Annotated in this window: 46 protein-coding genes and 1 pseudogene (1 of these 47 running past the window's edge); 3 read left to right on the plus strand and 44 right to left on the minus strand. The window is 55.6% G+C overall.

Features of this window, described 5'->3' with window-relative positions; genetic code table 11:
• Positions 1–967, plus strand: the 3' portion of a protein-coding gene (locus tag ACTQ33_RS10680; RefSeq protein WP_441464586.1) for an alginate O-acetyltransferase AlgX-related protein. 365 nt of this gene lie to the left of the window's left edge; 967 of the gene's 1332 nt are visible here — the last part of the coding sequence; its start codon lies beyond the left edge, outside the window; its stop codon occupies positions 965–967.
• A gap of 51 nt (positions 968–1018) precedes the next feature.
• Here ACTQ33_RS10680 and ACTQ33_RS10685 read toward each other — a convergent pair whose 3' ends face one another.
• From ACTQ33_RS10685 to ACTQ33_RS10785, 21 genes are all read right to left on the minus strand, one after another.
• Positions 1019–1474, minus strand: coding sequence for a low molecular weight protein-tyrosine-phosphatase (locus ACTQ33_RS10685; RefSeq protein ID WP_441464587.1), 456 nt, complete (start codon positions 1472–1474; stop codon positions 1019–1021).
• A 125-nt stretch (positions 1475–1599) separates the two neighbouring features.
• Positions 1600–2160 carry an S-layer homology domain-containing protein gene (locus ACTQ33_RS10690; RefSeq protein WP_441464588.1) on the minus strand — a complete coding sequence of 187 codons (561 nt, stop codon included), beginning with the start codon at positions 2158–2160 and terminating at the stop codon, positions 1600–1602.
• 7 nt (positions 2161–2167) lie between these two features.
• Complete coding sequence (locus tag ACTQ33_RS10695) at positions 2168–2761, minus strand: hypothetical protein (protein ID WP_441464589.1); 594 nt, start codon at positions 2759–2761, stop codon at positions 2168–2170.
• Positions 2762–3110: 349 nt separating this feature from the next.
• Complete coding sequence (locus ACTQ33_RS10700) at positions 3111–3884, minus strand: N-acetylmuramoyl-L-alanine amidase (protein ID WP_441464590.1); 774 nt, start codon at positions 3882–3884, stop codon at positions 3111–3113.
• Positions 3881–4363: a phage holin family protein gene (locus ACTQ33_RS10705; RefSeq protein WP_441464591.1), complete on the minus strand. Its 483-nt coding sequence runs from the start codon at positions 4361–4363 to the stop codon at positions 3881–3883. The genes ACTQ33_RS10700 and ACTQ33_RS10705 overlap by 4 nt, the downstream gene beginning before the upstream one ends.
• A 45-nt stretch (positions 4364–4408) precedes the next feature.
• Positions 4409–4732, minus strand: a complete 324-nt coding sequence (locus ACTQ33_RS10710) for a hypothetical protein (protein ID WP_441464592.1) — start codon at positions 4730–4732, stop codon at positions 4409–4411.
• A gap of 44 nt (positions 4733–4776) precedes the next feature.
• On the minus strand, positions 4777–5214 hold the full coding sequence (locus ACTQ33_RS10715) for a putative ABC transporter permease (RefSeq protein ID WP_441464593.1): 438 nt from the start codon (positions 5212–5214) through the stop codon (positions 4777–4779).
• A complete protein-coding gene (locus ACTQ33_RS10720) occupies positions 5198–5752 on the minus strand; it encodes a DUF4376 domain-containing protein (RefSeq protein WP_441464594.1) in 555 nt (184 codons plus the stop codon). Before ACTQ33_RS10720 ends, ACTQ33_RS10715 begins: the two co-directional genes overlap by 17 nt.
• Before the next feature lie 10 nt (positions 5753–5762).
• A complete protein-coding gene (locus ACTQ33_RS10725) occupies positions 5763–6155 on the minus strand; it encodes a hypothetical protein (protein ID WP_441464595.1) in 393 nt (130 codons plus the stop codon).
• 52 nt (positions 6156–6207) lie between these two features.
• Entirely contained in the window at positions 6208–6333 is a 126-nt protein-coding gene (locus ACTQ33_RS10730; RefSeq protein ID WP_441464596.1) for a hypothetical protein, read from the minus strand.
• On the minus strand, positions 6330–8264 hold the full coding sequence (locus ACTQ33_RS10735; RefSeq protein ID WP_441464597.1) for an ATP-dependent DNA helicase: 1935 nt from the start codon (positions 8262–8264) through the stop codon (positions 6330–6332). The genes ACTQ33_RS10730 and ACTQ33_RS10735 overlap by 4 nt, the downstream gene beginning before the upstream one ends.
• Before the next feature lie 425 nt (positions 8265–8689).
• Complete coding sequence (locus tag ACTQ33_RS10740) at positions 8690–9184, minus strand: AsnC family protein (RefSeq protein WP_441464598.1); 495 nt, start codon at positions 9182–9184, stop codon at positions 8690–8692.
• A 244-nt stretch (positions 9185–9428) separates the two neighbouring features.
• Positions 9429–9665, minus strand: coding sequence for a hypothetical protein (locus tag ACTQ33_RS10745; RefSeq protein ID WP_118623837.1), 237 nt, complete (start codon positions 9663–9665; stop codon positions 9429–9431).
• 51 nt (positions 9666–9716) lie between these two features.
• The gene (locus tag ACTQ33_RS10750) at positions 9717–10322 is read right to left on the minus strand and encodes an ImmA/IrrE family metallo-endopeptidase (protein WP_441363932.1); all 606 of its coding nucleotides are present in this window, start codon (positions 10320–10322) and stop codon (positions 9717–9719) included.
• A complete protein-coding gene (locus tag ACTQ33_RS10755) occupies positions 10319–10717 on the minus strand; it encodes a helix-turn-helix domain-containing protein (protein WP_441363933.1) in 399 nt (132 codons plus the stop codon). The genes ACTQ33_RS10750 and ACTQ33_RS10755 overlap by 4 nt, the downstream gene beginning before the upstream one ends.
• 123 nt (positions 10718–10840) lie before the next feature.
• Positions 10841–11800 carry a helix-turn-helix transcriptional regulator gene (locus ACTQ33_RS10760; RefSeq protein WP_441464599.1) on the minus strand — a complete coding sequence of 320 codons (960 nt, stop codon included), beginning with the start codon at positions 11798–11800 and terminating at the stop codon, positions 10841–10843.
• A gap of 95 nt (positions 11801–11895) precedes the next feature.
• Positions 11896–15024: an S-layer homology domain-containing protein gene (locus ACTQ33_RS10765; RefSeq protein ID WP_441464600.1), complete on the minus strand. Its 3129-nt coding sequence runs from the start codon at positions 15022–15024 to the stop codon at positions 11896–11898.
• A complete protein-coding gene (locus ACTQ33_RS10770; RefSeq protein WP_441464601.1) occupies positions 15021–15647 on the minus strand; it encodes a DUF1565 domain-containing protein in 627 nt (208 codons plus the stop codon). The genes ACTQ33_RS10765 and ACTQ33_RS10770 overlap by 4 nt, the downstream gene beginning before the upstream one ends.
• A gap of 251 nt (positions 15648–15898) precedes the next feature.
• Entirely contained in the window at positions 15899–20266 is a 4368-nt protein-coding gene (locus tag ACTQ33_RS10775) for an S-layer homology domain-containing protein (protein WP_441464602.1), read from the minus strand.
• Positions 20267–20331: 65 nt separating this feature from the next.
• On the minus strand, positions 20332–22464 hold the full coding sequence (locus ACTQ33_RS10780; RefSeq protein ID WP_441464603.1) for a LuxR C-terminal-related transcriptional regulator: 2133 nt from the start codon (positions 22462–22464) through the stop codon (positions 20332–20334).
• A 30-nt stretch (positions 22465–22494) separates the two neighbouring features.
• Positions 22495–22695 carry a hypothetical protein gene (locus ACTQ33_RS10785; RefSeq protein WP_441464604.1) on the minus strand — a complete coding sequence of 67 codons (201 nt, stop codon included), beginning with the start codon at positions 22693–22695 and terminating at the stop codon, positions 22495–22497.
• Between the two features lie 288 nt (positions 22696–22983).
• On the opposite strand from ACTQ33_RS10785, the gene ACTQ33_RS10790 reads away from it, so the two are divergent.
• A complete protein-coding gene (locus ACTQ33_RS10790; RefSeq protein WP_441464605.1) occupies positions 22984–23568 on the plus strand; it encodes a helix-turn-helix domain-containing protein in 585 nt (194 codons plus the stop codon).
• 245 nt (positions 23569–23813) lie between these two features.
• On the opposite strand, the gene ACTQ33_RS10795 is transcribed toward ACTQ33_RS10790, so the two are convergent.
• The 20 genes and pseudogenes from ACTQ33_RS10795 to ACTQ33_RS10890 all read right to left on the minus strand — a co-directional run bounded on the left by ACTQ33_RS10795 (position 23814) and on the right by ACTQ33_RS10890 (position 38045).
• A complete protein-coding gene (locus ACTQ33_RS10795) occupies positions 23814–25136 on the minus strand; it encodes a C40 family peptidase (RefSeq protein WP_441464606.1) in 1323 nt (440 codons plus the stop codon).
• 76 nt (positions 25137–25212) lie between these two features.
• Positions 25213–26127 carry a hypothetical protein gene (locus tag ACTQ33_RS10800; protein WP_441464607.1) on the minus strand — a complete coding sequence of 305 codons (915 nt, stop codon included), beginning with the start codon at positions 26125–26127 and terminating at the stop codon, positions 25213–25215.
• 264 nt (positions 26128–26391) lie between these two features.
• Positions 26392–26586 (minus strand): hypothetical protein, encoded by a 195-nt coding sequence (locus tag ACTQ33_RS10805; RefSeq protein ID WP_441464608.1) that lies wholly within the window; start codon positions 26584–26586, stop codon positions 26392–26394.
• The gene (locus ACTQ33_RS10810; protein WP_441464609.1) at positions 26570–26995 is read right to left on the minus strand and encodes a hypothetical protein; all 426 of its coding nucleotides are present in this window, start codon (positions 26993–26995) and stop codon (positions 26570–26572) included. The genes ACTQ33_RS10805 and ACTQ33_RS10810 overlap by 17 nt, the downstream gene beginning before the upstream one ends.
• A gap of 53 nt (positions 26996–27048) precedes the next feature.
• A complete protein-coding gene (locus ACTQ33_RS10815; protein ID WP_441464610.1) occupies positions 27049–27444 on the minus strand; it encodes a hypothetical protein in 396 nt (131 codons plus the stop codon).
• A gap of 18 nt (positions 27445–27462) precedes the next feature.
• Positions 27463–27897: a hypothetical protein gene (locus tag ACTQ33_RS10820; protein ID WP_441464611.1), complete on the minus strand. Its 435-nt coding sequence runs from the start codon at positions 27895–27897 to the stop codon at positions 27463–27465.
• Between the two features lie 132 nt (positions 27898–28029).
• Positions 28030–28311, minus strand: a complete 282-nt coding sequence (locus ACTQ33_RS10825; protein WP_441464612.1) for a DUF6809 family protein — start codon at positions 28309–28311, stop codon at positions 28030–28032.
• Positions 28312–28324: 13 nt separating this feature from the next.
• Positions 28325–28702 (minus strand): TnpV protein, encoded by a 378-nt coding sequence (locus tag ACTQ33_RS10830; RefSeq protein WP_441464613.1) that lies wholly within the window; start codon positions 28700–28702, stop codon positions 28325–28327.
• A 4-nt stretch (positions 28703–28706) separates the two neighbouring features.
• A pseudogene (locus tag ACTQ33_RS10835) lies at positions 28707–29548 on the minus strand (DUF4368 domain-containing protein); the annotation flags it as partial.
• Entirely contained in the window at positions 29461–30522 is a 1062-nt protein-coding gene (locus tag ACTQ33_RS10840; protein WP_441464614.1) for a type IV secretory system conjugative DNA transfer family protein, read from the minus strand. The gene ACTQ33_RS10840 and the pseudogene ACTQ33_RS10835, both read right to left, overlap by 88 nt.
• A gap of 72 nt (positions 30523–30594) precedes the next feature.
• On the minus strand, positions 30595–31329 hold the full coding sequence (locus tag ACTQ33_RS10845; protein WP_441464615.1) for a DUF3801 domain-containing protein: 735 nt from the start codon (positions 31327–31329) through the stop codon (positions 30595–30597).
• Positions 31310–32716 (minus strand): relaxase/mobilization nuclease domain-containing protein, encoded by a 1407-nt coding sequence (locus ACTQ33_RS10850; protein WP_441464616.1) that lies wholly within the window; start codon positions 32714–32716, stop codon positions 31310–31312. Before ACTQ33_RS10850 ends, ACTQ33_RS10845 begins: the two co-directional genes overlap by 20 nt.
• The gene (locus ACTQ33_RS10855) at positions 32716–33027 is read right to left on the minus strand and encodes a plasmid mobilization protein (RefSeq protein WP_441363949.1); all 312 of its coding nucleotides are present in this window, start codon (positions 33025–33027) and stop codon (positions 32716–32718) included. Before ACTQ33_RS10855 ends, ACTQ33_RS10850 begins: the two co-directional genes overlap by 1 nt.
• A gap of 347 nt (positions 33028–33374) precedes the next feature.
• Positions 33375–34172 (minus strand): Fic family protein, encoded by a 798-nt coding sequence (locus ACTQ33_RS10860; RefSeq protein WP_441363950.1) that lies wholly within the window; start codon positions 34170–34172, stop codon positions 33375–33377.
• A complete protein-coding gene (locus tag ACTQ33_RS10865) occupies positions 34165–34452 on the minus strand; it encodes a hypothetical protein (protein WP_441363951.1) in 288 nt (95 codons plus the stop codon). Before ACTQ33_RS10865 ends, ACTQ33_RS10860 begins: the two co-directional genes overlap by 8 nt.
• A gap of 93 nt (positions 34453–34545) precedes the next feature.
• Entirely contained in the window at positions 34546–35274 is a 729-nt protein-coding gene (locus tag ACTQ33_RS10870) for a DNA-methyltransferase (RefSeq protein WP_024723025.1), read from the minus strand.
• Complete coding sequence (locus tag ACTQ33_RS10875) at positions 35264–35854, minus strand: hypothetical protein (RefSeq protein WP_441363952.1); 591 nt, start codon at positions 35852–35854, stop codon at positions 35264–35266. The genes ACTQ33_RS10870 and ACTQ33_RS10875 overlap by 11 nt, the downstream gene beginning before the upstream one ends.
• Positions 35855–36628 (minus strand): DUF7768 domain-containing protein, encoded by a 774-nt coding sequence (locus ACTQ33_RS10880; protein WP_441363953.1) that lies wholly within the window; start codon positions 36626–36628, stop codon positions 35855–35857.
• Positions 36625–37266, minus strand: coding sequence for a hypothetical protein (locus tag ACTQ33_RS10885; protein ID WP_441363954.1), 642 nt, complete (start codon positions 37264–37266; stop codon positions 36625–36627). Before ACTQ33_RS10885 ends, ACTQ33_RS10880 begins: the two co-directional genes overlap by 4 nt.
• Positions 37267–37280: 14 nt before the next feature.
• Positions 37281–38045, minus strand: coding sequence for a phosphoadenosine phosphosulfate reductase (locus ACTQ33_RS10890; protein ID WP_441363955.1), 765 nt, complete (start codon positions 38043–38045; stop codon positions 37281–37283).
• A gap of 105 nt (positions 38046–38150) precedes the next feature.
• Between ACTQ33_RS10890 and ACTQ33_RS10895 the strand changes: the two genes are divergently transcribed.
• Positions 38151–38423 carry an HU family DNA-binding protein gene (locus ACTQ33_RS10895; RefSeq protein ID WP_441464617.1) on the plus strand — a complete coding sequence of 91 codons (273 nt, stop codon included), beginning with the start codon at positions 38151–38153 and terminating at the stop codon, positions 38421–38423.
• A gap of 41 nt (positions 38424–38464) precedes the next feature.
• On the opposite strand, the gene metK is transcribed toward ACTQ33_RS10895, so the two are convergent.
• The 3 genes from metK to ACTQ33_RS10910 all read right to left on the minus strand — a co-directional run bounded on the left by metK (position 38465) and on the right by ACTQ33_RS10910 (position 40348).
• Positions 38465–39616: a methionine adenosyltransferase gene (gene metK, locus ACTQ33_RS10900; RefSeq protein WP_441464618.1), complete on the minus strand. Its 1152-nt coding sequence runs from the start codon at positions 39614–39616 to the stop codon at positions 38465–38467.
• Positions 39606–39971: a DUF3846 domain-containing protein gene (locus tag ACTQ33_RS10905; protein ID WP_441464619.1), complete on the minus strand. Its 366-nt coding sequence runs from the start codon at positions 39969–39971 to the stop codon at positions 39606–39608. Before ACTQ33_RS10905 ends, metK begins: the two co-directional genes overlap by 11 nt.
• A gap of 110 nt (positions 39972–40081) precedes the next feature.
• Complete coding sequence (locus ACTQ33_RS10910; protein ID WP_441364318.1) at positions 40082–40348, minus strand: hypothetical protein; 267 nt, start codon at positions 40346–40348, stop codon at positions 40082–40084.
• Positions 40349–40524 lie beyond the last annotated feature (176 nt).

The following is a 40524-nucleotide window of genomic DNA, read 5'->3' on the forward strand; positions in this document are numbered from 1 at the left end:
TATGCAAGAAAAAATCGGTTGGAATATTACAGCCTATCCCGAGTATAACGCCATTGCCCAGGTCACCGGCGATTACTATGCCACCGTGCTGGAAAAACAGGATATGACCGAGAACATTCGGTCCGTTTCCCTGCTGCAAGACTACTGTGAATCTTTGGGTGCCGGGTTCCTCTATGTCCAGGCCCCCTATAAGATCTGCAAGTATACCGACAACGTAGTGGGCGACTTCTCCAACGAGAATGCCGACGCGCTGGTAAGCGGTTTGCAGCAGGCGGGCGTCTCCTATATTGATATGCGGGAGGAAATCCACAACGCAGGCTTTGATCACCACAGTCTGTTCTTTGTCACCGACAGTCATTGGAAACCCCGGACAGGCCTCTGGGCCACCGGCGTCATTGCCCAGCGGCTCAACAACCTGTACGGCTGCAACATCCCACTGACGTACTTTGAACAGGACCAGTACACGGCTCAGGTCTATGAAGACTGGTTTCTTGGCTCCCAGGGCAAGCGACTGACGCTGGCCCGGGCTAATCCGGAGGATATTGAACTGCTCTACCCCACCTATCCCACGGACCTGCGGTTCTACGCCCCGGCTCTGGGGGTGGACCTGACGGGCGATTTTTCCGTGGTCTATGATATGAAGCACATTGAAACAAAGAACTATATGTATCTGACACCCTATTCGGCCTACGCCCACAGTGATTCCGCCGTGGTCCGGTATGAAAACCATCTGGCGCCCAACGATACAAAAATTCTTTTGATCAAGGATTCCTTTGCCAATGTGGTGGCCCCGTTCCTGTCCCAGGGTGTGGCTCAGCTGGACCTATTGGATCTGCGGTACTTCAACGGCAGCGTGGAAACGTATATTGCCGAAACCCAGCCCGACGTGGTCATGGTCCTGTACAACCCCGGCAACCTCAAGGAAATTGACTGGGATACGCACCTGAGCACCTTTGACTTCCGGTAAGCACAAGAACCCCCGGCCTGCCGTCCGCAGACCGGGGGTATAATTTTGTTTTTACTGGTTGTCAATGTGGCGCAGCAGACCAACACAGCCCTCCAGCACGTCTTCCCAGGTGGCCTGGAAATCCCCTGTATACCAGGGGTCCGCCACCTGACCGGGTCGGTCGGTGAAGTCCAGCAGCAGATGAATTTTCCCGTCAGGATCACCGCCGCACATCCGCTGCATATTGCGGAAATTGGCCTGATCCATGCCGATCAAATAGTCATACTGGGCATAGTCGGCCTTGCGCAGCTGCCGGGCCGTCTTGCCGGTGCAGTCAATGCCGTGGGCGGCCAGCATCCGCCGGGCCGGTGGATAGACCGGGTTTCCGATTTCCTCCGTGCTGGTGGCCGCTGAGGCAATGGAGAATTCCTCCGCCCGTCCGGCCTTGCGCACCAGGTCTTTCATCACAAATTCCGCCATGGGGCTGCGGCAAATATTGCCGTGACATACAAACAGTATTTTAATCACTTGTGAAAACTCCTTGAACGTGTTAATATAACCGGCTTTTCGTCTGGTTTGCATCCTCTTTCCTCTCAGCTGCTTTTAAACTGATATGGGCATAAGGAGCAAAGCGGGAATGCTGGGGCAAGAAATTATTCGACGGTGTCGTACACTCCGGCATTGTATAACGCCTGACACAACTGAGCACGGGTCAGAGGAGTATCGGGGCTGAACGTACCAGCATTGTCAACGCCGGCGAAGAAGTCGTAGTTTCTGGCATTGACGATAGCCTTCTGAACCATCGTAGACAAATGGGAGACAGTGTCGAGTTCGTCAGGGTGGTCGTTCATATAGTCTGTGGCAAATTCGACGGTGTACGCACGGATTTTATCAGCATCGGGGAATTCGTCGATGGTGTTAATGAATGTTCCGTTGATATAGTGTGCGGCTCTATTCCTAGCCACGATATCACGGTAACTGTGACCTTCGTTATCAAGAGCAGACCATCTGCCGCCAGCCAAACACCATGCGGCACCGGCACGGGTGACGGTGAGGGGAGACCATGCGTTCTGTCCATTTTCAGTCCAGAGGTCACCGTCATAGTTGCAGATACGGTCGAGGATAGTCCACAACTGCTGATAGGTCAGCGGGTCATTGGGGCCGAACTTGCCGTTGCCATAGCCGGCGAGGATGCCGTTGTCAGCCATGGTCATGACTGCGTCATAGTACCATGCACCGGGCTGTACGTCGGTAAAGTTGCTGGAATAAGTGCCCGGAAGTGCTGGGGGTGCTGGGCTGTTCCGCAGGCTGTTCAACAGGCTTGGAAGGCTGTTCTGTGGGCTGTTCGATAGGCTGGCTTGGCTGAGTGCTTTCGCCGTCGGTCGTATCGTAATGTGCCCAGCAGGTGTAGGTTTCGTCCGTCCACACGCCAAAATCATAGACGTCGACAATCTTTCCATCGGGGATGTCAATATAGTCCAAAATTTCCTTGTCACTGTTCCGACTTACGGTCAGCAGAATGGTTGTGCCATCGGGCCACTTAAAGTCTTCAATGGCTGTGTACCAATGACCTTCCGCAGAGATTTCCTCTACCATGTCATAGATTTCCATGACCACGTCGTACTTGGAGTAGTCGAAGTTATCGTTACTGCCGGTCTTACCGTTCAGACCGTTGGTGCTGTCGGGGTCAGTCGCCAGAGCAGCCAGCCCAGGAGCGGATGGGCCGTCTTTGTCCGCCGCACAGGCAGCGGGGGCCATGCTTGCCAGCAGGACAGCAGTCATCAGAGTAATCAGCAGTCGCTTGATCTTTCTCATGTGTTTCCCCTCCTTGCAAATGAAAAGCAGAAATGTTTACCCTTATTATATCATGAATTAGTATGCTCTGCAACGCTCCGAAGCGCCCAAATACTGAACATTTCAGCCCGTTGAAAGTGGGGTAAATCGGGGGAGATAGTAACACACTAATAACACGGTTTTATATCTAATTTGCGAAGTGTAAGCTGCTCCAGTCAGTACCGCTTTTTAACTTGTTACATTTGTAAATTTGATGCTACAACGTCCATAAAGCAAAAATTTCCCCCCCCTCTCACGATAAAAATATCCTGTGAGGGGGGGGATCAATTTTTTTCCAGCACCCCCGCCAATCCGGTGGGGGTGCTTATTGCTATTTGTTCTGGCCCTTGGCCAGCTCATACGCCCGATATGCCATGAGCGCGGCTTGGTATCTTGGGATTAGCTGCATGGGGGCGCTACTGTCAGTGATCCCGGCGGCTTTGGCTTCCTTCAGCTCCTTCTTGGCCCAGTCGGGGACGGGCAGGGTAGCGGTGTAGGCGTTCAGCGCGTCATAGATTTCTTTTCCGGTCATAGTCTCCTCCTGTTCCTGCTCCGGACGCTGCAAGCCGAAGCCGTCAATAATACTCATGGCGATGGCCTCGACGATATCCGACTGTTTGGCTGCATATACAGCCATATCGTCGGCATCATCAATAAAGCAAATCTCAAGCAGGGCCGAAGATGCACCGGCCTTCCGGGCCTGGTTGATGACCGCCCAGTTGTTCCGCTTTACGCCCCGGTTGGTAAGACCGACGGCGGAGATGGCCGCCACCATGGCCTGCTCCACAGCGGTGGAGGGTTCGGCGGTGGTGACGTAAATCTCCGTACCCTTGGTTTTGCCGTCGGCGGTGGAAGCCTTGGCGGCGTTGAAATGGATCTCCAACACATAGTCATACCGGGCGAACTGGGCCGTTTTGGTCAACTGCCCCGCCGTGTAATCGGCGTAGGCGTTGCGGCTTGTGGGATAGGTGTCCACGTCGCAGCAGCTCTCAAGGGCCTGGGCCAGAGCGGCCACCACCTTGCGGGTCTCGGTAGCCTCCTGGAAGCCATTGCCCACAGCGCCGGGGTCACCGGCGCCATGGCCTGCAATCAACAGCAGTTTCATTTTTCGCTGTCACCTCCGGTCAGCTTATCCCCGGCGGCGTCCACGGCATCCTTGCCGTTGGCCATGAGCTTTACCAGCCAGGCCGGGATGGGTGCGCCCATGCGCTGGGCATTCTCGGCAATGCTGCCCAGCTCGGTAATGGCGTACCACACCAGCACCAAAGGCAGCAGCAAGCCGATCTCCGGCAGGGCAATCTCCACCATGGGCAGCTGCTCCATGATGATAGACAGTAAACCATCGGCAAAGGCGGCAATGATGACCACCACCACCTCGCCCATCTTATGCCAGATACCCTCCCGGGCCGTATGACTGGCCCATTCACCGTTTTTCATGGCGGCAGCGGTGCCGGTGGCGTAATCCAGGGCCATCAGCACCACCCAGGCTGCCACCAGCCAGCCCAGCCAGCCCCAGAAAGCCGAGAATGCTCCTAGTGCAGCAGCAAGTCCGGCTTTGACTGCCAGCATCCAATCAAATTCCATATGGTCCTCCTTTGTGGATGGGGCCGGTGACCCGGCCCCGGTTGGTCAGCTGTTAAACAGGACAATGGCACGGAACTTTTCGCGGTTGCCTTCGGCAAAGGCCGCGCACAGCGCCTTGTAGTTGCGGTCGATGATCTTGCCGACCTCGTCGTACTCCTTGGCCTGACCGGCAGCGTCCAGGGCCTCCCACTTGACCTTGGCGGCGGGGACGTCGATCTCCGACAGGGCCTTGTACTGGTGCTGGGGATTACCCTTGATGCCCTCCACAAAGAGGTTGGGCGCGATCTCCATGTCGCCGGTCAGGTTGTCGCCGTCGGTGCGCTCCTCGTTCGCACACTGCCAGATGGTCCACAGATAGTTTTTCAGCATAGTTTTTTCTCCTTTCATTTTTCGGCGTATTCGCCGTTGCTGATTTATGTATAGTGCGGCTTCTCGCCGCCTTCGACTGCATAGCGCAGCCAGTCGAATACAGGAATGAAAATCAGGCACAGGATGTACCAAAGCAGGGCATACTGGGCGCAGATTTGGCCCCATAGGTTGAGGGGCAGGTGGGAATAATCCCAGACGCCCAGGCCCAGCCAGGTATTGAGGATCAGCCCGGCCACCAACTCCGTGGCGGTAATGGCCACAGTGCAGATAGCAGCCTGGAGCATCAAGGGCATTTCCCAGGGTAGCTCCGCGCCAAACCGCTCCAGGGGGATGGACAGGAGGATGGCCAGCACCAGCATGGTCCAACTGATCCGCTCTGGGTGGCCGGTGATGGACTTGTAGCCCACCTCCATCAAGAAGTACACCGTACCGCCCCAGCTCCAGAGGAGCATGGACAGGACCCGATTACCCCACCGTGTCATAGTCCACCTCGATGGCCGCCAGGGCTTCCAGGCTTTCGGCGTCCCGCATAGCCACCTCCTGGGTCTGCTGGTAGGCCACCAGGGCCGTGACGCGGGCATCGATGGCAAAGGCCAGCTTACCCAGTTCTTCCGTGGTCCACTCCTTGCACACCTGGCCGGTGCTGTTCCATGTCAGCGTGTACGGCGTGGAGGTCTGCTGTGCCAGCGTGGCCGACAGGATCTTGCCGGTGAGCTGCTGCTGTTTCTCTGCGGTAATGGAATACCGCTCGCCGTCGGTCCACTGTATGGGATGGGACTCTAGGTACGCTGCCAGGTCGGTTTTGCTCCGCTGGATACGTTCGGCTTTGATTGCTTCCAGAGGACGGGTATCCGGCACATCCTCCACCGTGACTTCGCCGTTGTACGCCTCGGCTTTCGCCGCCGCAAGGTTTTCCTCCAACATGTCATCGGAGCATAGGATGGATTTGTCCTGCAAGTATGTTACAGGCTCTTGTGCTCCGTCAGTAGTAACAGCAAATTGATAGACAATACGTTTCATAGACAGCCTCCTATTCGTCTGCGGTTTTGGTATACCGGATTAGCACGTTAGCCGTTGCGCTACTGCGATCACGAGCCGCATAGATTGTTACGTTGGTAGGGTCTACCAGGACATCGATGACATCATCCATAGACGATCCTCCACCATAATTCAGAGTGGGAATGTTCTTCTTATCAGAGGTAGAACCGCTCACAGAAACAATGGTTTCTATATCTGCGATTTTATGGGCGACACGACTCGTTGTAGCGTTGGGCAATCTGCCAAAACTGATAATTTTTTCGTAAACTGGCTTATTATTTAATAGGTCGGCTGTTTTGTACTCTCTGCCTGGAACTAATTCCGGGTTAACGTACTTCCAGGCATCAAATTTAGCGCCGTCATAGCCTCGGATAAACCAGAGCATCTGACTGATACCGCCGGGAGCGTAACAACAAAATACCTGCACTAGCCGATAATCATGCTTTAGCACAAGTAGTGCGCCAATAAGACAGTTCTTCCGCACTCAGCAGGCCATTTTCCGCCAGATGCTCCAGCATCCGAACTGCCAGCCGATACTGCAATTCTTTCTTTGCATCGATCATCTTTCCACCTCAAAATAGCTCTCCGGCTTTTTCTCCCGCAGGAACTTTGTCACTTCCCGCAGGCTGCCAGTCCTCCGCATTTCCGGCAATGCCTCCCTCACAGCCTGGGCGTATCTGCGCCCACGGCAGGCCCGTTCATCCAAAATGGCGATGACACAGGTATCGCTTTCCGTGCGGATGGCCCGTCCAAAGCCCTGGCGCAGCTTGATCTGCATCTCCGGTACAGCTACCTCACGGATGAATGCGCGAAGGGAAGAATACTTCTCCAATTCCCGATCCTTCCGGGCATCCGGATAGGCGAAAGGCAGGCGTGGGATCACCAGCAGGGATACGCAGTCACCGGGGAAATCAAAGCCCTCCCATGCCGCGCCGGTGGCCAGCAACACCGATCCCGGCGTGTGCCGGAACTGTTCAATGATGTGGGGCGCGTTGCGGCCCAGCGTCAGCAGTGGGAATGGAAGGGATGCCTCCCGCAGCCGCTCCTTCACAGCCGACATGGCTGCGTAGGACGTAAAGAGCGCCAGCGCGTGACCGGAAGCTGCGTTAATGAGTCCGACGAGCTCGGCAGTCAACTCATCAAAGTACACATCCGTGTTCTCCGCCCTCTGGCGGGGCGGGATTTGCGGAAGGTAGAGCAGGCAGTTGTTCCGGTAGTCAAAGGGGGATGGAGAAACGGATTCCATGACACGGTGTCCCTTCTCCAATCCCGCCTGTGTTTTGAAACGGCGAAAATCGCTGCCCACCGCCATGGTGCCGGAGGTCAGAACAAACGCCTGATCCGGCTGCCACAGGATCTTTTTCATCCGCTGCGTGATATCACCGGCCGCGGCGCACAGCATGGCGCCGCCTGTGCTGACATCTTCGGCAGTGTAAAAAATCATATCTGTCTGGGGACTGGTGAACAGCTTGACCGCGTCCAGTACCGTATTCAGCTGGCAGCTTCCCAGCGGGGAGAGCACGCTGCCGATCTGCCGCTGGATGATGGGCAATGTGCGGGATGGTGCGGTCAGCAATCGCAAACAGGCTTCCACCGGCTCCGCTTCCTCTCTGGACTGTGCCAGCTTGCACAGCAAAGGGCCGGTGCTGTCCTCCAGCATTTCTGCCGCCAGTAAGTACCGTTCCTCTTTTAGCTGAAGGATAAGGTTTCGTATCTCTTCGGCCGCCAACGTCACACCCAGCATCTGCTGTGCGGTCTCCGGGAGCTTATGGGCTTCATCCACGATGATGATGCCGTGCTCCGGGAAGATGGGGCGTTTTCCCTCGCTGTGGTGGATGGCGTCTGCCACCAGCAGATTATGATTGCAGATTTGAAACAGGAATTGACCTTTGTCACAGGTCTTGAGAAACCGCTGATAGCGGCAGTCCCTCTGCTTGCAGTCGCAGACCTGCGGTACGCAGACACGCTCCCGGTCATAGCCGCTGAGATGGGAAACGCCGTCCATGTCCAGCGTTTCCTTAAGAGTTCGGAGCGCTGCCAGCGCTTCCGGATTTTTCTTTGCAGGATATACCTGACGCAGCCGCCTGTCCAATCGCTCATCGCAGACATAATGGCTTTTGCCTTTGCGGATGACCGCTTTCAGTGGCTTGGTAAGAATCCCGTCCGCCATTAGGACACAGGACAGCAGCGGCAGATACTCCGTCAGCACCGCATTTTGCAGCGCGATACTGGAAGTGGAAATGATAATGGGGCGGACGATCTGCCCTGTTGGAAAAGCCGACGCTGCCGTGGCAGCCGCCAGATAGGCGTAGGTCTTGCCGATGCCCGTCCCGGCATCGCACAGGGCGATCCTCCCGCCCTGCATGGCGTCCAGCATCCGGTGACTCAATTGGATCTGCTCCGGGCGCTGTGTCATACCGTGGGCGGGAAGAAGATCCTGAAAAATATGGTCGATCAGTTTATGGGCTTTCAGCCTGTTATCGTTGGTATTCATCCGATAATTTCCTCTTTTCTGTCATGCTTTGTTTTCGTTTCCACCGTATTTGCAGCGCGCGCCCCGGTGAGAAAAGGGAACAATACGGACAAGGTCCGGCAAGACCTTCACGGGCGTATTTCCGGGATCTCTACTGCTTTCAATCCCGGAGCAGCCCAGCCTCTTCATGCTGGCCAGTGCATTGTGTCTCATTATCTGCCCGAACAGCGTCTCTGCGGGCGGCGCTGCCAACGCCGCCCCCGCGCAGGTAAAATCGCTCGCCACGAGAAGCTGCAAGGCTTCCCGTGGGTCGTGGCGCACACTGCGCGGATCGCTCTTCTGTCCGGGTGGTTATCCGTATTGCTGGTATGCAATTTTCAAGGAACAGCGAGGGGCGATTCGGAGCCCCTCACTGTCCTCCCGAAAATTGCGTTCGGTGAATACCTTTATTTCGAGGAATTTTCAAAAAACTTTTTGAGATCCCGCAGGATACGGTCTCTCCGCTTGATGACCGCCCGCTGGCTGACGCCCATTCTTTGGGCGTATTCCCGTGTAGACGCGCCGTCGAAGAACAGAGCGTTGATGAGTTCCCGGTCGGTATCCTTTAGTGACAGCAGCGCCAGCAAAAGGATCTGCTTCTGTTCTGCCAAATCCCGGAATTCCTCACGCTCCAGTGCCTCCGTTTCAGCACTGGGGGCCGTTTCCGCTCCGACATAGTCCGGCAAAAGCGCATCTTCCGCCATCTGCTCCAGAGAGAGCAGTTTTCCGGAGGACTGTTCCTCCATGATATAGCGTTCCCTGCGGTCTGCCTGAGAGTAGGCCAGATACACATCTTCCGGCACCACTACATCCATGCCGTCTACAGTGATGATATTGGTGATGACTTCGCCAGCCTCGTTTCGAACGCGCCGGTAGTTGCGTTCTTCCTGCCATTTTTTCATGATTCATGACTCCAATCTCAGATTTTTTTTGAAATGTCTGAGATGGGGTCACGGATATTTAGCGATATAGGGTTGCCAGCGTCTGCGCATTGTGTGCCTTTCCGCTTTTCAGCCAAAGAAAGGCGCAAAAAAGAGCCTTACACATAGCTGAAAAGCTACTTGTAAGGCTCCTAACTCAATGTTCCCATATTCGACGATGGGTGGCTGGTGCGCTTGACGAAGTCATATCAATTGGATTTTTAATTTATGCCTGAACATATCCCATAAAGGGGATGGGCGTGTGGATCAGGGGGTGAGCATCCGGTGTCAGCACCGTGATGCCGATCTGTTCGCCGCACTTGGGGCATTTGGCGATCAGGTCAGGGTGTTCCGCTCTGTGCAGCGCAAACAGCCTGTACTGAGACTGCTCCGCACCGCTGGGGATATCCGCGATACGGCCCTTGCCGCACAGCGGACAGCGCAGGGAATTGGTTTTTGACATAGCGCCTCGCTTTCTCTGTTCTCTTTTTTGAGAACAGCACATGAAAATTTTTTACAGCAGGTTATGGTTCTCCAACCGAATGCGCATGGCCTGCTTGGATACCTGAAAGATACCTGCCATATCCGTCACCAGCTGTTGATTTGTCCGTCCGGAGCGCAGCTGATAGAAGCAGCGCTTGACCTGCGGCAGCGGCAGCAGAAGGATAGAGCCCAGCAGGTTCGCCTGCACTTCCAATGTGTTGTCGCTCTCATCGCCGGAACGGAGCGCCGCGTTTTCGCCGGTCCCACTGAACTGTTTCTTATGGAGCAGCCAGTGCCCCAGCTCATGGGCGCAGGTAAAGCGCAGCCGCCCGGTAGATGCTTCCTCTTCGCAGAGAGAGCAGTCGATGAGGATGGTGCCGCCCTTGACGGGAAGAAGGTCATAGCGGTGGTTTTCCCGGTCATAGATCGCTGTGAGACCGTCGTCAAAGATGGTCTCGCCCAAAACCCGCCCATTATTCCGCAGATACTGATACTCCAGCACCAGCCCCTGTGCCTCGATGATGTCCTCAATGGGAATGGCTGTGGGAGGGCCGTAATAAAGTCTGAGGTCATAGGCGGTGATCACATCGCGGGCGATCCGCTCCAGCGCCTGTTCGCGGTAATATGCTTTTTTCATGCGTCTATTTCACCGCCCTCTTTGGATTTCTTTGCGCGCTGGGTGATCCGGTCGATAAATTCCTGCCACTCCTGGTCTGTGGCGTCTGCCTCCTTTGCCGTGCGGAGTGCGGCCCGGACGATCTCCCGATCCATGATGTAGTCCGGCAGGTCTGCGGATACCCGGTTATTCTGGGACTTGGCGGCAAGATCCAGCATCTGCTCGGTGTCCACCTTGCTCAGATGCAGTTCCTGCTCCAACCGTTCCAAATATGCGCGCGTCGGCGCCGGTCTGCGGTCGTTCTCAATGTTGCTCAGATAGACCGGCGACAAGTCCAGCTTTGCCGCCAGCGTGCGCAGGGACAATCCGATAGATTGCCGTTTCTCCCGAATGAAGCTGCCGAATGTCTGTTCCAAGTAACTCACCTCCTATCCGTGTTCTCTTCTCTGGAAACACTGTAGCCTCAGTATAGCAAACATTCGTTCGATTTGCAAGACATGAAAAAGATGGTGTTCCCCACAGGGAACACCATCCAGAAATTATTTCAGCCACGCTGCCATATCCCGCATTTCCTCCAACACCGTTAACGGGCTAATGATGCGGATCTTTCCTCCAAAAGTAAAGATCCAGCTGAAAAACGGAGGGCTTGGCGCGACCTCGACTGTGGCACGGAAATGCTGTTCATCTGCAGTTTCCGTCCGCACATTTTCACCGAAGCGGTCGATGACGCTGCGCATGACCTCATTATCGCACAGCAGCTCTACGGTACAGAGGTCGTCCGGGTACATCCCAAACACCTTGCGGACATACTCCGCCGGATCAAAGTCCGGTGTCTGGACTGCCGCCTGTTCCAGCGGTTCGACTGCCGTCATGCGGTCCACCCGAAATTGTGCAATCTTTCCGTGCTTTTCCGACCAGCCTACGGCATAGTAGCAGTCCCGATTCCAGATCATGGCGTAGGGGCTGAACCGATACTTGTATCCATCATGCTTGAGTATCTTTTCCTTTTTAGGCGTGTACTCAAAATACTGGAAGGTGATTTGCTGTTTCTTCTGGACGGCGTTGTGGATGGTATCCACATTGTAGTAGATGCTCTCATTCTCCGGCTTTGGAGTGCCGCCCATGTAAATGCGGCGGTTCAACTGCTCCGCCTGCGCTGTGCTGGTGAGATGGCCCAGCTTCTTGATGAGGGCGGTACTCTTTTTCTCCGTGATAAACCGGGAGGATTCCACCGCGTCCACCAGCAGTTTCAGCTCCGGCAGCTCGAAGAGCCCCTGGCCCACAAAGTATCTATTCTGACTGCTTTTGACGCAGACGATATCCATCCCGACATTCTGCAGCAGTTCGATGTCAGTGTAAACACTCTTGCGTCCGGCCTGAATGCCGTGCTGCTGCCAGAATGCGAGAATGTCTGTGACCGAGACCGGATGCTGTTCATCTGTATGCTGATGTAGGTATTGCCAGAGAAGCAGCAGTGCCTGCTGTGATTCGTTCTTCATGTGGTGGCTCCTTTGCTCTCTTTCCCCAAATTTCAGTCTCGACAGCGGTAAGAGAATAGCGGTCGCATTATACGACCGCTGTTCTCATTGCTATGTCATTTGCTCAGATAGCTGCGGTGCAGGAAGGTCACGATCTGAGCCCGGGAGCACTCATTGGCAGGTCCAAAGAGCCCGCTGCCAATGCCGCCGGTGATATCGTTTTGTGCGGCCCAGGCCACGGCGTCGGCATAGTAGCTGTCAGCGGCAATGTCACTGAACACACTGCTGCCGGATGCCTTGGGAGACCCGGCTGCGCGATAGAGGAAGGTCACGCTCTGACTGCGGGTGCAGGTGGCGTCGGGGCTGAACATGCCATTGCCGGTTCCCCCCGTGATGCCGTTCTCCAATGCCCAGGCCACCGCCTTGGCGTAGTAGGCGTCGGCGGGAACATCGGAAAGGTTGCTCAAGCCCTTGGGCTCAGGGGACCCGGCGGCCCGCCACAGGAAGGTGACGATCTGGCTGCGGGTGCAGGAAGCGTCCGGAGAGAAGGTGGTGTCGGAGGTGCCGCCGGTGATGCCCCGGGCGGAGGCGAAGGCAACTGCGTCGCCGGCCCAGTGGCTTGCGGGTACATCGGAGAATTTCTTGGCGTTGTCCATGACCTTCACAGTGGCGGAGCCATCCAGGGTCAGCGCCACGCCGGTTTTGGTGGGAATGGAGGTCTTGACGATCTCCTCGGTGCCATCGGCCTTCACGATGACAGCCACAGTGCCGGGAGTGACCTTCTCCACGGGGATCTCCACCTTGACGGAGCCGGTGCTCTTGGGCACGGAAACCTCCACGGCGGGAGCGTCCCCGGTGGTCTTGACAGCGGGAACCTCCACGGGCAGGGTCACGGCCCCGCCGGTCTTGCCGGCTTCCTTCGCGGCAGCAGTGGAAACGGTGGACTTCACTTCGGTTACGCTGCCGTTCTTGTCGGTGACCACGGTGCCGGTGGTGCCGTCAGCGGTCTTGTTGGTCTCGGTGACGGTGCCGTCCTTCTTGGTCTCCACAACGGTGGTACTGCCGTCGGTGTTCTTGGTGGTCTCGGTCACGGTGCCCGTCTTCTTGTCGGTCACGGTCGTGGTGGTGGAGCCGTCCGGGTTCTTCTCCGTTTTGGTGGTGGTGTTGGAGGAGGAGCCGCCGGAGGAACCGCCGCCGCCGGAGGAACCGCCGCCGCCGGAGGAACCGCCGCCGCCGATGGAACCGCCACCGCCGGAGGAACCGCCGCCGCCGGAGGAACCGCCGCCGCCGGAGGAACCGCTGTCACCGGAGTTGCCGCCGTTGCCGCTGTCACCGCCGTCACCGGGACGGGAGACTACGGTCAACGTGCCGTTTTTATAGATGATGTTATAATTATCGGTGATATCTTCGAAGGTTTTACTGTCTCTGATTTCTCCAATTTCTTTGGTGAATTTGATGGTTGCCGTTCCGGGCTTCGACATATCCGGCTGGGTTTCATAGCCCAGGCTGGGTTCCTTTCCTATAACGTGGGTGGATAGAGCAAAGCCTTCGGCGGTATAGCTCAGCTTTGGAGCAGGGTCACCCACATAGGCGGTCTTATCTTCGGCACGTACAATGACATCCTTTTTGCCGATAGAGAAATCCATGGACGTACTTCCCGTATAATTTGCGACATCTCTGACAGAGATGGTCACAGTGTAGTCACCGGCATTGGTGGGTGCTGTGTAACTGCTGTACGTTGTGTCCTTTCGGCCGGAGTAATAATGCAAATAGCCTTCTTCATAGTTGTCGTTGTTGCTCACTGTGCCTGTATAGCCTTCCTGGGGGAGCCCGTTGTAGGTCAGATCGGAGGCGGCCTCTACGCCTAGGATGGTCACCTCGGATCGATTGGGATTGACTAATCGGAACTGGAGATCGAAAGTATAGAATTTATAGGGACAGTAATCCTGACCCAGATCGGATACGACAGGAATCTTGATTACGCCTACATGGCTGCTATTCACTGAAGAAAAGGACTTTGCTGTAAAGGTAAGCTGATTGTTCTCCAGCTTTATATCACCATTTAAGTAAGTAGAACCCGCGAAAATTTTAGGGGTGTCATATTTCAAATTTTCGTGGAGCTCGGCAGGGTCGGGCAAATCTATGGTCATAGTCACACCCGTATTGGGTACCTCCACTTTTTTCAAAAGGTAGTTAGAATTGGTTACAGGGCAGGGGGCTATCTCAAAATAACCTATAGCCTCGCCGACATAGTTCCCTTTACCTGTCGCAATAACGGTGGCTTCACCCGGCAAATCATTACCCTGATAGCCGATGGTATAATTTTCGGGATCTACCAGTGTCTGTCCGGAAGCATCTTTTAACCAGACTTCGATTTCAGGCTTTACCTCTCCGTTGGGAATGCAGACCAGGGGCTGCGGATTCAGAATCTTGACTTCCGCCTTGTCGAGACTGATTTTTCCGTCATTGGGCTGTGAGGAAGCTTTCCAGACAGCCTTGTTGCTTTCGCCTTCTGCAAGCACAAAGCTCATGTTCGGCTGGCTGTCGCTGGGAGCCAGAAGGAATGTGGCCAAAGAAGAACCGTCGGCGATGATGTAGGAATTGCCCTCGACGGCATTATTCCAAGATACGTTTGTGTCACCTTTAAATCCGCCGAGCGCTACCATGGTTACGCCGGAGGCCTGACCAAGAATATTCAGCTGCTGGTGGGGGAGACTGGTGCCGGCCTTGAGGGTAAGCTTGGCAGGATTATTTTTTTCGCCTCTTGGTATTGAGGTAAAGGATTTTACAGTGAGATTGTTCGCGGTATTGTCGGGGAACTGGCTCTTGAAATTATGCAGTTCCAAGGTCTGACCGCCGTACACAGTAATGTCCGTGAACAGGAAGCTTTCTTCCGATGTGGTATTGAAAGAGAATTTGCCATTTTCGATCTCCAGACTGGAAATATCCTTGATATCCTTTGCTCCTCGGGAAGAGGAATCATTGGAGTTGTACGTCACTTCTGCATTGGTGGGACCGCCGGTGGAACCGTCAATGTCGATTTGTTTGTTGGCAGTTCCCAACATGAATTGCACCCCGCCTGTTACCTTATATCTGGAAGGATCGGTCACCAGAGTGTCACCGTTTGCCTCGCCGCTGGTGTTTCCGCGAACTTCCCGGGCGCCGCAGGCATAGATGGCACCAATGGTGCTGTCTTGGCTTAAATCAGAGGAGAATACGATGTGGCTCTTTGTGAAGGTGTTCACGCCTTTTTTGTTCCGAGATCGTTGACGGATACATCGGACAGCCCGCCGGCGTGAATCTCGCCTACCTCAACTTTGCCGGACAGCAAGATGTGTCCGAAATCACCTACAGGGGGCAGATCCTGCAGATTGGTATCGGACAGCCCGCCGGCAAACAGATGGGTGCTGAATCCTGTATTATCGGGTTTCGTTACATTTTTCATGGTCAGAGAATGACCATTGGCAATGATCCCGTTGCGGACAGGGTTTGAAAATCCAAGGGCCAGGTTGCTGAATGTGACATAATTGCCCAAGATGATGCCTGCGTGGCTGATCTTCAAGATACCGCTGTCATCCCCTTCGATGGTGACTCCCTTGTCAATGATCAGCGGGATATCGGTCTGAGTCTGTTCGGTCACCACTGTACCGATAATATGAATCGTATCGCCTGTCTGCGCCTGCTCAAGGGCGTATTCAAGGGTTTTGTAGGGGGACGCTTGGGATGTGCCGAAGCCGCTGTTGTCCGTGCCGCTGTCGCTGACATAGAGATCTCTCATTTCTGCTGCTGCTGCCGCTGCCGGAAAGGCGGGCAGCAGGGAAAGACAGAGCGCCAGCGTCAGCAGAATACTGAGTGCTTTTTTCTTCATTTTTGTTTCCTCCTTCATAATTGGCGTGTGGACAAAAATTTTGATGGGATGGAACATCCCATCATGAAGGGGGTACCCCCTTCATGAATCCTTGCTGTATGCTGTATATTGCTTTGTACGTATATTCCACCGGGCCAATCGTCACAGAATCGGCGTTTTTTTCATACAGTTTTTCTGCCCATACAAGCCCTTGCGCGCACCGTTCCGCATACCCAGCATGGTCAGCATCACCTGCTTTCCATATAGCCGATTTACTGATTCAGGCACTTTACAAAGTTCATAAGCATCTGTGCGACCTGCGCGCGGGTGGCGTTGTCTTTGACTCCCAGCAGACCGTTGCCGTAGCCGTTGATAATGCCGTTCTCGTTGGCCCAGCGCATGGCCTCCAGAGCGTAGCCGCTGATTTTATCAGCGTCGGCGCAGCCGTCCAGGCTGTGGCTGCTCTCCGGGCTTCCGGCGTAGCGCCAGAGCATGGTCGCCAACTGCTCACGGGTGATGTTTCCGTTGGGGTTGGAGCCGTCGGACACGCCCTTGGCCTTTGCCCATTCCATGCCCTTTTCGTACCATACGCTGCCGCCGGAGGTGTCCACACCATCGAATCGAGCCAGGACAGTCATCAGCATGGCGCGGGTCGTATTGGAATCGGGGCTGAAGGTGGTTTCGCTTGTGCCGGTGAACATACCGCGCGCCACGGCGAAGTCCACGGCGCCCTCTGCCCAGTGGTTGACGGAATGAATGTCCGCAAACTCCTTGGCGTTGTCCACGACCTTCACGGTGGCGGAGCCGCTCAGGGTCAGCGCCACGCCGTTTTTGGTGGGAATGGAGGTCTTGACGATCTCCTCGGTGCCGTCGGCATTGACGATGACGGCCACGGTGCCGGGGGTAACCTTCTCCACGGGAATTTCCACCTTGACGGAGCCGGTGCTCTTGGGCACGGAAATTTCCACAGCGGGAGCGTCTTCGGTGGTCTTGGCCGCGGGGACTTCCACAGGCAGAGTCACAGCCTCGCCGGTCTTGGCGGCTTCCTTCGCGGCAGCAGTGGAAACGGTGGACTTCACTTCGGTTACGCTGCCGTTCTTGTCGGTGACCACGGTGCCGGTGGTGCCGTCAGCGGTCTTGTTGGTCTCGGTGACGGTGCCGTCCTTCTTGGTCTCCACAACGGTGGTACTGCCGTCGGTGTTCTTGGTGGTCTCGGTCACGGTGCCCGTCTTCTTGTCGGTCACGGTCATGGTGGTGGAGCCGTCCGGGTTCTTCTCCGTTTTGGTGGTGGTGTTGGAGCTGCCGGAGGAGCCTCCACCGGAGTAGGACACCACATAAGGCGTGATGCTGCCGGTCAGATGGTTGTAGTTGTCCGGGTCGGTGGGGGTATAAGTCCAGTTGTAGGCGGTGTTGGCTGTCACAGCGGTGTCGGCGGCAACGTCCCACGCGATGGAGCCGCCGGTCGGCGTGATGGTGCCGATAGCCAGCGCCGCGTCCGCCAGAGTCTTGCCGCCGGTGGTGATGGCGGTGTAAGCGGGCGTTCCGGTGGGGGTGGCCTTGTTGATGGTCACCTTGATGAAATCCTCAACCGTTTCATAAGTGTCCGTGTCCGCGGGGGTGAACACCACGGTCACACTGTCGCTGCTGTCCGCAACCTTCACGGGAGCCGCGTTCTTGAAGCTCCAACTACCGGCCACGCTGGCAGTACCGGTAATGGCGCTGTTCGGAACAGCGGAGCCGGTGTAGGTCACGGTGATGTCGTTGGCGTTGACCGTGGGAACATCCTTATCCGTCAGGGTAATCACCACATTGACGGTGGAATCCGCGTAGTTGGTGGAGGTGATCTTGATGGGCAGGGTCACAGTGCTGCCTGCTGCGCCGCCGGACAGGGTGAAGGTCACTTTACCGGTATCGGGTTCCACGTTCCAGCTGCTGACGTAGGTAATCTCTTCCTCAGTGCCCTTGGCATAGGCCAGGGTGCCGGCGTCATCAGGCATCCCCGCTCGGCCGATGTCTTTGCTCTGCTGGGTGGTCACGGTGTACTTCTGGCTGACAGAAATGTTGTCCAGCGTCGGCGCGGCGGCCTTGCCGATGGTAAAGCTCTGCTGCGCTTCGCTGAAGGTGTAGTTTCCGGTCGTCTTTTCCGTGACCGTGATCTTGCCGCTGCCCGCGTTGATGTTGTCGGCGAGAACGGCGGTATAATCACTGTCGGTCAGAGCGGTGTCGCCGTCCTTCACCGTGAAGGCGGGCGTGATGGCGCTGCCGGTGAAGGTATAGGTTCCGCTCACTGCAATGGTGGGCGTGATGGACTTTTTGGCGATGGTGAAGTCCTTGGTCACGCTGCCGGTGTAGTTGGAATTGTCCTTGGCCGTGACCGTCAGGGTGTAGCTGCCGGCGTTGGTCTGCACATTGTTGGACACGTTGCAGGAGCTGGTGATATCCACTTCACCAAGCTTCACGGTAACCGTCTGGGTCTGGCTGGAGCCGTTGTAGGTCAGCGATTCACCCAGCGTGACCGAAGCGTCCGCAATGGACCTGGGCGCGATGGTGACGCTGACCGAAGCCGGCACGCTGTCGGTGTGGTTGCTGTCACCCACGACCTTGTAATAAACAGTATATGTTTTGGCATCCTTGCCGGTGGGAACACTGTCGCTCCAGTCTGCATTATTCAGACTGTACTGCATGGTGCCGTCCGCTGTAGTACCGGCGGTGACCAGCGCCTGCGCACTGCCGTTATAGACCAGAGTGTTTGCGGTGGGGGCGGTCAGCGTGGGAACATCCTTTTCCCACCGGGCAGTCAGGCGGGTCACGTTGGCGGTGACCTGCTCGCCCGGCTCGTAGAAGTTGCCGCTGCTGTCCTGCCACTTGAAGTAGGTGTCGTCGTTCCCGGTGGGGCGGGTCAGACCGTCTCTGCTGGGGGCGGTGTATGTCCCGCTGGATTTCACCGCCAAATTGACAGTAACAGCAGTAGCATCACGTCCCACATGGCCGCCGTTCAGGTCCAGCGTGACGGTCGTCAGGCTGTCAGGGCCCAGGGTGCCAGGGTTCCGGACTTCAAGGACGGGGCGGAAACCGAGGATCGCGTTCCGGTACGCAGCACTGCGGTAATTCCCGTAGCGGGCCGAGTCGTACCCGCGAACCGCACGGAACGACTCATTAGTAGTAGCGGTGTCCTGTCCCCAGGAATATATATCTGGCCAGTTTTTGATATAGCCACTGTCTTTGTCTAAAATCTGATCCCATTCGTTGCTTTGGGGCGTGCCGCGCTCACTGTCAGCAGAGCCAGTAAAGCTGCTCCCCGCAGAGGGGGCGCGGAGAGTGTAGCTCACGCCGCTGGCGGCATAATCCTTGCCGAAAATCAGACCTGCGCTATTCAGGTCATCCCAGCTAATCGTATGCGTCACAGCATAGTCCGCAATAAACAGGCTGTGGGCGTATTTCTTCTTCTGTGCATATTCCTCGGTGGTTGCCATCGCAGACATGAGCTTGTAGGCTTCTATTGTTCCCGTATAGGTAAAGGGAACATAGTGCAGGGTGCTGTCCGGCAGGCTGCCGTTCTTGTTGCCCGGAATGCCCGCCCCGGACAGGTCGAACCAGTAGGTTCCGCCGGTGGTGAGACCGGAAAACTGTTCGGGCGGCGCCCACAGGGCGGTCAGGCGGGTCACGTTGGCGGGGACCGGCTCGCCCGGCTCGTAGAAGTTGCCGTTGCTGTCCTGCCACTTGAAGTAGGCGCCGGTATTCCCGGTGGGGCGGGTTACGTCCTTGCCGCCGGGGAGGGCAAGATTGAAGTCGGACTTCACCGCCAAATTGACCGTCCCGGTGATGGAGCCGATGGAGCCGCCGTTCAGGTCCAGCGTGACGGTCGTCAGGCTGTCAGGGCCCAGTGTGTCAGGGTTCAGAATTTCAAGGACGGGGCGGAAACCGACGACCGCGAACTGTAACGTAGCATCGCTGCAATCCCAGCCGCGGGCCGGGTCGTACCCACGGTGCGCGCGAAACGAAGAATCATACTGGTCAACCAGGTCAGCAGTATCCTGCCCCCAGGAATACATATTGTTCCAGTTTTTGATATCAACGCTGTTTTTGGCCAAAATCATGTCCCACTCGTTGCTTGCCGGGGCGCCGCCCGAAGCGCCGTCGTCGCTGCTCCCCGCCGAGGGCGCGCGGAGGGTATAGGCCACGCCGCCGCTGGTATAGGCCGTGCCGAAAATCAGACCCTTCTCATTCAGCTCATACCAGCTGACGGTATGGGTCACGGCGTAGTCCGCGATAAACAGGCTGTGGTCATAGGTGTAGCCGTATTGCCCATCGGGGGAAGTCGTGCTTGCCGCCGCCTCTGAAGCGGTCTTTACACCGCTGGAGTTCTCGTTCAGCACATAAGCTTTCACGGTGCCCGCGTAGGTGAAGGGCACCCATCGGAGGGTCTTGTCCGGCACAGCGGCCGCGCCCTCACTGTTCCCTTCGTTCACGGTGCCCGGAATGCCCGCCCCGGACAGGTCGAACCAGTAGGTCTCGCCGAGGGTGAGACCGGAAAACTGTTCCGCCGGGGCTGCCTCCGGGTCCGCCGCCAGCGCCGCTGTGGGCAGCAGGCTCAGGCACAGAGCCAGCGCCATGAGCATACTCAATACTCGTTTTTTCATATTCTTCCTCCTTGAAAAATCGTCTTGCTTTTATATGGAAAACCGGCATCTGCCGGATGCTGTTTTTACAGGTCGTCCTGCACTAAATGCAGCTTTTTCGCGGCGGTTTTGGCCTCCGCCCGGCGCTTCACGTCCAGCTTGTCGAGGATGTGGCTGACGTGGGTCTTCACGGTCGGCAGCTTCACGTCCATAATCTGCGCGATCTCGGCGTTGGACTTGTCCGCGCAGAGCAGATGGAGAATTTGCAGCTCCGTGGGTGTCAGCTCCTCGCCGGGGGCAAGGCGGGGCTCGAGGAAATGGGGGTAAAACGCCGCCTGCGTCCGCACCGCCGCCATCAGCCGCTTGCGCCATGCTTTGTCACCGTCCCAGTCCAGCGCCTCCAGCAGCGGCAGCGCCGCCGTGCCGTATACGCTGACGGTGCGGATGAAGCGGTACTCCGCCGCTGTGTCCAGCGCCGCCGTCAATCGCCCGCGCCACCCCTCGTCCCGCTTGCGGTGCAGGGCAATGGCCGTCAAAATGTTCAGGTGAATCCCGTCGATGATGCGGGCGCAGTTTGGGATGTACGGCTCCAGCGGGGCAAGCGTCAGCAGCGCCGCGTCCGGCCTGCCGTCCGCCAGCTCCGCCATGGCCTGGGTGAGATATTGGTAGCGCCGCATGACGTTCAAATGCGTCGGCTCTCGGGGCGCTTTTTCCCGATACCACGCGTCCGCCGCATCGATATCTCCCGTGTGCAGCGAAAGGCGGCAGAGCATGGCATCCATGTTGGGGAAAAACCGGGTCAGGCCCCGCTCGGCAAAGCGTTCGCGGAGCACCTCGATGGTGCGCCGCGCGTCGGTGGGCTGTCCGTTTGCCAGCTGGCTGCGGGCCAGCAGACCGCTGATGGCGAACTCCATGTCCGGCGCGCCGCGGTTGCGCACCTCGTTGAGCTGCGGGAGAAGGGACAGCATCCGACCGGCGACGTCCTCGCCCTTTTCAAACTTACTCTCGGCGATGGCGCAGTCCACAAGACCCACGCCGTCCCGCCCCAGCACCGCCTCCACGGGGATGCGGAGGGTCTTGTAGAGCAGGTCGTCCTTTTTGCTCCACGGGGAGAAGTCCTTGCCGCCGTTCATGATGCTGGGCAACGCGCTGGTGACGGAGAAGGACGGCAGCGTCACTTCCTTGTTCATCAGCAGCCGGAACACAGCTGGGATGGTTTCCATCAAGCCGTTCACGCCCCGCTGGGGCAGGGAGATGTCCAGCCACGCAAGGCGGCTGCGGGCCTGCTTCCCGGCGGCATCCTGTCTGCCGCAGTGTTCGGCAAATGCTTGCAGCTCGCCGTACCAGCGCTCCGAGCCTTCGTAATCCATGGCCAGCGCGCAGAGCATACTCATGCCCTGCATCAGCGAGGGAGAGGCGAGAATTTCCGCCTCCGGCAGACTTCGGTAGTATTTTTCCATCTCGGCATAGTGGCCCATGCCGGGGTGGAGTTCTGCATTGCGCACCAGCAACTCGGACACCTTGGAGTGGTCGCCGCCGCTGGTGTAGCATTCCAGGGCGCGGGCGTAGTCCTCCTTCAGCTCGTAGTAGAGCCCGCCGCGGCTGAGCAGCGCGCGGCGCTTTTCCTCTGTGTATTCCCGCTCCATCTCCCAGAGAAGGAACTCCCGGAAACCGGACCAGAAGTGATAGTGCTGGCGGTCGTCGCAGCGGAACATGGTGGTATAGCGCAGCAGCCAGTCCAGCAGGTCGCCGGCCCGTGGATCGCCGCTGACCATCCGCGCCATTTCCAGGTCGAAGCTCTCAAACGGCGCAAGCTCCAGCAGAAAACGGCGCACCGGCAGGTCAAAGCGCCGGTAGATGGCGGTCTCGAAGTAGAGAAACACCTCCCGGAACACCCGCGCCACGATCTCCGGCGAAAAATGCTTTCCGCCGGACAGATGCCGCGCCGTGATGGCCACGCCCAGTGGGTATCCGATGGATTCCTTCCGTATCCCGTCGATCTCACTGTCTGCCGCCTCCACGCCGTAAAGCCGGAGCAGCCGCCGCACATCATCCGCATCAAAGAGCAGGTCGTCGGTCTCCAGCACCGTCATCAGCCCCGTGTATTGAAAGGCCATGAGGCTCCCCGGCGGCGGGCCGCGGGAGAGCAGGACGAAGCGGCGCTCAGGGCAGGCGCGGATCAGCTCGCACAGGGCATTCCAGTCCTGCTCCTCCTGCATATCCTGAATGTTGTCGATCAGCAGGATGTCTCACGCATCTTCCAGAGAGGGCAGCGCAAAGCCGGTATCTGCCGCGTTCAGCCGCAGAACGGGCCGCCCATCCAACAGCGTATCGGCCAGCACTGTCTTTCCGAAGCCGCAGGGTGCGCTGAAAAAGAGTGCGCGGCCCTGCCGCAAAAAACGGTCAAACTGCTTCTCAACGGACGGTTTTACGATGATATTTTCCTGCAAGCGTTTCCCTCCCTTGCGCCAGAGTGGAATTGTCCCGTAGGGGAACCCTACGGGACAGGGGGGCGCGCCCCCCTGTCAATACCTCTTTCGACGAAATTGATTATAACTCAAGTTTATTATACAACCCCTGACGAAAATGTAAATCGTTCCAAAGTATGAGAGGAATGATTTTTGCAAATTGTCAATAACAATATTCCTATCGTAACCGTCAAAACCAGGGGCGGCCATAGAGAAAGCAAGGCTGTCGGAGTGCAGTGCAAGTCTTTTTTTGCTTTTTGAGGTAAAATTATGTCCAAAAATGAAGAAAATCTTTTTTCCATTGGGGAAATTGCCAAAGCGCTGGGCGTCACCCGCCGCATTATCCTCCATTACGAGGAGCGGGGACTCATTCAGCCCGACACCCGAAATACCGCCACCGGCAACCGCTATTACGGTATTGACACCTTCACTCTGCTGCGCAGTATCCGCAGCCTGCAAAACCTTGGATTGACGCTGGATGAGATCTGGGACTACTTCAACGACTCCGCCGACCTGCTGCCGCTGATTCAGCGGCTGGAAAAGATGCGCGATGAGCTGAACCTCAACATCGAAAAGCTCTACGAGCGGGCTAAGATCAGCTCTGAACAGGTCAAGGAGATATTTTTGCCGCCGCAGCTGGTGTATCGCCGCATCTATCCGAGCGGTTCCGTGGCCGAGCGCACCGTCCTGCTGCGTAATACGGCGCTGGAGGCCATGCGCTCCTACGGAACGGACATCACCCGGCGGATGTACTTCATCGAATATCCCATTGACCGTTCGGGAGAAGCCGCTTTCTGTGTGGCAGTTCCCGCAGGCAGCCAAGGTGAATTTGTGGTGGAGCTGCCGGAAGTGTAGGCAATCTGCATCTACCACCACGGAGCCTACGAGGAACTCCCTGCCGTAGGGCGGCAGCTTCAGGACCATGCCGCCGCCCACGGTCTAACGCCGCTTGGCACCCTGCGCCACACCTATCTGGAGGGCCCGCCCCAGCACAAGGACCCGAGCAAGTTCATCACCCAGGTGGCCCTGCCGGTGGCGGGAAATAGGAAAGCGTGACAGCATCAGAGAAAGACGATACCATGCGGAAACAAGAGGTATTTTTAATCGGCATAGTATGCAGGGCGGCTAATAGATGTAAAGCCGCTCTTTCCCGTCACAACCACATTGTTGTACCCGCTGGCGCAGTGGATGATAAGCACATTGCCGTTTCCGTCAAATCCACAGACAATGCCGACATGGCTGTCTCCCGGATAGAACACAAGGTCTCCCGGCTGGGCATCGCTCCATGAAATATCGGTGCAATAGCTGTGCTGACTGGACGCTCCACCGCCATGGCCGATGACATAACTGCCGCCAGACTGGTTGTAAAACACCCAATCGACAAAGCCGGAACAGTCTAATCCGAATGGGCGCATCGTTCCGGTCGTAGAGCTGCCTGCCGCCGTGACCTCCATAGGCGTACCCCAGCGAGAATCCCATCCAAGCACAAGGCTCTTTCCACCCCAGAAATAGTTGACCTTGCCCAGAAGCTGATACGCCGTCAGCACCACCTGCTTGCGCTCCTCGCTGATATCCGCAGGGAGTTTTTTCATGATCTCCGCAGCTTCCTTATCGCCGAGTGCAATATCCTGGTAGCTGCCGGTGAGCCGCATGAACAGTTCTTCATACTCCGGCTGCATCAGTTCCTCCAGCAGCTTCTTCTGTTCTGCCGTGAAATGGTATTCCTCCGCCATTTGCAGATGATCCTTGACTGTGACAGTGATGTGCAGGATGACGGTATCGCTTTCATCCTTGTCGCCTGAGATGGTTTCCACCCAATAAGAGATGGCGTTCATATCCCAGAAAATCTGTCGCAGAATATCCAGCTTTTCTTCCGTCAGCGTCGCCACCTCGTCCGGCGACGCTGCATCTGTCGTTGTCCGCACAGCATAGACCGCCAGCACATCCCGCCAGTTCGCCACCATAGCGGCGCTGCCCGCGTTGTCCATATCCAATTCGTCATAAGGGTTATCCACCTTGATCTGCTCGATGCGGTCTGTGAACTCCGCGTTCAGCATGGTCACAGCCTCCGGCATCGTATATCCGGTGCCGCTGTCCTCGCCGGAGAAGAAAATCCCAAACGGCGACGCGATCAGAAGCCCGATCAGGCAGATGACTAACACCATTGAGAGGACCGTGCTGCCGCCCGCCATCATCGCCGCCGCAAGGCTTCTGGCGGCGGACAGGATCGCCCGCAGCGCCCGTCCCGCCGCCTGGGATGCTTTCTGCGCGGTGGCCTGCGCCGCTTTCGCGGCTTGCTGATACCGCGTTGTCTGCACCACTGCTTCCCGTGCGGCATGGGCGCTGCTTTGCAGCATGACCGCCTGCTTCTGTGCGGACTCTGCGGCTTTCACCGCGTCGCCCGTCTTGCGTGAACGAGACAAAGTCGGTGATACTTTCCGTTCCATTGGCAGACTGTGTTTTCGCGCCGATTTTGGCAAGCTGGTTGCCGCCCGCTCTTTAATGTGAGGAGTCTGTGCTGAACGTTTCCTGTCGGGCATGGTGCTGCCGTCCCTGTCTGAATGCAAGGCTTGCGCCGTCTTGACCTGGTGCCGCGATACGGCTCGTTTTTGCACCGCCTGCCATCGGGCGGCTTTGCGCCCGCGTTCCTCCATAAATACTCTCTGCCCCTGCCGCTGCGGTTCCGCTGCCACTGTGACCTGTGTCTCTGTCTGTGCGCCGATATAGGCGTCTTTGGTCTTGATCTTGGCAGCTTTTTGCGCGGCGTTCTGACGCGCCTGCTGCCGTCCACGCTCCGCAGCGGTCTGCGGCTGCGAAACGGCAGAAGTGGTATCTTTTCCCTTGATATTGCTCATTTATAATTGCTGCTATTATATCAAGTATGGCTATGTTTCCGCCGTAGATTTTGTGATGTCTATATTGTTGAAAAAGTCCTTGGTTTTCGTTGTATACTGTAATTGCTTTTTCATACTGTGCAGTTTCAAAATAGCTCAAGCAAAGGTTGATTTTATGAACTACATTAACAGAAGAACCGCTCAGCCGCTCATGGGACAATTTTTCCAGCATAGGAATTGCTATATCAAATTGTTTTGTCTCAATGTATCCAGCAGCCAAATTTAATTCTAAGATATTTCTTAATGTTTTCCCTTTTGCGGTTTTTAGCAAATTTTCTATACCGTCAATGTATTCCTGTGGCTTTTCTTCACTCAACAGCTTTGCAATTTTCTTGACTTTGTTAAAATAAATTAGATTGTAACATACATTGATTAACACAGCACCTAATACAATGGCAACCGCCGCAATCCAATAACCATGCATAAAAGCTGCATCATCAATCCTAAAACTAATTTTAAGGAATAACAAAATCAAGCCGAAGCAGACTCCTATCAAAACTATTTTTGCAACTCTTTTCAAATTGAGTACCTCCATCATACTTTATTTACAACTTGCTGGCGGCGAACGGTTTGTCAAAACCGTTTGCGGACGGCAAGTCCACAGGGGATAGCCGCATAAGCGGCGCAAGGGGGTGTAGCCACCTTGACGGAACGAAGTGACGAAACATTCTCGGTCGAGCAGTTTTCTTCTGCTGACCGGGAATGAAGCTCCGCAGGACGCACGATACTCTCGACAGGAGAGTATAGAAGTGCGCCCTTAGAGTTCTAAGGGATTTTGTTCATGTTAGCACTCATCTAACACATATTGTCCTCGACTGCCATCAGCCAAAATATAATATCCATCTTGAATTTCTTGAATTCCACCACCAAATGACCATCCTTTGGATTCCACAAATTCAATAAACGCATTCCAGAACTCGTCTTCTGTTACTTCTGGTGGAACTTCAATGCACCCTTGAATTTCAAACTCTTTTCGCACAGCACTCCTCCGTTTTCTCCTCTTTATTGTCTTCTCCTGTCCATTCCACCCACTTTGCATTTTCCAATGTCATAATGGTGTATTCAGGATATTTTCTATGAATTTCGGTAAGGCAAATATTTCTCCATTCTCCATACAATCCCTCACCAGTTACTTGGAACTCCTTTGGATTCCAATAAGAGGATTTATATGTAGAATCCACTCTCCCGCAAATTTCACATTGTCTTCCCCAAGCAAATGAGTCACTTCCGTAGTGTAAGATGATTTTTTTGTATAAGTGTTTGTGCTTAGACCGTTTTCGGCTATCAGATGTAGCAGCCGTCTTTGATTTTCCTTTATGCGGAGGTGTTTCTTCCTCTATTGGTTGCTGATGTTGTTTTTTATATAAATGTGTTTTTTCACGATTCATCGTTAGACTTCCTCCTCTGTGAATTTCTTTGAATCATGTTCAATACAGTAGCATCAATCACCAAAACCAACTAATCCGTATCCATGCTCCATGGCTACATCACATGCATGACCCAATTCATCCGCAAAACGCCGAATCTTTGGGAAGCACAGGCCATATTGCTGAATTACACGGTTTTCTTCTGTGCCATGTTCCTCAAGCCACTTGATGATAGATTGCGAAAAAGTCTTGATTACCGGAACCAGGTCCGCTTCCAGTTGGATTTCCCTGTATGGATCGAATTGATAATAGCATGTATAGTTTGTGAGTTCGTTTCTGATATCGTACAGGAAGTGGCCTATTTCTTCCGGTTCTGATACAACGTGATCTTCCATCCTTTTTTCGGGGTCCATCGACACAATCTCAAACGCATGGTTGAAGTCTTTTGCTGCAATAATCTCTAAAGACATTTCATCACCTCTTAAATCTTAATCCCAAAAGTTAAAAATAATATCCCCTATTATATTCGGTTTCCAATACTTGATTTGTTCCAGCTCAGCTTTGTTAAGTTCACCAACAATATCATGCCAGCTCTGCTCAAGCTCTGGCAGTGTAAGTACATTCACACTTGGGTCAGTGAGATTGAATGGGCTTTCTACAAATTCAATCTTTGTAAAGTCCAAGTTTTTTGCAAATGCAATCCATGGATAATAGGCATTTTCCAAAAGATAAAACCTGCCCTGTTCAGTTTTGATTTCGGCAGAATAAAAATTTTTCGATGCAAGATCTAAATCAAATGAAAGTACCTCACAATGATAACGAGTCGCAATAGAATAACAAAATCTCTGAAATATCCTTTTCTCTTGTTCTGGGATATAGGGATCTTTCAAATTCCTAAAGCCAGTAATCCCATTTGGAAGCATTTTATCCCCCCTTTTTCAAATGATTCATGTTTGTATTAATTTTAACATAAAGATATGAACGAATCTATTTCGATTTTCTTAAATTAGAATACCGCCCGAACAAAATTTCTCTGCTCAGGCGGTCTCGCTCTACTATTTTTCTTTCTTCTGTTGTACCTGTTCATGGGCTTCCTGCTGGACAATCAGCCCAGCCGAAAAACCATACTTGAAGTAGCTTTCGTTTTCCTCACATTGGGCGATTGCTGTCTGTGCTTGAAGTTCCTGCACCAGTTCATAGTCCTCTTTGTTCAATCGCTGGGATAACTGTTCCATTAACTTCTCGCAGGTTTTGAGTGCCTTGCGGTACTTCGGCGATGTAGGTGCAACCGTTTCACAGGGGTAAAAATCCCCACAATACATGGCTTCCAAAATCATAACTCCACCTCCCTCAACAGTAGATTAGTTCAGCCTTGATGATTTCCTCTGCTCGGCTGCGAATGGAGTTCATAGACTGCACCCACAACATCTGATTTTCCTCTTTCATGGCTTCGGTCACACCCTCGGCTTTCATCATCTGACAGATAATCAAGTGCAGCCTGTCCGCTGCCTGCTCGTTCAGATCGGCAAGTACAGTGTGGAGCTTGCCCGACAAAAGCAGGTCGTTGTAGAGTATGGGGCGGTACTGTTTCAGATAGGACTGGTGCAAGTGTCCCCAGCGACCAATGGGGCGGTGTTCCTCCGGCAGCTTTAAGTCCGGCACATAGTAATCGCCCACCAGCACATGGTCTATGCCGTTCTCATGAATTTTCGGTTTCAGCTCTGTCATAAAATCACGCTCCTTTTCTCGGTTCCAGCTTTGGCATACTACTTACCGGGACAAATACCCCTCTGGCAATATCCTCGGTGCGGATTACCTGTTTTCTGGCTTCAATCTCTGCTTTTTCCTGGCTTTGGTGCGTTCCTCATACTCTTTCTGTTTACCATTGGCTTTCCGCTTCAAATAGTTTTGATGAAGCCTGTCCTTGCGTTCCTCACGCTTGCGGAGTTCTTCCAATTCCTCTGGGGTCAGCTCCACTTCGCCAAACGCTGGGGGAACAAATTTGCCCACAAAATTGAAGTACACTTCAATTTCCTGCGTGGTGTCCCGACTGCCTTTGCGGTCACGCTCATGGACAAGGATTTTGTCGATAAACTCGTTGAGCATGGTAATGGTCAGGTTATCAAAGCTCTGGTACTTGTCAATCAGAGAGATAAAATTTTCCGCTGATTTTTTGTTCTTCTCATAGGCGGTAAGGCTGGCTTCCAGAGAAGATATTTCCTTGGTCAGCTCGGCTTGTTCCTTGCCGTACTGTGCGTCGAGCGTGGCATAGCGGTTGTCTGGCAGCTTTCCCAGAATGTTGTCCTCATAGATTTTGCAAAGAAGGACTTCCAGCTCTTTCAGCCTGTTTTTGGCGGTGGCAAGGCGGGTCTTTTTCTTACGGACTTCCGCTGTCTGCTGGCTGTCCTGTGCTTCCTGCACCACCCGGATAAACTCGGCTCTGTCATGGCTTGCATACTCGGCAATGGCTTTCAAAAGCTCGGAAATCAACTCCAGAACCACCGATTCATTGATACGGTGCTGGGTCTTGCAGAGCGTTCCGCAAGGAACTTTGGTATACTGTGAGCAGGTATAAGCCGCTTCCTAATCGACTGATTAAGAAGTCTCTTAAAGCATACAACTCCCGCAGCCTGCTTGAAAACCTTATATTGCCGCAGGGCAACGCTTTCCGGGTTTTCATACTCCATTGCCCGGAACAGCAGATCCAGCGGGGAGACATACTCATCATCGTCCTCCTTCACTTCGGCATATTCCAGCACGCGCATCACCATGGAAAAATTCTGCTCGTATTCCGGCGCTTCCTGGAACAGCATGAGGATGATGGCCTGCAGCAGTGCTGTCTCGGACTTCGACCAGAACGGATCGGACTCGTGACTGCCCTTGGGCGTCGTTGCCTGGATCAGCGTGTTGACCAGCTTTAGCGCGTCTTTTTCATCCCGCAGGTAGCGGAAGGGGTTATAGCCATCCGACTGCGACAGATCCACCAGATTCAGCACTCGGATGTCGTATCCCTGCCGTTTCAGATACCCTCCGGTGGCGGTCAGCACCTCCATCTTCGGGTCTGTGATCACATAGTTGCTGTTTGCTTCCAGAATGTTGGGCTTCACATAGCCGCGCGTCTTGGCGGCGCCGCTGCCGCCAATGACCAGCACATTCAGTGAGCGCCGGTGCTTGTGGGTATCCAGCCCCAGCCGCACATGGCGGGTGAGGATCTTGTTCTGCTTCTGCCGGAACTGCGCGTTGAGCTGCCGGGGCGAGCCCCATGCGGCGGAGCCGTGTTCCTCGCCGTCCCGTGTCCTGCCCTGTCCGGAAGCATAAAGACACAGCCCCATGAGATACGCGCCGGTGCAGACAAGAATGGACAACAGGCTCTTGTCTGTCCATTGGATCTGGAAGGGCTGTTCCAGCGCGGCAGTTAAGTTTGATAGCAGCTCCGGCAGACCGCCGCCAAGGGACTGGGCGATCAGCAGCGCCGCCCATACCACAGGGATATAGAGGAACAGGGCAAGTACCAGATCCGTTGTTTGGGATGTCTTTTTCAGCCGCATCACCTCCTGCGTAAAAAATACGAGGCCGGCAGAGCGGAATGCTCTGCCAGCCTCGCTGACGAAACGGCTTTCTTACTTTGTTCTGTCCGGTCGTACTTTTTGATGGACCTTTTCCTTGGCCGGGGCAGACTTCTGCTGCTGGTCCAGTTGCGCCTGATAGCCTTTCAGCCGTTCCAGAACCGAAGGCCGCTCATTCGTCATCGTCCCGGCAGCCGTTTCCCTGCCGCTGGATGAGGTCGATCTGCCTTTGGTATCTGGCAAGTCTGTTCCCGACCGAGATCCTTTTTTTGGCGTCACCCCCTGCCGCTCGCCCACAGGCGGCGTTACAGGCGTTTCTTCCTGCCGTGGGCGTTCCTGTTCGTGCTGTGGCGCCTCCTGTCCCACACGGGCTTCCTGCTCCTTAGAGGGGGCATCCTGCCGCGCCTGCTCCGGCTGTCCGGTATAGCGGATGCGCTCAAAGATCATATTGGCGCGGTCGATCTCCGTTACCGGCATGATCACATCCACGACTTTTCCCTTGTTATCCGAATCGCGGATGGCAGAGAACAGGATCTTCTGCTTTCCTGCCCGCTGCCTGAATTGCTGATACTGTTCCGGTGACATGGAAAATCGCCGCACATCGCGGGTCTCCTTCAGCATCTTGACCAGATTGACTTTACCGGAAATGGTCTTGTGGTTTTTCGCCAGCGCCATGGTGAGCGCCAGCATATTTTTGATGGCGGAGCCGCTCAGCCGGACAGCGACCTCGCTGCCGGAGAGCATCATGCGTACCAGCTGGTCCGCCGCTTCACCGCCTCCGATGTTCATGTTCCTGCACCTCCTTCTGATGTTCTTCTGTTTTCTGGATGTCCTGCTCCATTGCAGGCGTCTGCTGGCAGATTTCCCGACAGAGCTTCCATTTTTCCCGCTCCGCCCGGATCTTCCGATTCACCTCTGAGAGCTGCTCATACACTTCTGCCTTTTCTTTCTTCAGCACCTCCCGCGGAATGCCGCTATCCTCCAGCAGCTTCACGGCTTTCATATACTGCTCGAATTCCTGCTCCATGCCGGTGAGCCCTTCCTCGTATAACGCCCTGCTGGGTTCCAGCGCCTCCGCGTTTGCCAGCGCCGCATAGAGCGGCTGGCGTTTCTTCTTCCGCACATTGAGGAGGGTCCGCTGCTTTGTCAATCTGCCCAGCGTTTCCTCTGTGCGTTGTTCGAATGCCGCCATGTCAGCAGGCGTTGTGATGTCATTTTCCCGTAGGAACGCGAACTGTGCCTGATACCGCTCAAAGTGCATGACCGCCCGCCGCAGATGCGGCGTCATGCGGGGCGGGTACTGCCGCTTTTCGATCTTGCCCAGCAGGTAGAGATAATGGACATAGAGGGCGAGGAAACCGCTGTATCTGGGATGCTTCCGATACGGCTGATATGCCGGACGCACAGGCAAGACAGGCCGCAGCCCCGCTTCGATCTGTTCCAGGTTGCCCTGGATGGCAGTGCGGATACCGTCCTCTGTGAACAGCGGATCTTGCCTGCCGGGGTACTGGTATCGATCCTGCCCCCGCAGGCGGAAGCCGATCCTGCCTCCATGATGGATCTCATACCCCTTATGCTCCATGAGCAGGAAGAAGTGACCGAGGTCGTTGGCATCCCGGATGGCATCCCGCAGATCTGCCTCCAGCATGGAGCGGAAGGTGGGCTGCCCCCTGGACTGGCGCAGCCACTCGATGTAGCTGACCGACCTGGCAGGCTCGCCCTGCACGATGACAGATAATCCATGCTCCCGGCAGAGCCGGTCTGAAATGGCACGGATCTGCTGGTAGTAGCTTCGGGCATTGCTGTGGTATTTTCCTCCGGTAAGCTGGTTGACGGAATTGAATACGATATGGGCGTGGATGTGTTCCCGGTCTGTATGGATGCCGATGACCGCCTGGTATCCGGGCAGATGCTCCCGCACGAATTCCTGCGCGATCTCCAGCGCCAATCCCGGCGTGATCTCGCCCGGACGGAAGGACTGGATGATATGATAGAGCTGTACTCCGTCTGTTTTATTCCAGCGGATCTTGGCATCCTGCATCTCGGCACAGGCACTTCCGATTGAGCACCCCTGCGCGGCAGTCAGCACCTGTTCCTCCGTCTTGTCACCGTTGACCACATAGGCAATGGCCTGCGCCAAACCGGCTCTGCGGGCAAGGATCTTTGTGACTGCCATTACTGTTTCACCAATTCTGTCATTTTTGTCTCTATCGTCCGCATCAGGAATTTCAGTTCCCTGACATCCTCTTTCGTCGCAAAGCCGGCGTTGGCTTTGCGGGCGATCTGATTGATGTTATTGCCGATGTGGTTGATCTCCACATACAGGTCGTGGAGCTCCTGCGGTGGCCGCTGGCGGATGGCAACGCCGCCGATCATCTCCCGGATCGCCGCGCTGACCGGCAGGCCGGAGACGGCGCAGATCTGCGACAGCTTCCTGCGCTCCGCGTCTGTCAGCCGGACGGAGATCATGTGTGTTTTTCCGGGCATATCGCCCTCCTTTCCTGCGGCACTGCCGCAAAATCTTCCGCCCGCAGGCGGCATTGGGGACTGGGGATGCCCCAGCAAGCGCGTTTGTCATACAAACGCTATGCTTGCGCCAGCGCCGCCATCGGCGGCGTTGGCTGTTCCCCGCCGACGGCGGGGCGCTCTTTGAGAGGTAGGTTGATTCCAATACAGGCGGACACGGTCCGCACCTTTTCCAGAAAAAAAGAAATGCCTGGCGGCAGCGCCAGACATCCGGTTTCGCAGGGTCCTTCCGCACAGGGTGTCAATGTAACACCCAAAATAGAAACGGCAGGGTGTCATCAAGACACCCTGCCCGTTCAAATATTGAATCAACGCTCGATCTCTTCCGTTTTCTGCCTGCTGTTTCGTGCAGTAGTTCGAGCTGCGTCGAAGGGAAGGACGAATCCTTCTACCTGTTGATAATAGCTCGTCTGTTCCTCTACAAAGAATGCCTCAAGAGGCGCATAGTCTCCTTTGGACTGTGCGGTGTTCAGCGCATGGTAATACTCGATTTTCTTATCATCACTTATCACGAAGGGTACCAATCCGTTTTTCAGACATTCTTTGAACAGAATCACGCGGCCGGTTCTCCCGTTTCCATCTTGAAAAGGATGGATCATCTCATATTCAGCGTGGAACTTAGCCAGATCCGTCAGAGTATGCTGTGGGAGAGCATTGTATCCCGCAAGCAATTCTGTCATGCGCGCTTCCACTTCTTCCGGCAGGGCCGTGACAATATCCGAGACGCGGTTTCTTCTGTTCTTATATTCCCCGATGGGATAGCCGTTGGCAATATCTTCAAAGACACCGCTTTTCAGCTTGTAGTGATATCGTTTAATGAGTTCGTGTGAGAGCGGTTGATCGTAGGTCTTGAGCATTTCATTGAACATCAGAAAATGCCCCGTCATTTCCTCTACGTCCTTTGCTCGGATCAGCGCATCTTCAGCAGATAAGGTGCCGGTATCAAACAGGGAGGCCGTTTGCTTTTCTGTTAAGGTGCTTCCTTCAATTTTGTTGGAATTGTAGGCCAGCATTCTCTGCGTAATAGCGTAAACACCGCTGCGGTCGTTTTTCTTCTGCTCAATTTGGAATCTATCGATCAGTTCTTGTACAAAATGATTACTCACAGGAGATGCCCTCTCTTTCCATACGGAGATATTTTTCTCTCAGATACCATGCCTGTTCTGATGAGATGACCTGCTCTACTTCATAGGAATTGATCAGCGCATTCAGGTCGCACCACCAGAGATCCCAATGGTTATCCTGCCTGCCGCTGTCAATGATGTTCCATGATTCCTCCATTCTCAGGATGGATTCGTGGAGGTCTTCCGGCAGTCCGCATTCCAAATAGGACTGGTCCAGCGGCTTTCCCGTTTCCGGATCATATTGTGCGTTTCGATCATTCATACCTGCGTCCTCACTTGTAACACCATTCTATTGTTTTTATTATACCGACTTATCCCTGTTTTAGCAAGTAGTGTTGCCAGACAGCCCAGTAGCTCATGCCGCCTTTTCCAGCTCGGCTCGGATGCGTTCCCGTGCCAGCTCCGCGTAGGTGTCTGTGACTTCGATGCCGGTTGCGGTATAGCCCTCCTGCACAGCCGCCAGCACCGTGGTACCGCTGCCAGCAAAGGGGTCCAGAATATGCCCGCCCGGTTCCGTGATCTTCACAATGTCCCGCATCAGCTGCAGCGGCTTCTCCGTCAGATGGATGCGGCTCTGGGGATTGCCGTATTTGAACACGCCCGGCAGACACGGGACCGGGCGGCTGATAGGCATATCGCCGTTGGAGCCCCAGACGATATATTCCGCCTGCTGGCGGAAGCGCCCCTTCTGCGGGCGGCTGTTGCCCTTATCCCAGACAGCGGTGCCCCGCCAGATCCAGCCAGCCCACTGCAGGGCGTCGGTGGCTGCCGGGAGCTGCCGCCAGTCAATGAACATACAAACCGGCGCGCCGCTCTTGCATACCTTTCTTGCCTCATACAGCCACTCTGCCGCCCAGCGGGTCCAGGAGCGCTGGTCCTTGGCGTCCCCATCGAAAGGGGGCGGCGCGTTCTCACCCATACTGGAATACTTCCGGGCGGTGGATTTGTTTTTCTCCGCCTGGGTGCGTCCACCGGACGCATAGGGCGGATCGGTGATCACAGCGTCAAAGGTGTTGGGGGCAAAGGTCCCCAGCACCTTCAGAGCATCCCCCTGGAGGATGCTCCATTTCTGATTATCGCTCATACTCATGCTTCTCCTTCTTTTTCGTTCGATTTTCGCGGGGCGGAGACAGCTCCGTCTCCACATATTCGCTGATGATTCCCAGTGCTTCCTCGTAGCTGCGGCACGCTCCACCCATGATGCGGGCCTGCATTTCCTTTGCTTCTGCCGCCATGCCATTCTGCCGGAGAACTCTGGCGGCAATACCCATCAGATGGAAGATGTTGCCGTCCTGCCCCAGCAGAGGGCAGAGAGGGCGGGGTTTCTCCTGCCGGGCAGAGTGGAATCCACCCAGTCTGTTGGGAACATAGTCAGAAAGCCATGTGCCTCCGAATGCGCCGTGGGTCTGCAAGCGCCACATTGCCAGTTTCCCCATGTCCACCTGAATGTCCTCGAAGGGGAACAGCAGATTGGTGAGTCCATCGTGCTGAAAAACCTTGACCGTCTCAAAGCGGCTGCCATTCTGCAGGATGCCGTCCTGCGTCAGCAGGTCGTTGATGCCATCCAGCCACTCCCGCGCCTCACCGCCGCAGCCCTGGAGCACCAGTCCCTCCTGATGCTCCATATCCCGCAGATCGTCCGCGCTGATCTTTTCAATTGGCATTTATCTCTCCTTTCTTTTGGGATGCCGTGCAGGTGGCGTCCGTCCAATGGTTGTCTGATCCGTCATCACGGGGATGCCCAGCTCGCCGGCTTTGTAGATCTCCTGCCACATCCCATCCGTCCAGACCGGACCGTACACATTCATCTGCTGGCAGGATTCCAGCAGGCGCAGTCCCATCGCCCTGGCTTTCTCGTCCTGGGCGGGATCGGCGGGATCTGCGACAGGCGGGAACAGCAGATGCGGACAGATGGGGATATTCCCCTCCGCAAACACCTCCTGCGCTTTCTGCCGCGCAAACTCTACATTGTTTGTCACATCGCCCCGCAGCGGAGCACAGATATAGACCAGCTTGGGGCCGCTCCGTTCCAGCTCCGGCGTGCGCTCCCGGAATGCGGACAGATACTGACCGACGGCATCCCGCAGAGCGGCATAGTCCGCGGCAGTGGGGTGATAGGCGTACCACTCCACTTTTCCGTAGTCATCCCACAGGTGGGGAATGACGCCGCTGCGGAAGTTCGGGTTGTTCGGCACCTGCTTTTTGCCCCAGACATCCTGAAAGCGCAGCAGCGTCCGGTCCACCACACCCTCCGTGCGGTTGAGCACCGTGAGGCGGATGGCGTCATATTGGCTGGAGATGTGGGTAGAGAGAAACTCTGCCCGTACACGCAGGTCATTTCCGAGATCTCCCACGCACACACGCCCGGAAAATTGAGGCCGATCCACGAGATTGCTATGTTCAAACAGCTTTCGCAGTTCCTGCTCATACACGGTCATCGCTCTACACCTCGTTTCTTTGGCGTTTTTGTTTTCATAGGGCTTGTTTCTTTTTGCAGGGGTTGCACTGTCTCACGCCCGATGCCGCGGATCACGCTGCGGCTCTTGCCGCTCAGGACAAAGGTATCCCGTGTATCGTTGCGGACTTCCTCGCAGGGCAGGATCACGGCAGAACCGGTGATGCGGATATCCCCCTGCACCGTGCCATACACCTTGCAGTTGCCGGACAGGATGGGAGTCCCCATCGTATGGGGATCGTGAATGATCTGCGCGTTTCCGGAAGCCAGCGCTTTTCCGGTCATGGAGGCTCCGCGGAGATAGGCGTTGTCCTCGGCGCGGCTGTGGCCGCTCATCACGCTGCCTTTGGAAACATAGGCGCTGCCACAGGCAATGGCGTCGCCCCGCAGACAGGCGTCCCGATCCACATAGGCGTCACCCGCTGCAATGGCGTCATCGAAGATCCACGCGCAGTCTCCCGGCTCCGCGGACAGGTTGCTTTCGCTTTCCACGAAGCCACCTATGTCGCCTGCGCGGATCTCGCCGCAGATATCCCGCAGCGCACGGATGCGGTGCAGGAACGGATATTCCTCATGGGCCATGTCTGTGATCTCATATTTCTGATTGCTGATGGTTCTCATCTCCTTTTTCTTTTTTATGCCGCTTTTGGGTACAGGGCATCTTCTTTTCGGAATGCCGCATCGATGTCGGAAAAGCGCTCCGTGCGGTTGAATTTCTCGGACACCTTTCCCGGCATTGCCTGCAGTTCCAGCATTTTCGCCCACAGCTTCGGATGGTTGTCATAGAGGTGCCGCAGTTCCTTCCGCTTGGCATTCGGGCAGAACCAGCAGCCGCCACGGTCTGTAAACGCATAGACAGGTGAAAGCAGCCCTGCCGTTTGGCAGAGCTGCTTTGCATCCTCTTCGGTGTAGTGATATTTTTCCAGCAGGGACACCTGATTTCCCTGCAAGCGGCGCAAGCGCACCGGCTCATCGCTGGCGATGCCCACATACTGCACAGCATCCGGCGTCAGAGTCTTGTTATACCGGCGGATGGGACGGAGCTTGCAGTCCCGCTGAACGTAGCAATGCCCGCACAGAGGGAATCCGCGTCGAAGTCCTTTTTTCGGACCGCGGGTAATGGCTCCGGCAAACAGGTCCAGATAGGTCTTATCCGAACGCAGCACACGGACAGGGACCCCCAACTGTTCCAGCCTGGGGATCGCAGTCTCGTAGATGAATGCCCGATGCTCCGGCACCTCGCCGGAGGTCCTTTTATCGAACATCACCTCACAGTAGACCACTTCATCCAGCGGTTCCCCGTGCTCCAGCGCCAGCAGGATCGTAGCAAGGCTATCTTTGCCGAAGGAGCAGGCTGCAATATGTGGTGTTTTCTTCTTTTCTTTTGAAATCGTGATCATCCTCTCTGATTCTGTTTTTGCTGCAGTATTGTCAGCAGGTGGGGAGTCTGCTATAATAGCGCATATCATTTCCGGTCATTTTAGATATAAAGGAGACGAAATACGATGAATAAGACAGAACTGATCACCGCCATGGCGGAAGCCAGCGGCCTTACCAAGAAGGACTGTGACACCGCTCTGAATGCGTTTGTCGACACGCTGCAGGCTGCGTTGAAGTCCGGTGACAAGGTACAGCTGGTGGGCTTCGGCACTTTCGAGGTGAAGGAGCGCGCCGCCCGCACCGGCAAAAATCCCGCCACCGGAGCCACCATTGAAATCCCCGCTTCCAAGGCGCCGGCTTTCAAGCCCGGCAAGGCATTCAAGGATTCCGTACAGTGATAACACGCCCGCGAGAGACGATCTCTCGCGGGCCTTTTCTGTTATCGGTCCGATACGCCCATGTCCTTGGCATGACAGGCACATTCCAGCACCTCTGTCATATCCGTGCGCTCCCAGGGCGCGTCCGCATGGGTGAAGTGACCGTAATTGCAGAACTTTTGGAACATGGGCTGATCCAGTCCCAGCGTTCCGATCATGCCGTCCGGTGTCAGGTTGAATACCGTGCGGACTGCCTGTTCCAACACGTCATCGGAATAGATGCCGGTATGCTCCGTATCCACCGTCACCGCTACAGGCTGTGCCTTACCGATGGCATAGGCAAGGCTGATGGTGCAGCGCTTTGCCAGTCCTGCCGCCACGATATTCCTGGCAATATAACGGGCCATGTACGCGCCACTGCGGTCCACCTTCGTTCCATCCTTGCCGGACAGCGCGCCGCCGCCATGAGGGGCGAGGCCGCCGTAGGTATCCACCATCAGCTTGCGTCCGGTGAGCCCGGTGTCCGCTTCAAAACCGCCCTGGACAAATCGACCCGAGGGGTTGATCAACACCTCTGTATGTTCATCCGGCGGCAGCTCCTGCATGGCGGGCCGGATCACATGGAGCAGGATGTCCCGGCGCAGTTCCGGCAGGGGCAGTTCCTCCTCATGCTGGCAGGATACCACCACTGCGGCAATGCGGTACGGGACTCCAGAGCGGTATTCCACAGACACCTGCGCCTTGCCGTCCGGACGCAGGCCGGGGATGATGCCCTGTCTGCGGGTATCGGTCAACAGGCGGGTCAGTCGATGCGCCAGCACCACAGGCAGAGGCAGCAGCTCCTTTGTTTCATCGCAGGCAAAGCCGTACAGGATTCCCTGATCTCCTGCGCCGGTCTCCGTGCCGCCACACACGGCTTCCGCAATGTCGGGACTCTGCTCATGGGTGATGACCTCCACCTCATGGTCACTGCCGCCGTATCCGGCTTCCCGCACCGTCCTGCAAATAATGGCAGGGATGTCCGGAATCTTCGCTGCCGTGATCTCGCCTGCGGCGATGATCTTTCCGGCTGTGGCCATGACCTCGCAGGCAACGCGGGCAGCGGCATCCTGCGTAAGGCAGGCATCCACCACCGCGTCCGCGATGGTGTCGCAGAGCTTGTCGGGATGTCCCTCGGTGACTGACTCAGCAGTCAGAATGCAGTTATCTTTCATATTCATGCTTCTCCTTCTTCGTTGGTTTCTTTTGTGCCTCCGGCTGTTTCGGAACAGAAAGGATCATTTCATGGCTGTATTTGTCCTTGTACGTTTCAATCTGCTGCTCCGTCAGCGAGGCAAAATCATCCTCTTTAAGACCGGCAACAAAAAATGTGCCGCAGACAATGTCATACGGCACACCGTGATCATCGGTCAGGGCGCGGTTCCACGGCAGGCCCAGCAGCTTGCCCTCGTCATTGCAGACGAGCGCCACCGGGTCATCGAAGGGGTAGACTGCCTGAATGGTGCCGCCTACGAGCTCCTGCATGGCAGAAAGAGTGTGGTCGATCTCCTGCACCGCAGGCAGTTCCATGGGGCGCACCACAAGGACTTTCATTTTCTCTGTGCTGATATGGGTTCCTCCTTCTTCAAAAGAAAAGCGGCAGCGACAGATTCCTCTGCCGTTGCCGCAAATGGTGATTCTTATTCTTTTTTGGATGCCAGCGTCCGGGTCTTCAGTAGGGCATTCTCCAACGCCCGATGATCTTCATGCTCTGGCCACCATTGGGGGCGCAGGAATCCCAGCGCCGCAGCAGCCCATTCATAATCGGTCCGTTCCAGTGCGCCGCCCAGCAGCCCCTGCCGGAATTTCCGGTGCCGCTCCCGCACGGCCGGGGCAACACTATCCCGTTCCAGATACAGTTCCAGAAATCCTCCGATGACAGCGGCTTCCTCCATCGTGTAAAACATATCCGCACCCCTTCCGCAAACAGGGGATATTGTAACACACGCGGCGGAAATTGCAAACAGGCTATGGAACCGCTGATTTAATGCAATGACACAAAAGAAATGGTATTATAATGGCATAAGAAAAAAGGCGGTGTGCAGAAATGAAGCAGCAAAGTTTCAGTGATTACGAATACAGC

It is taken from the genome of Candidatus Avoscillospira sp. LCP25S3_F1 (genome assembly GCF_052117125.1).
GTDB lineage: Bacteria > Bacillota > Clostridia > Oscillospirales > Oscillospiraceae > Avoscillospira_A.

Excerpts from the sequence above, each read along its gene's own strand:
- ACTQ33_RS10690 (WP_441464588.1), bottom strand. The coding sequence starts at position 2,160 with ATGACCATGGCTGACAACGGCATCCTCGCCGGCTATGGCAACGGCAAG.
- ACTQ33_RS10695 (WP_441464589.1), bottom strand. The coding sequence starts at position 2,761 with ATGAGAAAGATCAAGCGACTGCTGATTACTCTGATGACTGCTGTCCTG.
- ACTQ33_RS10700 (WP_441464590.1), bottom strand. The coding sequence starts at position 3,884 with ATGAAACTGCTGTTGATTGCAGGCCATGGCGCCGGTGACCCCGGCGCT.
- ACTQ33_RS10705 (WP_441464591.1), bottom strand. The coding sequence starts at position 4,363 with ATGGAATTTGATTGGATGCTGGCAGTCAAAGCCGGACTTGCTGCTGCA.
- ACTQ33_RS10710 (WP_441464592.1), bottom strand. The coding sequence starts at position 4,732 with ATGCTGAAAAACTATCTGTGGACCATCTGGCAGTGTGCGAACGAGGAG.
- ACTQ33_RS10715 (WP_441464593.1), bottom strand. The coding sequence starts at position 5,214 with ATGACACGGTGGGGTAATCGGGTCCTGTCCATGCTCCTCTGGAGCTGG.
- ACTQ33_RS10720 (WP_441464594.1), bottom strand. The coding sequence starts at position 5,752 with ATGAAACGTATTGTCTATCAATTTGCTGTTACTACTGACGGAGCACAA.
- ACTQ33_RS10725 (WP_441464595.1), bottom strand. The coding sequence starts at position 6,155 with ATGCTCTGGTTTATCCGAGGCTATGACGGCGCTAAATTTGATGCCTGG.
- ACTQ33_RS10730 (WP_441464596.1), bottom strand. The coding sequence starts at position 6,333 with ATGATCGATGCAAAGAAAGAATTGCAGTATCGGCTGGCAGTTCGGATG.
- ACTQ33_RS10735 (WP_441464597.1), bottom strand. The coding sequence starts at position 8,264 with ATGAATACCAACGATAACAGGCTGAAAGCCCATAAACTGATCGACCAT.
- ACTQ33_RS10740 (WP_441464598.1), bottom strand. The coding sequence starts at position 9,184 with ATGAAAAAATGGCAGGAAGAACGCAACTACCGGCGCGTTCGAAACGAG.
- ACTQ33_RS10745 (WP_118623837.1), bottom strand. The coding sequence starts at position 9,665 with ATGTCAAAAACCAATTCCCTGCGCTGTCCGCTGTGCGGCAAGGGCCGT.
- ACTQ33_RS10750 (WP_441363932.1), bottom strand. The coding sequence starts at position 10,322 with ATGAAAAAAGCATATTACCGCGAACAGGCGCTGGAGCGGATCGCCCGC.
- ACTQ33_RS10760 (WP_441464599.1), bottom strand. The coding sequence starts at position 11,800 with ATGAAGAACGAATCACAGCAGGCACTGCTGCTTCTCTGGCAATACCTA.
- ACTQ33_RS10770 (WP_441464601.1), bottom strand. The coding sequence starts at position 15,647 with ATGAAGAAAAAAGCACTCAGTATTCTGCTGACGCTGGCGCTCTGTCTT.
- ACTQ33_RS10775 (WP_441464602.1), bottom strand. The coding sequence starts at position 20,266 with ATGAAAAAACGAGTATTGAGTATGCTCATGGCGCTGGCTCTGTGCCTG.
- ACTQ33_RS10780 (WP_441464603.1), bottom strand. The coding sequence starts at position 22,464 with ATGCAGGAGGAGCAGGACTGGAATGCCCTGTGCGAGCTGATCCGCGCC.
- ACTQ33_RS10790 (WP_441464605.1), top strand. The coding sequence starts at position 22,984 with ATGTCCAAAAATGAAGAAAATCTTTTTTCCATTGGGGAAATTGCCAAA.
- ACTQ33_RS10810 (WP_441464609.1), bottom strand. The coding sequence starts at position 26,995 with ATGAATCGTGAAAAAACACATTTATATAAAAAACAACATCAGCAACCA.
- ACTQ33_RS10815 (WP_441464610.1), bottom strand. The coding sequence starts at position 27,444 with ATGTCTTTAGAGATTATTGCAGCAAAAGACTTCAACCATGCGTTTGAG.
- ACTQ33_RS10820 (WP_441464611.1), bottom strand. The coding sequence starts at position 27,897 with ATGCTTCCAAATGGGATTACTGGCTTTAGGAATTTGAAAGATCCCTAT.
- ACTQ33_RS10825 (WP_441464612.1), bottom strand. The coding sequence starts at position 28,311 with ATGATTTTGGAAGCCATGTATTGTGGGGATTTTTACCCCTGTGAAACG.
- ACTQ33_RS10830 (WP_441464613.1), bottom strand. The coding sequence starts at position 28,702 with ATGACAGAGCTGAAACCGAAAATTCATGAGAACGGCATAGACCATGTG.
- ACTQ33_RS10840 (WP_441464614.1), bottom strand. The coding sequence starts at position 30,522 with ATGCGGCTGAAAAAGACATCCCAAACAACGGATCTGGTACTTGCCCTG.
- ACTQ33_RS10845 (WP_441464615.1), bottom strand. The coding sequence starts at position 31,329 with ATGAACATCGGAGGCGGTGAAGCGGCGGACCAGCTGGTACGCATGATG.
- ACTQ33_RS10850 (WP_441464616.1), bottom strand. The coding sequence starts at position 32,716 with ATGGCAGTCACAAAGATCCTTGCCCGCAGAGCCGGTTTGGCGCAGGCC.
- ACTQ33_RS10855 (WP_441363949.1), bottom strand. The coding sequence starts at position 33,027 with ATGCCCGGAAAAACACACATGATCTCCGTCCGGCTGACAGACGCGGAG.
- ACTQ33_RS10865 (WP_441363951.1), bottom strand. The coding sequence starts at position 34,452 with ATGAATGATCGAAACGCACAATATGATCCGGAAACGGGAAAGCCGCTG.
- ACTQ33_RS10870 (WP_024723025.1), bottom strand. The coding sequence starts at position 35,274 with ATGAGCGATAATCAGAAATGGAGCATCCTCCAGGGGGATGCTCTGAAG.
- ACTQ33_RS10875 (WP_441363952.1), bottom strand. The coding sequence starts at position 35,854 with ATGCCAATTGAAAAGATCAGCGCGGACGATCTGCGGGATATGGAGCAT.
- ACTQ33_RS10880 (WP_441363953.1), bottom strand. The coding sequence starts at position 36,628 with ATGACCGTGTATGAGCAGGAACTGCGAAAGCTGTTTGAACATAGCAAT.
- ACTQ33_RS10885 (WP_441363954.1), bottom strand. The coding sequence starts at position 37,266 with ATGAGAACCATCAGCAATCAGAAATATGAGATCACAGACATGGCCCAT.
- ACTQ33_RS10890 (WP_441363955.1), bottom strand. The coding sequence starts at position 38,045 with ATGATCACGATTTCAAAAGAAAAGAAGAAAACACCACATATTGCAGCC.
- ACTQ33_RS10895 (WP_441464617.1), top strand. The coding sequence starts at position 38,151 with ATGAATAAGACAGAACTGATCACCGCCATGGCGGAAGCCAGCGGCCTT.
- metK (WP_441464618.1), bottom strand. The coding sequence starts at position 39,616 with ATGAAAGATAACTGCATTCTGACTGCTGAGTCAGTCACCGAGGGACAT.
- ACTQ33_RS10905 (WP_441464619.1), bottom strand. The coding sequence starts at position 39,971 with ATGGAACTGCCTGCGGTGCAGGAGATCGACCACACTCTTTCTGCCATG.
- ACTQ33_RS10910 (WP_441364318.1), bottom strand. The coding sequence starts at position 40,348 with ATGTTTTACACGATGGAGGAAGCCGCTGTCATCGGAGGATTTCTGGAA.